Below are 57,671 nucleotides of genomic sequence, written 5' to 3' on the forward strand. Positions count from 1 at the left end.
GGTCAGCGCGAGGAAGGCCGCGAGCACGAAGAACACCGCCTGCGTGATCGTGGTCAGGAAATAGCGTTCTGCGAGCTTCATGCGGCACCTGCTTTCGCCATGCGGCCGCGCTTGTAGCGCGAATAGATCGCCAGCGGATGGAAGCGATGGTTGACGTTCAGGCGCAGGACGAACATGCCGATGACCAGCAGCGCGGCGATCACGTGCAGCGGCCACCAGGCCATCGCCAGTGCCAGCTTGTCCTGCCGCACGGCCGCTTCCATCGCCTTGTTCAGGTTATTGTAGGAGAAGAAAATCAGCAGCGCGATCACGAGGTTGGCCGAGCTGCCCGCGCGCGGGTTGACGAAACCGAGCGGGATCGCGAGCAGGATCAGCAGCAGGCAGGTGACCGGCAGCGCGACGCGCCACAGCAGCTCCGCATCGCCGAAGCGGCTGCGGCTGGCCAGCAGCGCGGACGTCGGCAGCGCCTCCGCCGACAGCTCGGCGCCAGTCACGGGCACCTTGGCGGCCACGCGCATGCTGTAGCGTTCGAATTCCATCGACTGGAAATCGGCCTGGCCCGGCGTGCCCTGGTAGCGGCGGCCGTTCTTGAGCACGAGGTAGCGCATGCCCTTGTCGTCCTCCTCGATCACGCCCTGCTTGGCCACCACCACGGTGCTGCCGTTGCTTTCGGCAGTGTTGACAAAGACGTTCTGCACGACGGTCGAATCGTCCGCCACGCCTTCGACGAAGAAGATGCGGTTGGAGGCGGCCGATTCGCGGAACTGGCCGGGCGCGACCTTCTGCAGGTCTTCGCGCTTTTCGAAGCGTTCGATGTATTCGTCGTTCTTCTGGATTGCCCACGGCTGCGCGACCATCGACAGGAAGGCGGTCAGCGCGACCAGCGGAAGGCCGAACGACAGCACCGGGCGGATGAAGGCCGCGAGCGACTGGCCCGACGCGAACCACACCACCATCTCGGAATCACGGTAAGTCCGGGTGACCACCGCCAGCACTGAAATAAAGCTGGTGAGGATGATCACAGTTGGCAGATAATTAAGGGCTGCGAACGCGATGAGTGCGATCACGTCGCTTGGCGCCACTTTGCCGCCGGCGGCTTCGCCGAGGATCTTGATGAGGGACCAGGTGACGAGGATGGAAAACAGCACCGTGAACGTAGCGCCGGCCGTGGCAAGCAGCTCTCGTCGAAGGGCGCGTTGAAAGATCATTGAAAAGTTATAATTAGTGGTTGGGCCAAGCGCCGCACAAAAACACGAATGGAGAATCAAATGGACTTTAGCATAAAAGCATTCGACACAAAAAACACCATCCAGGCCGCAAAATCCGGCTGCATCGCAGTGGCGGTTTTTGAGAACAAGAAGATGTCGGCGCAGGCCAAGGCACTCGACCAGGGCGGTGAAATCACTGCTGCGCTCAAGTCCGGCGACATCAGCGGCAAGCCAGGTTCGACCCTGATGCTGCGCAATGTGACCAAGTCGGGCGCCGAGCGCATCCTGCTGGTCGGCATGGGCGCCGACGAACAAGTCTCCGAGAAGGCCTTCAGCACCGGCGTCGCCGCCGCGATGAAGGCATTCGGTTCGATTGGCGCGAACGACGCCATTATCGCACTGCCAATGGAGAATGTGAAAGGCCGCGAGCTGGACTGGGCGATCCGCGCCTGCGTCATCGCCGGCCACGAAGCCGTATTCCGCACCGACGCGCAGAAGTCCAAGAAGGACCCTGCCCCGGCAGGCGTGCAGCGCGTTGCGCTGGCCGTGCCGAACACGGCGCAGGCCAAGGCCGCGCTGGCGCAGGCGCAAGCCATCGCCAACGGCATGGACCTGACCAAGGAACTGGGCAACCTGTCGCCGAACGTCTGCACCCCGACCTACCTGGCCAACCTGGCGCGCAAGCTGGGCGGCGACTATGGGTTCGAAGTCGAGATCCTCGAGCGCAAACAGCTCGAGGCGCTCAAGATGGGCAGCTTCCTGTCCGTGACCAACGGCAGCGAGCAGCCGCCGAAGTTCATCGTCCTCAAGCACATGGGCGGCAAGGCGAAAGATGCGCCGGTGGTCCTGGTCGGCAAGGGCATCACCTTCGACACCGGCGGCATCTCGATCAAGCCGGGTCCGAACATGGACGAGATGAAGTACGATATGTGCGGCGCGGGCTCCGTGCTCGGCACCTTCCGCGCGATCGGCGAGATGAACCTCAAGCTGAACGTCATCGGCGTGATCGCGGCGTGCGAGAACATGCCGTCGGGCCGCGCGACCAAGCCGGGCGACATCGTCACCTCGATGAACGGCCTGACCATCGAGATCCTGAATACGGACGCCGAAGGCCGCCTGATCCTGTGCGACGCGCTGACCTATGCCGAGCGCTTCAAGCCTGCGGCCGTGATCGACATCGCGACCCTGACCGGCGCCTGCGTGATCGCGCTGGGCAACCACAACTCGGGCCTGTTCACCCGCGGCGACGACGTGCACAACGCGCTGGCCGAGGAGATCCTGGCAGCGGGCCGCCAGGCCAGCGACACCGCATGGCGCCTGCCGGTCGAGGAAGCGTACAACGAGCAGCTCAAGTCCAACTTCGCGGACCTGGCCAACATCGGCACGCCGGGCGGCGCGTCGGTGACGGCGGCCTGCTTCCTGGAGAACTTCACGCGCAAGTACACCTGGGCGCACCTGGACATCGCCGGTACGGCGTGGAAATCGGGCGCGGCCAAGGGCGCGACCGGCCGTCCGGTGCCGCTGCTGACCACCTTCCTGATGAACCGCGCGAAGTAATCGCCGCGACTGAAAGCAAAAGCGCCGGCATGCATGCCGGCGCTTTTTTTTGGAGTCGTCCCTTAGTAAATCGGTGTGCCGGCGGCGGCGACAGGGTCAGCTTCGGCCACCGGCGCGTCCACCAGCCGCTTCATCACAATGGTGATCGTGTCGGGATAATCATGCCCTGCCCCGGTATTACGGTCCACGATGTAGCCCACGCCCGCCGATACCACCACGTTCCCCCACAGCGCTCCGGCGCCCGCACGCGAGGCCACGACTTCGTAACCGGCCGCCTCGCCGGCTTTCCTGCAATCGACCGACAGCGGCCACGCGCGCCTGGACACAGTCACGCGTCCCGGCGCGTTGACGTACCAGCGTCCCGCGTCATTGGCCAGCAGGCAGCCGACGTTGGCGATGGGGCGGTGTCCTTCGACAGCCTGCACGAAGATGGTCTGGGTGGCCGGTTCGGTCAGCGTGGCGCAGCCCGGGAGGGATGCAAGCAGCACGGCGGGGAGGAGCAAGCGGGACATGGCGGCGGCATGGAATGTGATCGGCATGCCTGTATAACGGCATGCCGCGCCGCTTCATGAGGGGAATCAGCCAGTGACGGGCGCGAAGCGCGGCACTTTCTGGCCGTCGACGTCGACCAGCTCGAAGAAGACGTCCCTGGGCCGGGTCCAGATGGACCCGTTGGCCGCACGGTAGACGATCATTTCGGTGTGGTCGGACTCGAGGGTGGCGACGCAGACGAGTTCGTACAGGCCGCCCTTGTAATGCCGGTACTGCATCAGGCGTTCGCAGGTTCCTGCACGCGCACCTGGCGGTTTTCCTTGAGGTCCTGGATCACCTTGACGATGCGCTCCTTGCCGGTCGCGCCGTCGAGCGAGCTGAATGCATCGAGCACTTCGTTCAGGACGCGGGCGCGCACCATCGCTTCGTCGGCAGGCGCCTTGGCGGCCTGGGCACGTTTGCCGACCGGCTTGCCGCTTTCGGCAGCAGCCTGGCCGTGCGCCAGTGCAGCTTGCCAGATCACCCAGCGGCGTTGCGTTTCGAACACGAGATATTCGTCTGGCTTGTCTTCGCGGCGGCGGGTGATGTGCCCATCGCGCTGTGCCCATGCTTCAAATGCTTCACGCATTTTGATTCCTTTTGAATACTAAGATCGCAGTGACCAATGGAATTAGTTGTGCTTACAACAAAATCATAACACGGTGAATGTTGCGCACAGTTGACGGCATAAAAAGAGTCAACCCTGCCCGCGTTATGTTCCCGTAGAGCAACAATAAGCGATTTTTCTTCCCTTGTGTCAAGAAAGTTGCGCAAAGGAAAAATAAATATGCATATGATGCCGTACAGCAACACATTATTGCCGTGAGTTGCTGAACACGACGAGTTCAAGGTGGATCCGCGTAGATCGACGAGGATCGATCAAGTACCCGGTTGTTTGCGTGGAATCGGTCTCGATGCCCGGGAATGGCAGGAGATCGCGACCGATTCCGACCAATCGCCGCAGATCGGCGCAGATTGATCAGTTAACGTTCTGTTTGAGCCACGCAATATAGCGCGAGACTCCCGTTGCGACATCCATGAACTCGCGCTTGTACCCGGCGGCGCGCAGCGCGCTGATATCCGCTTGCGTATAGCTCTGGTATTTACCCTTGAGCTTGTCCGGAAACGCAACGTATTCTAGCAGCCCACGCTGGACAATGGCGTCCAGGTCCATAGGCCCGTCCTCGGCCTTGAGCGCATTGACCACCGCCAGCGCGATGTCGTTGAACGGCTGCGCCCTGCCCGTTCCGAGATTGAAGATGCCGGACTGCAGTGGGTTGTCGTGGAAGAAAAGGTTGACGGCGACGACGTCGTCCACGTGCACGAAGTCGCGCATCTGCGTTCCGGGCGCATAGCCGGCGTATTCCCCGAACAGCTTGACCGCCCCGTTCGCACGGAATTCGTTGTACTGATGGAAAGGCACCGACGCCATCCGGCCCTTGTGGGTCTCGCGCGGTCCATACACGTTGAAGTAGCGCAGGCCGACCACTTGCGAGCTTCCTTCCTTGCCATGCCTGGCCCAGAAGCGGCGCACGTACTGGTCGAACAGGAACTTGGAATAGCCGTAGACGTTCAGCGGCTTCTCGTTGCCGCGCTCCTCGGCGAAGGTCTCGCTGGCGCCGTACACGGCGGCGGAGGATGCGTAGATGAACGGGATGCGCTCGCGCTGGCAGTACTCAAACAGCGCCACGCTGTAGTCGTAGTTGTTCTTCATCATGTAGCGGCCGTCCTGCTCCATGGTGTCGGAACAGGCGCCCTCGTGGAACACGGCGCTGAACTTGCCGGCGTAGTCGCCGCGCTGCAGGCGCTCCAGGAACACGTCCTTGTCCAGAAAGTCGGCAATGCTGGTGTCCACGATGTTGTGGAACTTGTCGGCCCGCGACAGGTTATCTACCGCGAACACGTCCGCGCCGCGCGCGCACAGTGCGTGCACCAGGTTGCTGCCGATGAAGCCTGCTGCTCCAGTAACCAATATCATTTGAATCCTCTTACAAGATAAGTTCGTCCGCGCGGCGCACCGGGAGCATGCGCTGCAGCGGCTCCCACGCCATCTGCGCGGTAATGCCGCGCATGCAGTTGTGGTGGCCCAGCGGGCATTCGCGCTGCTGGCACGGGGAGCACTCGATGTGCAGCCACAGCACCTTGGCCAGGTCCGAATGCGGCGGCGTGTGGCGCGGGTCGGTGGGACCGTAGATCGCCACGATGGGGCGCCCGAGCGCCGCGGCGATGTGCATCAGGCCGGAGTCGTTGGTCACCATCGCGGCCGACTGCGCGATCAGCGCGATCGCTTCCTTCAGCGAGGTTGCGCCGGCGATGTTGCGGGCGTTCGGGGCCAGCGCGACGATCTCCTCGCACACCTCGCGGTCCTTCGGAGAGCCCAGCAGCAGCACCTCCGTACCGGGATGCTCCTGCTGCACCATGCGCGCCAGCTCGGCGAAGTGCTGCACGGGCCAGCGCTTGGCCGGGCCGAATTCCGCCCCCGGCGCGAAAGTGACGTAGCGCGTCCCCTGCGCGATGCCCAGCTTCGCCATGGCCGCGTGCGACGCTTCCGGCGACACCTGCATCTCCGGGTACGGCAGCTTGGCGGGCCGCGCCAGCCCGCGCACGGGGGCGTCGGCCAGCGCCTGGTAGAACTGGGCCATCGGGCGCGGCGCAACGCGCTCGTCATGGTGCATCACGTTTACCAGGCCGTAGCGCATCTCACCCTTGTAGCCGACGCGGCGCGGGATGCCGGCCAGCCACGGGATCAGCGCGTACTTGAGCGTGTTGGGCAGCACGTAGCTGTCCACGTAGCCCTTTTTCGCCAGCTCTTTCGCGAACCGGCGGCGTTCGCCCAGCTGCAAGGCGCCGTGCCTGAAGGGCGTTTCCATCACCGTGTCCACTTCGCGCATCGCCTCCCATGCGGGCGCCACCCAGGCGGGGGCCAGCACGTCGATCGGGCGTTCGGGGTGCAGCTCCTTCAGGCGGCGCAGCAGCGGCTGGGCCATGACGGCGTCGCCGATCCAGTTGGGCGAAATGACGAGCGTGCGGGAGTTTGGCTGGTTCATGGGGCTACATTTTACCGTGCGGGGCGCAGACTGTCCCTTTGGGGGTATCCCCGGCTCGGCCTGTGAGCGAACCGGAACGCCGCGAACGGTCCCTGGCTAGAGGCTGGACGCGGGAACCGGCTGGGAGAACAGGTAGCCCTGGGCGAAATCGCAGCCCTGCTCGCGCAGTTGCGCGAACTGCCCTTCGGTCTCGACGCCTTCGGCCACCACGTCCAGCTGCAGGCTGTCCGACAGCGCAATGATCGCGGCGACGATGGCGCGGTCCTCGGCGCTGTCCTCCAGGTCGCGGATGAAGGCGCGGTCGATCTTCACCTTGTGCACCGGGAAGCGCTTCAGGTAGGCCAGGCTGGAATAGCCGGTGCCGAAATCGTCGATCGACAGTCGGATGCCCATCGCGTTGATCTGCCCGAGCACCTCCAGCGTATGCTCGCCGTGCTGCATCAGCGCCGTTTCGGTGATCTCGAATTCGATCAGGGACGGATCGATGCCGGTCTCGTCGAGGATGCGGCGCACCGAGTCCACCAGCCCGCGGTGCATGAACTGGCGCGGCGACAGGTTGACCGCCAGCGGCACGGGTTCGCGACCTTCCGCCAGCCATGCCATGCTTTGCTCGCAGGCCTTGCGGATCACCCATTCGCCCACCGTCACGATCTGGCCGTTCTCTTCCAGGATCGGGATGAACTGGTCCGGCATCGCCAGCCCCATCTCCGGGCGCGACCAGCGCAGCAGCACTTCCAGCGTGTTGACGCGGCGCGTCTCGATGTCCATGATCGGCTGGTAGTACAGCTCGAATTCGTTGCGGTCCTGCGCGTTGCGCAGGCTGCTCTCCAGCTCGAAATACTGGCTGGCGGCCTGGTTCATCCGCTGCGTGAAGAACTGGTAGTTGTTCCGGCCGCTCGCCTTGGCGTGGTACATCGCGGCGTCGGCATGGCGCATCAGCGTCTCGACATCGTGGCCGTCGTCGGGGTACACGCAAATACCGATCGAGGGCGTGATGTGCAGGGTGCGGCCCTCGAACGGCACCGGCGCGGCCAGCGCGTCGATGATCTTCTGCGCCACCTGCGCGCTCTCGTCGGCGTTGCGGATGCCGGGCACCAGCACCACGAATTCATCGCCGCCCAGGCGGGCCACGGTGTCGCTCGCGCGCACCGACTGGCACAGGCGGGCCGCCACTTCCTTGAGCAGGTGGTCGCCGGTCAGGTGGCCGAGCGAATCGTTGATGGTCTTGAAGCGGTCCAGGTCGAGGAACATCACCGCCAGCTTGCGCTCCGAGCGCTGCGCGCCCAGCATCGCGCGGTCCAGGCGGTCGGCCAGCAGCGCGCGGTTGGGCAGCCCGGTCAGCGTGTCGTGATAGGCCATATGGTGCACGCGCGCCTCGGCCTGGCGGCGTTCCACGATCTCGCCCTGCAGGAGCGCGTTGGCGCCCGCCAGTTCGGCGGTGCGTTCCAGGACGCGCACCTCGAGTTCGTCGCGCGCGCGCCGCACCGCCTCGGCGGCCTCGCGGCGCTGCGTGACGTCATCCACCAGCCACAGCGAGCGTCCGCGCGGATTGCTGAAGTCGAACGGCCGGCCCGACAGGCGCGCCCAGAACCGGCTGCCGTCCTTGCGCACCAGTTCGTACTCGCCCATGCTGGCGCGGCCCGCGTTGAAATCGCGCGCCGTCTCGCTGCGGGCCAGCTCGCGGCCTTCGGCATCCGGGTACAGCTCGCGCACCGGCAGCCCTTCGATCTCGGCCAAATGATAGCCGAACAGTTCGGCCATCTTCTGGTTGCAGCGCAGGTTGCGCCCGCCATCGACCACGGCGATGCCCAGCACCGCCGTATCGAGGATGGCCTGGTTTTCCAGCAGCGCATTGCGCAGCTCTTCCTCCGCCCGTTTCTGCTCGGTGCGGTCTTCCAGGATCCAGATCGTGCCCTGCGACGGGTCTTCGGGATTGACCACGTAGGCGATCAGCTGCGCCCACAGCGTGGTGCCGTCCTTGCGCACCATCTCGGCCTCGCCCTGGAACGGCTTGCCCTTGGCCAGCAGCGGGGCCGACTGCATCCGGATCGCGGTGTGCGCCTCGTCGGACTGGTACAGCGCCCGGCCAGACAGGCCAAGCGCCTCGTCGCCGTCGTAGCCGAACATCTCGGCGAAACCGCGGTTGTAGCGCGTAATCACACGCTTCTTGGTAAACAGGATACTGATCGACGCGTTGGTCATGATCGCCTGCACCTCGATCAGGCGCTGGCGCGCCTCGGTCACGTCCTCCAGGATCCAGATAGTGCCCTTGCGCGCATCATCCGGATCGACCGGCTTGGCGCGCACGCGGCACCAGAACACCGATCCGTCGCGGCGCATGAATTCGTACTCGTGCTTCTCGAACGGCAGGCCGTTGCCCAGCAGGGGCGCGGCTTCACGGTCGAACTCGACGAACGATTCGATGGACGGGAACACGTCCACCGCAGCCAGATTGCCCATTTCCTCGGGCGTGTAGCCGAACATCTCGGCGATCCGCGGATTGCCCGAGACGATCCGTCCGCGCGCGGCGAACACGATGCCGACCGAGGCGTTGTCCAGGATCGCCTTCTGCTCCAGCAGAAGGCGGCGCGTGGCTTCCTCGCGCGCCTTCTGCGCGGTGCGGTCATCGATGATCCAGATGGTTTCCTGCTGGGTGTTTCCCGCGTTGATCGCGTACACATAGAAGTGCGCCCAGAAGGTGCTGCCGTCCTGGCGCCGCAGGCTCATCTCGGCCTGGTAGGTCAGGCCCTGTGCCAGCAGGGCGTTCGCGACCTCGCGCACTTCCTGCAGCTGCTCCCGGCTCGGGAACAGCTCGGCGACATTGCTGCCGACGCCGGCATCGGCCTCGAAGCCGAAGAATTCGCCGAATCGCTGGTTATAGCGCTCGATGGTGCTGTCGCGCATGAACAGGATCGCGACCGGCGCGTTGTCCATGATGGCCTGCATCTCGAGCGACGTGCGGCCCAGCTTGGCCTCGCTGCGATACTGGGCGTCGATGTCCTCGATGATCCAGATCGAGCCGCTGGTCGGCTGGCTGGTGTTGATCGCGCGTCCGTTCAGGCGGCACCAGGCCAGCGAGCCGTCGCGGCGCCGCAGCTGGGTTTCCATGGTATAGGAGTCGCCCTTGGCGAGCAGTTCGAGCGCCTTGACCCGGAACGCCGCGTAGACGATCGGGTCCGGGAACAACGCGTGGGCGGGCTCGCCGACCATCTCGCGCGCGCCATAGCCGAGCATTTGCGCGGCGCGCATGTTCCATTCGCGGATCGTGCTTTCGCGGACGAACACGATGCCGACGGCCGCGTTCTCGAGCATCGCACGCTGCTCCATCAGCATGTTCTCGAGCACGGCGTGGTTGCTGCTCAATCTGCGCACGTCGTTGAAGACCAGCGTCGTGCCGGGGTCGCCAAGGTTGGCGGGCACCGGCCGCGCGCTGACCTGCACCGTCACCTGCTGTTCGCCGGCCAGCAGCACGGCTTCCCACATCGCGTCCTCGTTGCAGGCGGCGCGCAACTGGGCTGCGGTCACGCCGGACAGGTGCTCGACGATATCCATGCCGGCGGCGTCGTGCCCCATCAGGCGGATGAACTGTGCATTTGCGAAGTGGACCACGCCTGCGGGATCGCAGACGCATGCGGGCAGGCCGATCAGCTCGAGCGCTTCGGCGACGAAATCGGAATTACTCGGTACTCGATCCATGGAGGGTACCCGTGCGTGCGCCAGCCTCTCGCCGCCACGGTGTTTATCATTGTGGCGAGATCATAATGCAAAAATGCAGTGGGTTTGGAGATTTTTTGGGGTTGGAAGTGTTCCCGGATGGGCCCGTCCCCTGATCTTTAGTTAGCATTCGCTGGCGACTGCTCCGGCTAAAGATCGGGGGACCGTCTCCTTAGAACGCGTCGCCGGGAACGCGGACGAATCCTTCCATCAGCACGCGCGCGCTGCGGCTCATGATCGCCTTCTTCACGCTCCACTCGCCGTTTTCTTGCGTTGCCTCCGCGCCCACGCGCAGCGTGCCGGACGGATGGCCGAAACGCACCGCGTTGCGCGAACCGCCGCCCGCCGCCAGGTTGACCAGCGTGCCCGGGACGGCTGCCGCGGTGCCGATCGCCACCGCCGCCGTGCCCATCATCGCGTGGTGCAGCTTGCCCATCGAGAGCGCGCGCACCAGCAGGTCGACATCGCCTGCCGCGACCTGCTTGCCGCTCGACGCGACGTAGTCCGCAGGCGGCGCGACAAACGCGACTTTCGGCGTGTGCTGGCGGCGCACCGCTTCGTCGACATGCGCGATCAGGCCCATGCGCACCGCCGCATGCGCGCGGATGGTTTCGAACATGGCCAGCGCCCTTGCGTCGCCGTTGATTGCTTCCTGCAGCTCGGTTCCGCTGTAGCCGATGGCGTCCGCGTTCACGAAGACGATCGGGATGCCGGCGTTGATCATCGTGGCCTTGAGCGTGCCCACGCCCGGCACTTCGAGGTCGTCCACCAGCCGCCCGGTCGGGAACATGGCGCCGCCGGCGCCCTCCTCGTCCGCCGCCGGGTCGAGGAACTCGATCTGCACTTCGGCCGCCGGGAAGGTGACGCCGTCCAGCTCGAAGTCGCCGGTCTCCTGCACCTGCCCGTCCGTCATCGGCACGTGCGCGATGATGGTCTTGCCGATGTTGGCCTGCCAGATGCGCACGGTGGCGATGCCGTCGCGCGGCACGCGGGCCGGATCGACCAGGCCGGCCGACACCGCGAACGAGCCGACTGCGGAAGACAGGTTGCCGCAGTTGCCGCTCCAGTCCACGAATGCGGCGTCGATCGACACCTGGCCGAACAGGTAGTCGACATCGTGGCCCGGCTTGTCGCTGGCCGACAGGATGACCGCCTTGCTGGTGCTGGAGGTGCCGCCGCCCATGCCGTCGATCTGCTTGCCGTAGGGGTCGGGGCTGCCGATCACGCGCAGCAGTAGCGCGTCGCGTGCCAGGCCGGGGACCTGGGCAGCCGCGGGCAGGTCCTGCAGGCGGAAGAAGACGCCCTTGCTGGTGCCGCCGCGCATGTAGGTGGCGGGGATTTTGATTTGTGGTGCGTGGGACATATCGTTTTCCTGAAAAGCGTCGTCCCCGCGCAGGCGGGGACCCATAGCGTGCTTGCGGGAGATGTTGGCATCATCTCGTCGGTGCACCCGGCATGGGTCCCCAGCGTGCGCGGGGACGGCGGTTATGCGGCTTTGGAGGTGGTGGTCTGCTCGAGGAAGTCCTGGGCGAAGCGCTGCAACACGCCGCCCGCTTCGTAGATCGACACCTCTTCCGCCGTGTCGAGGCGGCACGTCACCGGCACTTCCAGTGTGTCGCCGTTCCTGCGGTGGATGACCAGCGTGAGCGTGGCGCGCGGGGTGCGCTCGCCCGTCACGTCGAAGGTCTCGGTGCCGTCGATGCCCAGCGTCAGGCGGTTGACGCCCGGCTTGAACTCCAGCGGCAGCACGCCCATGCCCACCAGGTTGGTGCGGTGGATGCGCTCGAAGCCTTCCGCCACGATCGCTTCCACGCCGGCCAGGCGCACGCCCTTGGCTGCCCAGTCGCGCGAGGAACCCTGGCCATAGTCGGCGCCGGCGATGATGATCAGGGGCTGCTTGCGCTCCATGTAGGTCTCGATCGCTTCCCACATGCGGGTGACCTTCCCTTCCGGCTCGATGCGGGCCAGCGAACCGGCCTTCACTTTGCCGTCCACGACCACCATCTCGTTCTTGAGGGTCGGGTTGGCAAAGGTCGCGCGCTGCGCGGTCAGGTGGTCGCCGCGGTGGGTGGCGTAGGAATTGAAGTCCTCCTCCGGCAGTCCCATCTTGTGCAGGTACTCGCCTGCGGCGCTGTCCAGCATGATCGCGTTCGACGGCGACAGGTGGTCGGTGGTGATGTTGTCGCCCAGGACCGCCAGCGGCCGCATGCCCGCCAGCGTGCGCACGCCAGCCAGCGCGCCTTCCCAGTACGGCGGACGGCGGATGTAGGTGCTCATCGGACGCCAGTCGTACAGCGGGCTGACCTTCTGGCCGTCGTCAACCTGGACGGCGAACATCGGGGTGTACACCTTGCGGAACTGCTCGGGCTTGACGCTCGACTCGACGATCGCATCGATTTCCTCGTCGGACGGCCAGATGTCGGCCAGCTTGACCGGATTGCCGCCGGCGTCGTAGCCCAGGATGTCCTTCTCGATGTCGAAGCGGATCGTGCCCGCGATCGCGTAGGCCACCACCAGCGGCGGCGAGGCCAGGAAGGCCTGCTTGGCGTACGGGTGGATGCGGCCGTCGAAGTTGCGGTTGCCCGACAGGACCGCGGTCGCGTACAGGTCGCGCTCCACCACTTCCTTCTGGATCACCGGATCGAGCGCGCCGCTCATGCCGTTGCAGGTGGTGCAGGCGAATGCGACCACGCCAAAGCCCAGCTTTTCCAGCTCCGGCATCAGCTTCGCTTCTTCGAGGTACAGCGCGACGGCCTTGGAGCCCGGCGCCAGCGAGCTCTTGACCCAAGGCTTGCGCTGCAGGCCGACGCGGTTGGCGTTACGCGCCAGCAGGCCGGCCGCGATCATGTTGCGCGGGTTGTTGGTGTTGGTGCAGCTGGTGATGGCGGCGATGATCACCGCGCCGTCCGGCATCAGGCCCGGTTCGTTCTCGACCACGCCCGAGATGCCGCGCGCGGCCAGTTCCGAGGTCGGCACGCGCTTGTGCGGATTGGACGGGCCGGCGATATTGCGCACCACCGACGACAGGTCGAAGCTGAGCGTGCGCTCGTACTCGGCGGTCTTGAGGCTGTCGGCCCACAGGCCGGTTTCCCTGGCATAGGTCTCGACCAGCTGGACCAGTTCCTCGTCGCGGCCGGTCAGCTTCAGGTACTTGATGGTCTGCTCGTCGATGTAGAACATCGCGGCGGTGGAGCCGAACTCCGGCGCCATGTTGGAGATGGTCGCGCGATCGCCCAGCGTCAGGTGGGCCGCGCCTTCGCCGTAGAACTCGAGGTAGGAGGACACGACCTTGGCGTTCCGCAGGAACTCGGTCAGCGCCAGCACGATGTCGGTGGCAGTGATGCCAGGCTGCGGCTTGCCGGTCAGCTCGACGCCGATGATGTCCGGCAGGCGCATGTACGACGCGCGGCCCAGCATCACGCTCTCCGCTTCCAGGCCGCCCACGCCGATGGCAATCACGCCCAGCGCATCGACCATCGGGGTGTGCGAGTCGGTGCCGACCAGGGAGTCCGGATAGGCCACGCCATCGCTCACCTGGATCACAGGCGACATGCGCTCGAGGTTGATCTGGTGCAGGATGCCGTTCCCCGGTGGGATCACGTCGACGTTCTTGAACGCCTTCTTGGTCCAGTTGATGAAGTCGAAGCGGTCTTCGTTACGGCGGTCTTCGATCGCGCGGTTCTTCTCGAACGCGTCGGGGTCGAAACCGCCGCATTCGACCGCCAGCGAGTGGTCCACCACCAGCTGGGTCGGCACGACCGGGTTGACCATCGCCGGATCGCCACCTTCGGCGGCGATCGCGTCGCGCAGGCCGGCCAGGTCGACCAGCGCGGTCTGGCCCAGGATGTCGTGGCAGACCACGCGCGCCGGGAACCATGGGAAATCGAGGTCGCGCTTGCGCTCGATGATCTGGGTCAGCGAGGCTTCGAGCGCCTCGGGCTCGCAGCGGCGCACCAGGTTCTCGGCCAGCACGCGCGAGGTGTACGGGAGCTTGTCCCAGGCGCCGGGCTGGATGGCATCGACTGCGGCGCGCGCGTCGAAGTAGTCCAGGCTGGTGCCAGGGAGCGGTTTGCGGTGATTAGCGTTCATTTCAATTCCTCGGCCGCCCCGGAACCCATGGTCCCGGGGCGACGGTTTTACTTGCGGTCCTTCAGGGGCACGAACTGCAGGTCTTCCGGACCCACGTAGTTCGCGCTCGGACGGATGATCTTGTTGTCGATGCGCTGCTCGATGATGTGCGCAGCCCAGCCGGACGTGCGCGAGATGACGAACAGCGGCGTGAACATCGCGGTCGGCACGCCCATCATGTGGTACGACACGGCCGAGAACCAGTCCAGGTTCGGGAACATCTTCTTGATATCCCACATGACCGTTTCCAGGCGCTCGGCGATGTCGAACATCTTCATCGAGCCGGCTTCCTGCGACAGCGAACGCGCCACTTCCTTGATCACCTTGTTGCGCGGATCGGAGATGGTGTACACCGGGTGGCCGAAGCCGATTACCACTTCCTTGTTGGCGACGCGGTTGCGGATGTCGGTCTCGGCTTCGTCGGCGCTGTCGTAGCGCTTCTGGATGTCCAGCGCCACTTCGTTGGCGCCGCCGTGCTTCGGGCCGCGCAGCGCGCCGATCGCGCCGGTGATGGCCGAGTGGATGTCCGAGCCGGTGCCGGCGATGACGCGCGCGGTGAAGGTCGATGCGTTGAACTCGTGTTCCGCGTACAGGATCAGCGAGGTGTGCATGGCCTGGACCCACGAATCGCGCGGCTTCTCGCCGTGCAGCAGGTGCAGGAAGTGGCCGCCGATCGAATCGTCGTCGGTCTCGGTGTCGATGCGCTTTCCGTTGTGGCTGAAGTGGTACCAGTACAGCAGCATCGAGCCGAACGAGGCCATCAGGCGGTCGGCGATGTCGCGCGCGCCGGCGATGTTGTGATCGTCCTTCTCAGGCAGGGCGCAGCCCAGCGCCGATACGCCGGTGCGCATCACGTCCATCGGGTGCGCGCCGGCAGGCAGCGCTTCCAGCGCCAGCTTGACTGCCTGCGGCAGGCCGCGCAGCGATTTCAGCTTGCCCTTGTAGGCGGCCAGTTCGGCCACGTTCGGCAGCTTGCCGTGCACCAGCAGGTAGGCGATTTCTTCGAACTCGCAGGCGTCGGCCACGTCCAGGATGTCGTAGCCGCGGTAGTGCAGGTCGTTGCCGCTCTTGCCCACGGAGCACAGCGCGGTGTTACCGGCGGCGACGCCGGACAGTGCGACGGATTTCTTTGGCTTGAAGGCGACTGCTTCTGCTGCAGTTTTTTCGGTCATGGAAATTCTCCTGGGGTTTATTTGTTCTTGGCTTGTGCGAACAGCGCGTCGAGGTGCTGCTCGTACTTGTGGTAATCGATGCGGTCATACAGTTCGGCGCGGGTCTGCATCGTGTCGACCACGTTCTTCTGCGTGCCATCGCGGCGGATCGCGCCGTACACGTTTTCGGCCGCCTTGTTCATCGCGCGGAAAGCCGACAGGGGATACAGCACCAGGCCGACATCGGCCCCCTTCAGTTCCTCGACCGTGAACAGGGGCGTCGAGCCGAACTCGGTGATGTTGGCCAGGATTGGCACTTTAACCGCTTTCGCGAATTGCGAATACATCTCGAGGCTGGTGATCGCTTCCGGGAAGATCATGTCGGCGCCGGCTTCGACGCACGCCACGGCGCGGTCGATCGCCGCGTCCAGTCCTTCCACCGCCAGCGCGTCGGTGCGCGCCATGATCACGAAGTCCTCGTCGGTGCGCGCGTCGGCCGCGGCCTTGATGCGGTCCACCATCTCGCCCTTGCTGACGATTTCCTTGCCCGGACGGTGACCGCAGCGCTTGGCGCCGACCTGGTCTTCGATGTGGCAGGCAGCCGCGCCGAACTTGATCATCGAGCGCACGGTACGGGCGACGTTGAAGGCGGAAGCGCCAAAGCCCGTGTCCACGTCGACCAGCAGCGGCAGGTCGCACACGTCGGTAATGCGGCGCACGTCGGTCAGCACGTCGTCCAGGTTGGAAATGCCAAGGTCGGGCAGGCCCAGCGAACCGGCCGCGACGCCGCCGCCGGACAGGTAGATGGCCTTGAAGCCGGCGCGTTTTGCCAGCAGCGCGTGATTGGCGTTGATCGCGCCCACGACCTGCAGCGGCGATTCTTCCTGGACTGCGCGGCGGAACAGCGCGCCTGGTGTTGGTTTCATGCTTCTTCCCTTCAGGATGTTCGGGTGGGTAATGGGCAATATCACTGCAAGCATCGTGCCAGCAGCGAAACTGGCCTGCCCCTGTGCCTGATCAAAGACTTACAAGCGTTTGGGTCCAACTACGTATCTTACAGCGTTTCAGCTCGCAACATACGGTGCAACATGAAACAAAAATGAAACGTGGCAAGAAGCCTTCTGCGAGATGTCTCGCCGACCGGACGACTTTGGCAACTCCGGCACCACGCCTGCGGCCGGCGAACCATTGGAGCCTGAAACTGTTTCAAAATGAAACAAGACGGTGCGAAATACACTACACTTGAAACATGAACCCGAACAGCCGCCCTCCGTCCGCCAGCACCGACAAGCCGGTGATCTGGACCGTCTCAGTCTCCCGCCTCTCCGACCTGTTCCGCGACATCACGCTCGAGTACGACCACCTGGCGACGATCGAGCCGATCCATCTCGGCTTCGACGAGGCCGCGCGCCACATCCGCGAACGCATGGCGACCGAACGCTGCGACGTCGTGATCTCGGCCGGCTCGAACGCGGCCTACCTGAAGGGCCGCGTGTCGGCGCCGGTGGTGATCGCGAAAGCGTCCGGCTTCGACATCATGCAGGCGCTGGCGCGGGCGCGCAGCGTGTCCAACCGCATCGGCGTCATCACCTACCAGGAGCCGATGCCGCAACTGGCCGAGTTCACCGCCACTTTCGGCGTCGAGATCGCGCAACGCACGTATGTGACCGAAGAAGACGCGCGCGCGCAGATCAACGAGCTGAAGGCCGCCGGCATCCGCGTGATCGTGGGCGCCGGCCTGATCACCGACCTGGCCGAGGAAGCGGGACTGGACGCCGTGTTCGTGTATTCGGCCGCGTCGATCCGGCAAGCCTTCGACGATGCGCTCGAACTGGCGCGCCTGACCCAGCTGGAGGCGAACCGCGCGCGCCGCAATGCGGTGCCCGACACGCTCAGGGCGCGCCATGGCCTGAACGACCTGCGCGGCGACTCGCGCGCGATGGAATCGCTGCGCCAGTCCGTCGTGATGTACGCGCGCTCGCCGGCAACGGTGCTGATCCAGGGGGAAACGGGCACCGGCAAGGAGATGGTGGCACAGGCGATCCACCGCGAAGGTCCGCGCAGCCTGGGCGCCAACCGTCCCTTCGTCGCCGTGAACTGCGGCGCCATCGCCGAATCGCTGCTGGAGTCCGAACTGTTCGGCCACGAGGAAGGCGCGTTCACCGGCGCGCGGCGCGGCGGGCACGCCGGCTTGTTCGAAGCGGCCAACGGCGGCACCCTGTTCCTGGACGAGATCGGCGAAATGCCGCTGCCATTGCAGACACGCCTGCTGCGCGTGCTGGAGGAACGCGAAGTGGTGCGCGTCGGCGGCACGCGCCCGGTTCCCATCAATGTGCGGGTGATCAGCGCGACCCACTGCGATCTCGAAGCGCGCGTGCGCGAAGGCCGCTTCCGCGCCGACCTGTTCTACCGGCTGGCCGTGCTGCGCGTGGCGATCCCGCCGCTGCGCGAGCGCGCCTCCGACATCGGCGCGCTGGCCGGCTGGGCGCTCAAGGGCGCCATGGCGGCACTTGGCGCCCGGCCGCATCCGAATCTCGGCGCCGAGCTGCAGGCTTGCCTGCCGCTGCTGGAGCACTACCGCTGGCCCGGCAACGTACGCGAGCTGCGCAACCTGATGGAGCGGCTGGCGCTGTTCCTTGCCAACGAGCCGCTGCAGGCGCTGACGCCGGCCTTCCTGCAGTCGATCGCGCCGGAGTTGCGGGCGGCGCCGGATGCGCCCCAGCTGTCCAGGCGCCATGAGGAATCGGTGGAGGAAGTGCTGGCCCGTTTCGGCGGGCGCCGCGATGAAGCGGCCGCCTACCTGGGCATCAGCCGCACCACCCTCTGGCGCAAGCTCAAGCGGTAAGTTCCCTGCGTCCCTGCGTCTTGACAGCGGACGCATCGCCCGAACTTTCCCACGATCACGTTACAATCGACCGCTTGATCACTTGGAAACGGAATACGGATGCCCCATGACATCAGCCTGATCACCACCATCTCCGCAGCCCTTGGCTTCGGCCTGGTCTTTGGCCTGATCGCCCTGCGCCTCAAACTGCCTGCCCTGGTCGGCTACCTGGCCGCCGGCATCTTCCTCGGCCCGGCCACGCCCGGCCTCGTTGCGGATGTCCACCTGTCGCAGCAGCTCGCCGAGATCGGCGTGATGCTGCTGATGTTCGGCGTCGGCCTGCACTTCTCGGTCAAGGACCTGATGGACGTGCGGCGCATCGCGCTGCCGGGGGCGATCCTGCAGATCGTCGCCGCCACCGCCATGGGCGTGGGCATGGCGCACATGTGGGGATGGAGCTTTGGCGCCGGCCTGGTGTTCGGCCTGGCGCTGTCCGTTGCCAGCACCGTCGTGCTGCTGCGCGCGCTCGAAGACCGCGGCATGCTCGATTCGATCAACGGCCGCATTGCGGTCGGCTGGCTGGTGGTGGAAGACCTGGTGACCGTGCTGGTGCTGGTCCTGCTGCCGGCACTGTCCGGCTGGCTGGGCGGCAAACCGGCCGGCGATGCCGAAGGTTCGCTCTGGATGGCGCTGCTCACGGCGATTGCCCAGATGGGCGCGTTCGTGGTCTTCATGCTGGTCGTGGGACGCCGCGTGTTCCCGTGGGTGCTGTGGCGCGTGGCCAAGACCGGCTCGCGCGAACTGTTCACGCTGTGCGTGATCGCCACTGCGGTCGGCATCGCCTACGGATCGTCGCTCGTGTTCGGCGTCTCGTTCGCGCTGGGCGCATTCTTTGCCGGCATGGTGCTGCGCGAATCGGCCCTCGCGCACCGCGCAGCGCACGAGTCGCTGCCGCTGCGCGATGCATTCTCGGTGCTGTTCTTCGTCTCGGTCGGCATGCTGTTCGATCCGATGGTGGTGATGGAGCATCCGGTCCATGTGCTGGCGGTCGTTGCGGTCATCATGTTCGGCAAATCGATCGCCGCATTCCTGCTCGTGATCGCCCTGCGCTATCCGCTCAACACCGCGCTGACCGTCTCGGCCAGCCTGGCGCAGATCGGCGAGTTCTCCTTCATCCTGGCAGGCCTTGGCCTGTCGCTGGAACTGCTGCCGAAGGACGCGCACAGCTACATCCTGGCCGGCGCGATCATCTCGATTGCGCTCAATCCGCTGCTGTTCAAGCTGATCGAACCGGTCCAGCGGCTGATCCGGTCGCGCTCGGACATCGCACGCCATTTCGAGCGACCAGACGACCCGCTGGCCGAACTGCCGATGGCCACGCCGGCCGAAAAGCTGGCAGGCCACGTCGTCCTGGTGGGCTACGGCCGCGTCGGCCGCCGCATCGCGGACGACCTGGAAGCGCGCGGCATCCACTTCGTGGTGACGGAACAGAACCGCGAACTGGTCGAGGAACTGCGCCGCCGCGGCACGCCGGCCGTCGCGGGCGATGCAGCCGAACCGGCGGTCCTGATCCAGGCGCACATCGCGCGCGCCCGCATGCTGGTAGTCGCCACGCCGGACACCTTCGGCGTTCGCGCCATGATCAACACTGCCCGCACGCTGAATCCGGAGATCCTGACCGTGGTGCGCACCCACAATGAGCAGGAGGCCGAACTGCTGCGCGAGGAACACGCAGGCCAGGTGTTCGTCGGCGAGCACGAGCTTGCGCACAATATGACGGGCTACATCTGCCGCAAGCTCGGGCCCGGCCCTGCGGACGTGGACAGCAGCGCCGCCGGCATGGCGCCCCAGTACGAATCGCGGCATCCGCTGGCATGACGCGGGGCTGAGCGGGTCAATGCGACCCCATGAAAAAACCGCGCCGGGGCGCGGTTTTTTTGGGCTTAGCGTTTCAGGGCCGGGATTTCATTCGGCTTGTAAGGCTTGACCGGCTGTTCCCTGATCTTCTTTTCCAGCAGCGCGATCGCCACTTCCAGCTGGCGGTCGCGGCCGTTGAAGGTTTCATGCGGCAGGTTGTCCACTTCCACGTCCGGCGTCACGCCTACGCCTTCGATGATCCACTGGCCGTCCTCGGTCGAGAACTGGCCGTTCTCGGCCACGCGCGCCATGCCGTTGTCTGCCAGGCGGTTGCCGTCGCTGAGCCAGACACCCGCGCCGGCGGTGCGCTTGCCGACCAGTGGCGCGAGCTTGAGCGCCTTGACGCCCGCGGCGAAGGTCTCGCCGTCCGAGTAGGTCAGCTCGTCCATCAGCACCACCAGGTGGCCGCGGAAGGTGTTCTGCATATTCGGAGACGGCTGGTTGCCGTTCGACGCCCAGAATGCCCACGCCTTGCGCAGCAGCTTTTCGATGATCCAGCTGTCGATGTTGCCGCCGTTGTTGCGGCGCACGTCGATGATCAGGCCGTCGCGGTTGATGTTGGCGTAGAAGTCGCGTGCAAACGCATTGATGTCGCGCGCCACCATCGCGCGCAGGTGCAGGTAGCCGATCTTGCCCTTCGATGCCGCCTCCACCTGCTGCGCCCTGCCCACTTCCCAGTCGGAGTAGCGCAATGCGCCATGGCGCGCTAGCGATACCGGGGTCACGATCACCGGCCGCGGCGCTCCGCCCGGGCTCTTCACGTGCAGCAGCACCTGCTTGTCGGCCTGGTTGAGCAGGGTATCGGCGATATCGCGTTCCTTGCGCAGTTCCTTGCCGTTGACGGCGGTGATGATGTCGCCGACCTTGACGTTCACGTCCGGGTGCGCGAGCGGGCCGCGCTCGGACGGCAGTTCCGGCTCGCTCATGTAGATGCGGTCGACGCGGTAGCCTTCCGCGGTGCGGGTCAGCACGGCGCCCAGCGCGGACGGCACGCCTTCGCTGGTCGAACGGCGCACGTCGCCCGGACGGATCTGCGAATGCAGGGCGCCGACTTCGCTCACCATCATCGACAGGATATCGTCCAGCTCCGCGCGGTCGGTCACGCGATCGACCAGCGGCGCATAGCGGGCGCGCACGCCGTTCCAGTTCACGCCGCGCATGTTCACGTCGTACAGGAAGTCGCGGTGCATGCGCCACGCGTCGTTGAACATCTGCTTCCATTCCAGGCGGGGATTGGTCACGATCGCCCAGTCGTCAATCTTGACCTTGGCCTTGCTGATGTCCTGCTGCTGTTTGGCGCCCGCTTCCACGATCAGCATGTCACCCGGGCCGCTCGGGCTGGCGGTGCGGTAGAAGATATGCTTCTTGTCCCAGGTGAGGCCGAATTCGCGCACGTTGGCGACAAATACTTCCGGCTGCGGCGCGGTGCGGCTGATCGCCAGCGTCTTGAGCGTCGCCTTGCCGGGCGCATCGGCGTCGAGCAGGTAGAGGCGCTTGTCGTCGACCGCGAGCGAGCGGTAGTTGCCCGGCGCGACCGGCACTTCGTACAGGCGGTCCTTCAGGCCCGCGTACACCACGGCCGGCAGGCCGGGCTTGGCGGCCGGCTTGGCGGTCTTGGCGGCGATGGCCTTCTCCGCGGCCTCCTTCGCTTCCGCACCCAGTTCGGTCGCCGGCTCGTCATCCGGGCGGCTCAGCTCATCGTCCGGCTTGAACGGGAAGCGCGTGCCAGGCTGCAGCGCAAGCGCATACACGCCGATGCGCTTGTCGAACACCGGCCCCATGTTGCGGTCGCCCCATGGCGAGCCGTTACCGAGGTTGAAGTGGCGCGCGGACAGGAAGTACAGCCACTTGCCGTCCGGCGCGAACACCGGCGAGCTGGCGTTGTAGCGGTCGGTCGTCACGAAGCTCATCTGCTTCGTCGCCAGGTTATACATGCCGATCTGGTTGCGCTGCTCGCTGCTGCCGACCCGCACGAATGCGAGGTTGCGGCTGTCCGGCGACCACACGACTTCGTCGTTGCGGTCGACGCCGACCTGCCCCGCGTCGTCGATCACGATGTTCGAACGGGTCGCCAGGTCGAGCAGCCAGGTGCGGCCGCGCTTGTCCGTGTGCGCCAGCCATTTGCCGTCCGGCGAAGGGTACAGTTCCCAGCGGTGGCTTTCGGCATTGCTGGTCAGGCGCTCGCCGCTGCCCGAGCCGTCTGCAGCGTAGCGCCAGATTTCGTTTTCGCCCGAGGCATCGACGATCGCGTAGACCCATTTGTCGTCGTGGCTGAAGACGGCGCTGCGCGCGCGTGCGCCTTCCGGCACCGCGATCTCGACGCGGCGCTGGGTGCCGGTGCCCGCGATGGTAACGCGTCCGCGCGCGGTGATGACGAGGCGGCGCGCCTTGTGCGCGAGGTCGATGCTGGTCAGCGCTTCCAGCGGCGACTTGACGATGCGGGTGCGCTGCTGGTCGAAATCGGAGACCAGGCTGGCATTGACCAGCGTGTCGGCGCCGGAGGCGATGTCGAGCACGCGCAGGTCCGCGCCCAGCTGATACACGATGCGGCCATCGCCCAGCGCTGCGTTGCGCACGTCCCACTCGCTGTGCCTGGTGTGCTGGCGGCGGTCGCTGCCGTCCGCGCGCACGGACCAGAGGTTGTCGGCGCCGCTGCTGTCGCTGATGAAGTACAGGCGGCCGTTCCACCACATCGGTCGCTTGTTATTGGCGGTGTCGTCCTTGAACACCGGCTCCGCTTCCCGTCCGGCGTTCATGTCGAAGCGCCACAGCTGCGCGTGCGCGCCGCCGCGGTAGGCCTTGACGTTATCGTTGGTCATGGCCAGGCCCATGCGCGTGAAGTAGACCACGCGCCCTGCCTCGTCGAGCGAGGCGTCGTTGGCGTCGGCGAGCGGCAGCACGCGCCGCTCCATGCTGGCCGGGTGGACGGCGGCGACGATGCGCTGGCGCGCCGGGCCGGTCTGGTTGTCCGCGCTGATCAGCACTTCGCCCTGCGGCGTCCAGCCCAGCACCACCAGGCCGCCGTTCTCGAACGTGATCCGCTTCGGCAGGCCGCCTTCGACCGGCATCACGTAGGCTTCCTGCGCGCCCTCGTACGATGCCGCGAAGGCGACCAGTTTGCCGTCCGGGGACAGCGCGGCGTGCGTTTCGGCCGAGGCGTGCGTGGTCAGGCGCTGGGCCTTGCCGCCGCTGGCGGAGGTGCGCCACAAGTCGCCTTCGGCGGTGAACACGATGGTGTCGCCGCGGATGGTCGGGAAGCGGAAATACGGATCGGCGGCGCTTGCATGGCTGCCGGCAAGCGCCAGCGACAGCGCGAGAATGGTGCGGGACACGGTCATATGCGTTACGAAGTGAAGTTACAAACGAGCATGAGTGTGCCACAGCGGGCGCGGCAAAGGATGTGCATACAGGCAGATTTCGTGGGCATCCGCGACAGGAGGTACGCGCAAAAAAAAACCGCGCATCTCGCGCGGTTTTTGTTCTCGGCCTTCCGGCCGAAGATCGAGGATGGACCCCGGCCTTATTCGATCTCGACGGTTTCCGGCGGCAGCGTCGGAGGCGCTGCGTCCCCTTCCGGGAACTCGAGGCGCACGTTGTCGCTCTCGTCCAGATCCACCGTGACCTTGCCGCCGTTGACCAAGCGGCCGAACAGCAGCTCGTCGGCCAGCGCCTTGCGGATCATGTCCTGGATCAGGCGGGCCATCGGACGGGCGCCCATCTGCGGGTCGAAGCCCTTCTTGCCCAGGAACTTGCGCAGGTTTTCGCTGAACACCGCTTCGACCTTCTTCTCGTGCAGCTGCTCTTCCAGCTGCATGAGGAACTTGTCGACCACGCGCAGGATGATCTCCTCGTCCAGCGCGCGGAAGCTGATGATCGCGTCCAGGCGGTTGCGGAACTCCGGCGTGAACATGCGCTTGATGTCCGCCATCTCGTCGCCCGCCGCCTTCGAGTCCACGAAGCCGACCGAGCGCTTGGTCAGGCTTTCGGCGCCCGCGTTGGTGGTCATGATGATGATCACGTTGCGGAAGTCCGCCTTGCGGCCGTTGTTGTCGGTCAGCGTGCCGTGGTCCATCACCTGCAGCAGGATGTTGAAGATGTCCGGATGCGCCTTTTCGATTTCGTCCAGCAGCAGCACTGCGTGCGGCTTCTTGGTGATCGCTTCGGTCAGCAGGCCGCCCTGGTCGTAGCCGACATAGCCTGGCGGCGCGCCGATCAGGCGCGACACCGCATGGCGCTCCATGTACTCGGACATGTCGAAGCGCACCAGCTCGATGCCGAGGATGAACGCAAGCTGCTTGGCCACTTCGGTCTTGCCCACGCCGGTCGGACCGGAGAACAGGAAGGAGCCGATCGGCTTGTCCTGCTTGCCCAGGCCCGCGCGCGCCATCTTGATGGCCGACGCCAGCGCGTCGATCGCAGGATCCTGGCCGAACACCACGTTGCGCAGGTCGCGGTCGATGGTCTGCAGCTTGCTGCGGTCGTCCTGGTTGACGGTCTGCGGCGGGATGCGCGCGATCTTGGAGATGATGTCCTCGATCTCGGTCTTGCCGATGGTTTTCTTCTGCTTGGACTTCGGCAGGATGCGCTGTGCGGCGCCTGCCTCGTCGATCACGTCGATGGCCTTGTCCGGCAGGTGGCGGTCATTGATGAAGCGTGCCGCCAGTTCGGCCGCGGTCGACAGCGCCGACGACGAGTACTTGACGCCGTGGTGCTCCTCGAAGCGCGACTTCAGGCCGCGCAGGATCTGCACGGTCTGCTCGACCGATGGCTCGTTGACGTCCACTTTCTGGAAGCGGCGGGAGAGCGCATGGTCCTTCTCGAACACGCCGCGGAATTCCGTGAACGTGGTCGCGCCGATGCACTTGAGCTGGCCGTTGGCGAGCGCCGGCTTGAGGAGGTTGGACGCGTCCAGCGTGCCGCCCGATGCCGAACCGGCGCCGATGATGGTGTGGATCTCGTCGATGAACAGGATGCCGTTCGGGGTGTCCTTGAGCTGCTTGAGCACGGCCTTGAGGCGCTGCTCGAAGTCGCCGCGGTACTTGGTCCCTGCCAGCAGCGCGCCCATGTCGAGCGAATACACGACGGCGTTCTGCAGGATCTCCGGCACTTCTTCCTGGACGATGCGCCATGCCAGGCCTTCCGCGATGGCGGTCTTGCCCACGCCGGCTTCGCCCACCAGCAGCGGGTTGTTCTTGCGGCGGCGGCACAGGATCTGGATCACGCGGTCGACCTCTTCCTCGCGGCCGATCAGCGGATCGATCTTGCCGTCCGCGGCTGCCTTGTTGAGGTTCTGGGTGAACTGGTCGAGCGGGCTTTCCTTGGCCTGGCCTTCGACCTGCGCTTCTTCCACGCCTTCGGAGGCCTTGACGCTGTCGATCTGCTGGTCCTTGCGCACGCCGTGCGAAATGAAATTGACCACGTCCAGGCGGGTCACGCCCTGCTGGTGCAGGTAGTAAACAGCGTGCGAATCCTTCTCGCCGAAGATCGCGACCAGCACGTTGGCGCCGGTGACTTCCTTCTTGCCGTTCGAGGCGGACTGGACGTGCATGATGGCGCGCTGGATCACCCGCTGGAACCCGAGGGTCGGCTGGGTATCGACTTCGCCGGTGCCGGGCACCGTGGGCGTGTTATCGCCGATGAAGTTGGTCAGCGTCTTGCGCAGGTCGTCGATGTTGACGGCGCAGGCCCGCAACACTTCGGCCGCGGATGGGTTGTCCAGCAGCGCCAGCAGCAGGTGTTCGACGGTGATGAATTCATGCCGTGCTTGCCGGGCTTCGACAAACGCCATGTGTAGGGAGACTTCCAATTCCTGCGCGATCATACTTCCTCCATCACGCACTGCAGGGGATGGCCCGCCTTGCGCGCATGTGTTAAAACGAACTCAACTTTGGTACATGCGATGTCCTTCGAGAATACACCGCATACACCTTTCCCGTGCCTGTGCACGGACAACATAATCTGCGTGGCCGTCTCACGATCCTTGTTGAAATATTCCTGTATGACGGCTACCACGAATTCCATCGGCGTGTAGTCATCATTGAGCAGGGCTACCTGGTACAGCGGTGGCGGTTTGGTGACCTGCCGCTCGAGGACGGTCTCTGTATCGTGCTTAGTTGCCATACTTAATTCTACTGCGTTCGCGGTTGATGCTATGGGGGAATAATCATCCCGTTCGCATTTGGTTTCCATCTTACGCGTTTTCGGCTCAGAACGCAGATGGCGACCCGATTCGTGAATTCAAGAGTTGTGTTGCCGCAGAGTGTGGAGATTTCAGCAACTTGTAACAAAAAGCGCTTGACTTCGAAAATTATTGCCTCAACAATGCAAATATTGACTTGTACTGTGTACTTGTTGATAAGAAGTGAGCAGGCTGAGGAGGGGGCAAGAAGCTTCTTGCTTTTATGGCTCGTGTGATTAGATATAATTTTGAAAGTTCTTTATGGCAACAGGTACTGTTAAGTGGTTCAATGATTCCAAAGGTTTTGGCTTCATCACTCCTGATGATGGCGGCGAAGATCTGTTCGCACACTTCTCCGCAATCAACATGAACGGTTTCAAGACCCTCAAAGAAGGTCAAAAAGTTCAGTTCGAAGTCACGCAAGGCCCTAAAGGCAAGCAAGCTTCCAACATCCAGACCGCGTAAGACGGTCCGATGTGAAAAAAAACCCGCTCTCGAGCGGGTTTTTTGTTTGCGCGAAACGGGGACGCCCGAAATGGGGACACGAAATGGGGACAGACCCCATTTTCGCGAAAATGGGGTCCGTCCCCATTTCGGGGTCTGTCCCCATTTCGGGGTCTGTCCCCATCTGTTACTCCATGTATTCGATCATCACGTCGCCGAAGCCGGAGCACGAGACCTGCGTCGCGTCCTCCATCAGCCGCGCGAAGTCATAAGTAACGCGCTTGGACTGGATCGCTTTCTCCATCGAGCTGATGATCAGGTCGGCCGCTTCGGTCCAGCCCATGTGGCGCAACATCATTTCGGCCGACAGGATCAGCGAACCCGGGTTGACGTAATCCTTGCCCGCGTATTTTGGCGCGGTGCCGTGCGTGGCTTCGAACATGGCGACCGAGTCGGACATATTGGCGCCCGGCGCGATGCCGATGCCGCCCACCTGCGCCGCCAGCGCGTCGGAAATGTAGTCGCCGTTCAGGTTCAGCGTGGCGATCACGCTGTACTCGGCCGGGCGCAGCAGGATCTGCTGCAGGAAGGCATCCGCGATCGAGTCCTTGACGATGATGTCGCGGCCCGTGCGCGGATTCTTGAACTTCATCCATGGGCCGCCGTCGATCAGCTCACCGCCGAATTCCTTTTGCGCCAGCGCATAGGCCCAGTCACGGAAGCCACCCTCGGTGTACTTCATGATGTTGCCCTTGTGGACGATGGTCACGGACGGCTTGTCGTTGTCGATCGCGTACTGCAGCGCCTTGCGCATCAGGCGCTCGGTGCCTTCGCGCGACACCGGCTTGATGCCCAGGCCCGAGGTTTCCGGGAAGCGGATCTTGTTGACGCCCATTTCCTTGATCAGGAAGTCCATCAGCTTCTTCACCTTGTCGCTGCCGGCCTGGTATTCGATGCCCGCGTAGATGTCTTCCGAGTTCTCGCGGAAGATGACCATGTTGGTCTTCTCCGGCTCGCGCACCGGCGATGGCACGCCCTTGAAGTAGCGCACCGGGCGCAGGCAGACATACAGGTCGAGTTCCTGGCGCAGCGCCACGTTCAGGGAGCGGATGCCGCCGCCGACCGGCGTGGTCAGCGGGCCCTTGATGGAGACCACGTAGTCGCGCACGGCCTTCAGCGTCTCCTCGGGCAGCCACACGTCCGGGCCGTACACCCTGGTCGACTTCTCGCCGGCGTAGATTTCCATCCAGCTGATCTTGCGCTTGCCGCCATACGCCCTGGCGACCGCCGCGTCCACGACCTTGATCATGACCGGGGTGATGTCGATGCCGGTGCCGTCGCCCTCGATGAAGGGAATGACAGGATTATCTGGTACAGTCAGCGAAAAATCCGGGTTGACCGCGATTTTCTGGCCATCATCAGGTACTTTGATATGCTCAAACATGTGTTCTCCGAAATCGAAAGGCCGTGCGAGTGAGGTAGCGCTCTTCCCGAGTCTTCTATAAGACATAAGAGCGTGCATTTCATATTATGCACCAGTATTCCATCCTGCACCACCGGCTGGCCGCCGGTCGCCGCACATTCTACCCCCGCAAAGCGCATGCCCCTCATACTCTTCAACAAGCCCTTCCAGGTCCTGTGCCAGTTCTCGGCGCAGGAAGGCCGCGAGACGCTGGCCGACTACCTGAAGATCCCCAACATCTACCCTGCCGGACGGCTGGATGCGGACAGCGAGGGCCTGATGCTGCTCACCGACGACGGCAAGCTGCAGCACGCGATCGCGCATCCGGACCACAAGGAAGACAAGACCTACCTGGTGCAGGTGGAAGGCGACGCGTCGGACGAGGCGCTCGCGCGCTTGCGCCAGCCGATCGACCTGGGCGACTTTGTCACCCGGCCGGCGCGGGTGGCGCGCATCGCGGAGCCGGAGTGGCTGTGGCCGCGCAACCCGCCGATCCGGCAGCGCGCCAATGCGCCGACCAGCTGGCTGGCGGTCACGATCTCGGAAGGCAAGAACCGGCAGGTGCGGCGCATGACGGCGGCGGTGGGATTGCCCACGCTGCGCCTGGTGCGGCATGCGATCGGCCCGTTTTCGCTGGGGACGCATCCGCTGATGCCTGGCGAGTGGATGGAGGTGCCCTCCTCCGCGCTCAGGTCGGCATAGAGGGGGGAGTATGTGCTGCTGCGGCCTGCCGCCGGGCATACCCCCCTCTTTTTCGATGGGTTTCACGACCGGCGCGGATACCCGGGGGGAGTATCCGGCACCGGGAGTGACGCTGGCACGCGACTGCCGATTTGACTGATGCCGAGCGGCATGGCTTAATCAGGCTATGAAAACACTATTCGCCACCGCCGCACTGCTGCTCGCAGCCACCAGCGCCAACGCCCAGGACGCCAGTTTTGGCCGCACCAAGCTGTCCATCGGTATCAACCTGATCAATGCGGAAGTCGCCGCGAACGATCCCCAGCGCCAGCAGGGCCTGATGCACCGCACCAGCATGGCCACCAACGCGGGCATGGTGTTCGTCTTCGACGACGTCAATTCGCAATGCATGTGGATGAAGAACACGCTGATCCCGCTGTCGGTCGCCTTCATCGACGCCAATGGCCGGATCGTCAACATCGAGGACATGCAGCCGGAAACGCTGGAAAGCCACTGCTCGAAGCGGCCGGTGAAATATGCGCTGGAGATGAACCTGGGCTGGTTCGCGAAGCGCAACATCAAGCCGGGCACCGTGGTGAACGGTCTCGTCACCCCCGCCGCACGTTGATCGCCGGGGGCCTGCCCCCGATCCCGAACCCAAGCGAAAAAACCCGCGTGACCGAGTCAGGCGGGTTCTTCTTGTACCACCAGGGCCGCCATGGCGGCCCGCAGGAACTTAGGCCGACAGCGCCTTCAGGGCTGCTGCCAGACGGCTCTTGTGGCGAGCTGCCTTGTTCTTGTGGATGATCTTCTTGTCAGCGATGCTGTCGATGGTCGACACGGACGACTGGAAGATGGTGGTTGCTGCGGCTTTGTCGCCAGCCAGGATCGCTTTGCGAACAGCCTTGATTGCGGTGCGCAGGGTCGAACGCTGTGCGGAGTTGTGTGCGTTCTGCTTGACTGCTTGACGAGCGCGTTTGCGCGCTTGTGCGGTATTTGCCATGGAATTTCCTAAATCAGGGTCAGGTTGCGTCTGCAAACACAGCTAAACACTTAGCGGCTGCATAACTGAATTTCGTAAAGCGTTAGATTATAGCCGATGTTTCGGGCTCGGGCAAAGCAAATCTTGCCGGATGTGTTGCGTCCGATATAATCCACCGCCATGAACTTGCTCAGAACCCTCGCCGCCATTTCCAGCATGACCATGCTGTCCCGAGTCACCGGATTGCTGCGCGAGAGCCTCACGGCGAGTGTGCTGGGCGTGTCCGCGTTCGCCGACGCCTTCGTGGTCGCGTTCCGCATTCCCAACATGCTGCGGCGCCTGTTCGCGGAGGGCGCGTTCGCCCAGGCCTTCGTGCCGATCCTGGCGGAGTATAAGACAAGGGAAGGCATCGCGGCCACCAAGACCCTGGTCGACCATGTGGCGACGGCGCTGGTGTGGGCGACCCTGCTGACCAGCGTGGTGGGCATCCTCGGTTCGCCCTACGTCGTGTACCTGTTCGCCTACGGCCTGGACAAGACGCCCGGCGCTTTCGACGCATCCGTGCTGATGACGCGCGTGATGTTCCCCTACATCGTGTGCATGGCGTTCGTATCGCTGTCCAGCGGCGTGCTCAATACCTGGAGCCAGTTCAAGGTCCCGGCCTTCACGCCCGTGCTGCTCAACCTGTGCACGATTGCGGCGGCGCTGTTCCTGGCGCCGCAGTTCGACGAGCCGGCCTACGCGCTCGCAATCGGCGTGATGGCGGGCGGCCTGGTGCAGATGGCCTTCCAGGTGCCGGCGCTGATCAGGATCGGCATGCTGCCGCGGCTCTACCTGAACCCGATGACGGGCTTTCGCGACCTGGGCGTGCAGCGCGTGCTGCGCAAGATGGGACCGGCCGTGTTTGCGGTGGCGGCAGCGCAGATCAGCCTCATGATCAACACGACGATCGCATCCTGGCTTCCGGCCGGGTCGATCGCGGCCCTCTCGTACGCCGACCGCCTGATGGAATTCCCGACCGCGATCCTCGGCGTGGCGCTCGGCACGATCCTGCTGCCCGGCCTGTCCAAGGCGAACGCCTCGGCCGATACGGCCGAATATTCCGCCCTGCTCAACTGGGGCCTGCGCCTGACCTTCCTGCTCGCCCTGCCCGCCGCGCTTGGACTGGCGCTGCTGGCCGAGCCGCTGATCGCGGTGCTCTTCAACTATGGCAAATTCGACTACACCGCGGTGGTGGCCGCGTCGGCGCCGCTGATCGCGTACAGCGTGGGCCTGATCGGGATCATCCTGGTCAAGATCCTGGCGCCGGCATTCTTTGCGCGGCAGGACGTGCGCACCCCGGTGCGCATCGCGGTCGGCGTGCTGGTGGTCACGCAGCTGATGAACATCGTGTTCGTGCCGCTGTTCGGCGTGGCCGGGCTGGCGCTGTCGATCGGCGTGGGCGCGTGCGTGAATGCGACCTTCCTGTATGCGGGCCTGCGCAAGCGGCAGCTGTTCGTGCCGGAGAAAGGATGGCTGAAGTTCTTCGTGCGCGTAGCGGTGGCGTTGGCCGTGATGGGTGCGATCGGCTGGGCCGCGGCCCACTATATCGACTGGGTGGTGCTGCGCAGTTCGCCGTGGCTGCGCGCGGGAGCGCTGATGGGCAGCGTAGCCGTGTGCGCGGCGTCGTATTTCGCCGTGTTGCTGGTGCTCGGGTTCAGGATAAAGGACTTCAAGCGCCGCGGCGCGTGAGTCCAGGGGCGCGTCCCCTCGTTTCCAGCGTCCGGCCGCCTCGCCGGCTCAGCGTTCGTTGGAAGCCTCTTCCCTCGGCGGCGGCGGGGTCACGATAGTGATGTCGTCGTCGGGCGGCGGCGGCACGCCGGGCGGCAGCAGCGGGGTTTCCTTGCGCGGCGGCGGCAACGGCTCGCGGCCCGGCGGCGGCGGCGCGAGCGGCGGCTGCACGCCCTGTGGCTGGCGGTTCGGCACCGCGCCCTGCCCGCTCATGGTGAAGCGCCAGTCAGATATCAGCTCCGCCTTCTCGAAGTTCTGGAAGCGCGCGTCAAAATTCGCGATCTTGAGCGGCTTGGTATCGGACAGGCTGTGTACACCGATCACGCCGGTCTGCCCGGCCAGGTACAGGATGCCCCACTCGTCCTTGCCTGTAATGGGATCGATGTAGATCTTGCGCAGGTGCCGGCGCGGGTACGGAAAGCGCGGATCGCGCACCAGGTCCTGCAGCGACGCCGGCTGCTGGCGCTGTCCGCGCGGCGTGGCAGCCGCGTAGCTGCGCAGGGCCTTCGTGAATTCGGCGCCGATCTCGAGCAGCTCTTCCTCGGCCTCGGCGCGGCGCATCAGCGATTCCACCTTGAGCGTGGCCGCGCCGACCAGGCCGATGATCGTGAGCAGGACGATCAGCCCGAGGTAGGTGAAGCCGCCCTGGCGTGCGCGCACTACCACTCCCCGTATGCGATGCCGTTCTTGCCGGCGCCTTCTGCGCTGCTGCGCAGGTTGTACACCTGGCCCTTGTCCGGCTCCTGCGGCGGCTCCACGATCCACGCCGAATTGCTCCCGGCGATGGGGTCGTAGGGCAGGCTGCGCAGGTAGCGCTTTTCCACCAGCTCGTCGAGCGATTCCGGGTAGCGGCCGGTATCGGCGTGGAACTGGTCGATCACGATGCGCGTGTTGCGCAGGTTGTCGGCCAGGATGGTCTCCTTGGCACTGTCCACGCTCGGGAAGAAACGCGGCACGGCGAGCGTGAGCAGCAGCGCGACGATGCCGAGCACCACCAGCAGTTCGATCAGGGTAAAGCCGTTGCGTGTGCGCTGCATGGTCACCACTTCCGGTAGGGGATGCCGTTCAGGCCGACGCCGGGAGAGGTGGTGTACACGTCGTACACGTCCTCCCCTTCCTTCGGCTCGTCCGGTTCGCTGGCGTAGCTGCGCTTGCCCCAGGTCTGCGCATCGGTCAGCGCGGGGTCCTTGTTGAAGGGGTCGCGCGGAATGCGGCGCAGGAAGTACATCTTGGCCCGCGTCGGGCTGCGCTGGTCCGCCACGCCCTGCACCAGCAGGTCCAGGTCTTTCGGATAGCCGGTCGATCCGGTCACGCGCGGCAGGCGCCCCTCATCGTAGGCCTTTTTGTAGGCGTCGATGCCGGTGCGGATCTCGCGCAGCGAGCGGCGCAGTTCCTGCTCCTGCGAACGCTGGATCGTTGCTTTCGTCACCGGCACGATCAGCGTGCCGAGCATCGCCAGGATCGCCAGGGTGACCAGCAGTTCGATCAGCGTAAAGCCGCGGCGCGCCTTCAACATGTCACTGGCCCGGTGGACGCGGCGGTATGACAACCGGCGTGGTGGTGGTCGTGGTGGTGGTCGCAGGCGGCGGCGGTGGCGGATCGACGACCGAGCGCGACGCCGGCAGCGGCTGCGGACGCGTGATGTTCGGCGAGTTGGAATCGGCTTCCGGCTGCGGCGTCGCGGCCGCGTCCAGCGACGGCTGGCCAGCCTGCTGGGTGACCGGCAGCGGCACGCCGACAGGGCGCGCAGGCTGGCGGCCGGCCGGGGGCGGCAGCAGCGGCGGCGCCACGCGTGGGCCGGTGTTGATGTTCGGGTTGATCGCGGGCGCGATGGTGCCCACCTGGCCGGGCTGCACGGGCGCTGCCACAGGCAGGCGCTCGGACGGGTCGGGACGGCGGCGGAAGCTGGTCTCGGTGCCGGCGCTGAACTCGGACGCGCCTGCGGCCGGGCGCTGCACGGTGCGCACCAGGTGCGGCGTGATCGACAGCACGATCTCGGTGCGCTGGTTGTCGTCCAGCGTGACGCCGAACAGGCGTCCCACCAGCGGCAGGTCGCCCACGCCCGGCACCTTGCTGCCGCCGCTGCGTTCCTCGTTGTTGATCAGGCCCGCCAGCACCTGGTTCTCGCCGTCCTTGAGCTGCAGGAAGGTCTGCGCCTGGCGCGTGCCGATCTGGTAGGCCGTGGTGCCGGTGCTGGTGGTCTGCTTGTCCACCAGGTTGCTGACCTCCAGCGCGATGCGGATGCCCACCTCGTTGTTCAGGTAGATGGTCGGCTCCACGTTGAGCGTGAGGCCCACGTCGACGTAGCTCACCGACTCCGATGCGAAGCCGCCGGAGCCCGGCGAGATCGTGGTGGTGATGACCGGGACCTTGTCGCCGATCACGATCTTGGCCTTTTCCTTGTTACGCACGCGGATGCGCGGGTTGGCCAGGATGTTGGCGTCCGCGTCGGTCTTGTTGGCGGTGATGGCGGCGGACACGCCAGAGACGCCGATGCGCGAGCCGTTCAGGCCGCGCAACTGGTCGATCGTGAGCGGCCCGGTGGCCGCGGTGACGATCGGCGCGAACGACAGGCTTTCCGGCCAGGCGATGCCCAGCTCGGTCAGGCGGCTGCGCTTGATCTCGAGGATCTCGACTTCCAGCATCACCTCGGCCTCGGCCACGTCCTGCAGCGCGACCAGTTTCTCGGCCAGGCGCACCGCGTCCTCGCTGTCGCGCACGATCACCATGTTGAGCTTTTCATCGATCGCGATGTCGCGCGTCTTGAGGATCACCTTCAGGGTATTGCCCACCGTCTTGGCATCCGCATTCGCCAGGTAGAAGGTCTTGACCACCATCTGCTGGTATTCGCGCACCTTGGCCGCGACGTTCGGGTAGATCAGGATCGTGTTCTCGTCCATCACCTGCTGTTCCAGCTGGTTGGTGGTGAGCAGGTAGTGGATCGCCGCTTCGACGGTGCTGTTCTTCAGGAAGATCGAGGTGCGGCTGTCGGAGCGCACGTCCTTATCGAACAGGAAGTTCAGGCCGGAGCGGCGCGACAGCACCTCGAACACCTGGCGCAGCGGCGCGTCGCGAAATTCGATCGTGACCGGCTGGCGGTAGGCGGCCGACAGGCGGCTCGGCACGGCCGGCGGCGCGGTCTGGCTGTCGATATCGGCCAGCAGGCGGCGCGCGCCTTCGTGGCCGGGCTGTTCGGTAATGATGGCTTCCAGCTTGGCGCGCGCGATGGCGTAATCCTTCTTTGCGGCCAGCGCGGTGGCGTCGGCGAGCAGCGTGGCGTGGCGCTGGCTGGCCTCGATATCGCGCAGGCCCTGGCGCGCGCGCTCATGGCCCGGGTCGATCGACAGCGCGCGCTGGAACGCCGCCTTCGCTTCGGCCACCCTGCCCTGCTGCAGTTCGCGCTGGGCCAGGTCGACCTGGCGTGTGGCATGGCGGTCGCGCACCATCAGGAAAGTCGCGCGGTACTGCGCATTGCCCGGGTCGCGCTCGACCGCTTCGCGCAAGCGCACCAGGCCCTGCTCGACCTGATCGCGTTCGACCAGGCTGCGGCCGTCGCGGTACGCCATCTGGGCGGCGCAGCCGGCCAGCGCCAGCGCCAGCAGGGGAACGGCCAGGATGCGCACACGGCGCCAGGTTTCGCTTCGCATCACTCGTTTGCTCCAATATTCATGTGTTGTTGCTGGCCCAGCGGCAGGTAGGTGACGGTCATCATGGGTGGCGCCACCGCATCGATGCGCCAGGCGCCGTCGATGACGTCGCCGGCCCGTACCGCGTGGATGCGTTCGCCCTGCGCAAGGTAGATCTCCCAGCGCCCCTCGCCCAGCGACTTGCCGATGAAGGTGAAGGGAATCGCCGGCGCCATCGGCGGGGCCGGCGGTGGCGGAGACGGCGGTTCGGGCGGCGGCGGGTTCCAGCTACGCGCGCCGAACCCCGGCGCGTCGCCATCGCCGGCCTGGCCAATCAGTTCGGCGCGCGGGACCAGCCGCAGCACGGCGGGTCCCTCCTGCGCCAGCGGCGCGGGCGTCCGGGCCACTGCAGGCGCGGCCGCCGGCGCGGGGCGATCCACGCTTTCGACAACTGCGCCCTCCGGTTCCTTGTCGCCGAAGGCCGCCAGGCCCGCCGCACCCAGCAGGGCCAGGCCAAGCACGATATGACGCGGACTCATGGCGCGCCCCCGTTCAGATACAGCGTCAGGCGCAGGCGCGCGTCGACATCCGGATCGCCGACCGATTCGCGCTTGAACGAAATCTCGTCGAGCGAGGCGAAAGGAATGGTGGCCAGCGAGGACATCGCAAAGCCCCACACGGCCTTGTACGGGCCGCGCACCGGCAGCGTGACCTGGTACGCGTACACCCGCGCGTTGCGGTCGTAGGCGGCACGGTATTCGCCCCGCGCCAGCACCAGGCCCGCCTTGTCGGCCAGTCCGAACAAGGTGCGTACCTGCTGCTCGGCATAGCGGCGCTCGCCCAGCGCCTTGTAGAACGCTTCGATGGCTGCGGTCTGCGGCGCAGCCGCCTGCACCAGCACGGGCGCGGGCGCGGCGGCAGCCTGCGCCAGCACGGCGCGGTGCTGCTGCGCGCGCGCCGCGCGCTCCGGCAGGATCCAGCCCAGCGCAGCCGCGCTTGCGGCCAGCACCAGCGCCGCGCCGATGCCTACCGGACCGGCCGCGCGCAGCGCGATCCCGACGCGCAATGCAATGGCGCCGAGCGTGGCCCCGCTCATGGCGCGCTCCATGTCGCCTCGAGCTCGAACCGGAGCGGCTTGTTCGGATCGGCGTCGTTCACCAGGTGGCTCACCAGTACGACGTCCGAGAACAGCTCCTGGCGCTTGAGCTGTTCGACATAGCCGACCATGCCGTCGCTGTCTCGCGCTTCGGCGGTGATGCGCAGGGTATGGCGGCGCGCATCGGGCTCCAGCGCCAGCAAGGCGATGCTGGCCGGCGTGCCGGCGGCGAGCGCGTCGTGCACGGCGCGCCAGGGCAGGTTCAGCTGCGAGACGATGGCGTTGACGGCCGCGGCCTGCGCTTCGGGCACGCGCGGCTGCGCCACCGGCCGCGGCGCGCGGGCCGCCACCTGGCGCGCACGCACGCCGGCTTCGGCCAGCTGGCGCTCGTATTCCTCCTGCTCGGCGTGCAGCCTGAACGCCGCTGCGACGGCGGCACCGAGCGCCAGCGCGGCGATGGCGGCCGCGACCCAGGCAGCGGGATGGGTGCGGTACAGCGTGCGGCGCCACCCGGACGGTGCAAAGTCGATCCGCAGCGCCTTCATCGCACGACTCCCGCCAGGGCAAGCTGCGCAGCGGGCGACAGCTCCGCCATCGGGGGGCGGCCGGCCAGCGCGCAGGCCAGTTGCGAGTTCCCGCCCAGCCAGCGGTCGGGGACCGCGCCGGCCAGGGCCAGCGCGCGCGGTGCAGGCAGGCCAAGCAGCATCGCTTCCCGCGTGACATGGGTGGCCAGCCATTCGGCGCCGGCGCCGTCAGGTATGGCGGCGGCGCGCACTGCTTCCAGACGCTCGCCATCCGGGGCGCCGGTGGTGATCACGCCTTCGTGCACCAGGCCGAACCAGGCGCCGTGGCGCAGCGACGAACGGCACGCATTGAACGCGACGGCGAAGTGCGGCTCGATGCCGGTCACGGCCATGCCCTGCGCATCGGCGGCCTGCGTCAGCGCGGCGAGCAGCGCATGCGGGATGCCGGCTGCCATGAACGGCCGCGCGGCATCCCAGCCGGCACGGATCACCCACTGGGCCGGCATTTCGCCGTACAGGGAATGGAAACGCAGCGCGGCGGCCGCTTCCAGGTCGGCCATGCGCGCGGCATCGTGCGGCGGCGCGACGCGCCACATCCGCACCAGGTCGTTGGACAGGACAAAGGAAACGGGCCAGCGCGCATGAGCGCTGCCCAGCAGCTGTGAAAGCGCCGCAGCCATCGCGCCGGGCTGCGCGGCATCGAAGGCCAGCTCGCTCTCCACGCGCGACGCGCCCCAGCGGCTGGTCACGGCCAGCGCCAGCGCGCTCTCCGCGACGCCGACGCGCAGCGATTGTCCGAGCCGCCTACGCATGCAGGGTCACCCGCTTGATCTCCGCCAGCGTCGTGGCGCCGCGCTTGACCAGTTCCAGCGCGGCCGAGCGCAGGCTGCGCGTGCCATTGGCATACGCGGCTGCCTTGATGCGGCGGATCGGCTGCTTGTCCACGATCAGTTCGCGGATCTCGTCGTTGAGCGTGAGGATTTCCGCGATCGAACGGCGGCCCTTGTAGCCGGTGCCGCGGCAGTCGCCGCAGCCCTTGCCTTCCATGAAGCGGTACTCGCGCACCTCGTCGCGGGTCAGGTTCACCTGCTCCAGTTCCGCGTCGGAAGGCGTGGCCGGCTGCGCGCAATGCGGGCAGTTCATGCGCACCAGACGCTGCGCCCAGATGCCGTTCAGCGCCGAGACGAAGGCATACGGGTCGATGCCCATGTGCGTGAAGCGCCCGAACACGTCGAACACATTGTTGGCATGGACGGTGGTGAGCACCAGGTGGCCGGTCAGCGCCGACTGCACCGCGATTTCGGCCGTTTCGCGGTCGCGGATCTCGCCCACCATGATCTTGTCGGGGTCGTGGCGCAGGATCGAGCGCAGGCCCTTGGCGAAAGTCAGGCCCTTCTTCTCGTTCACCGGGATCTGCAGGATGCCGGGCAGCTGGTACTCGACCGGGTCCTCGATGGTGATGATCTTCTCGCGGCCGTTGTGGATCTCGGTGAGCGCGGCGTACAGCGTGGTGGTCTTGCCCGAGCCGGTCGGCCCGGTCACCAGCAGCATGCCGTAGGCTTCCTGCGCCAGCGCCCGCAGCGTAGCCAGCGATGGCGCGTCGAAGCCCAGCGCTTCCAGCGTCAGCGCGCCGTACGCCTCTACCATTGCGCGCTTGTCGAGGATACGGATGACCGCGTCCTCGCCGTGGATCGAGGGCATGATCGAGACGCGCAGGTCGATCTCGCGGCCGCCCGATTCGACGCGGAAGCTGCCGTCCTGCGGCACGCGGCGCTCGGCGATATCGAGTTCGGCCAGCACCTTGAGGCGCGAGACGATCTGCTCGGCAGTGTCGGTGCCGGACACGGTCGCCGCATGATCGAGCACGCCGTCGATGCGGTACTTGACCGACAGCCCGCCGGCAGTGCTTTCGAGGTGGATGTCGGAGGCGCCCGCCTTAAGGGCGTCGTACAGCGTGGAGTTGACCAGCCTGACCGCGGGACTGGCCGCTTCCGACACGGAGGCGAACGACAGCACCGCCGCGGTCTTCTCGCGGCGTCCGTCGCCGCCGGTGGTGACGAGCGAATCCACCGCGCGCGCCGATTCTTCCTGGCGCGACAGGTAGGCCTGGATGTCCGACTGCAGCGCCAGGCGCAGGTCGAGTGGCGCGCCGGGACGTGCCCTGGCCTGGGTGCTGAGCCAGGTCTGCAGGTCGAGGTCGAACGGATCGGAGATCACGCCGACCAGGTGGCCGCCCGCGCCGCGCAGTAGCAGGCCGTGGCGCGCCATCGCCTGTGCCAGCGGCAGCAGGTCGAAGGCGGGCGTCATCTCCAGCATCTGCGCCGTTTCCATGACCGACAGGCCGAACGGCGCGGCCAGCGCGCCGACGATGGCGCGCGGGTCGGCTCCGGACAACGCTTCCAGCTCGGCCACCAGCGTGCGGCGCGATTGCAGGCAGGCTTCGCGCGCCTGCGCCAGCTGGGCGGTATCGAGGATGAATGGAACGGCCGCGTTCACGACATGTCTCCCGCGAGGTCAAAAATCGGCATGTACAGCAGCACCACGATGGCGCCCACCACCAGGCCGATCGCGGCCATCAGCAGCGGTTCGAAGGTGCGCGTGAAGCGGTCGATCCAGCGGCTGATTTCGCCGTCGTAGAAGGATGCCGACTGCATCAGCATCGGCCCCATCTCGCCGGTGCGCTCGCCAACGCGCAGCATGCGCAGCGAGATCGGCGTGGTCAGGCCGTGCTGTTCGAAGGAACTCGACATCGGCTGGCCCGATTCGATGCTGGCGCGCGCCGCATCGAGCGCGCTGCGCAGCGCCGGGGACACCATCGGCCGCACGGTATGGATCGCCTGCACGATGGTGATGCCGCCCTCGGCCAGCATGCCCAGCGTCAGGTACAGGCGCGACAGCTCGTACACGCGCACGCGTTCGCCGATGCCCGGCAGGCGCGTGAGCAGGCGGCCGAAGTCGCCGTTGGCCAGCATGCGCCGCACCAGCAGGAACAGCAGCACCGCCGCCACCAGCGCGCCCTGCCCCAGCGCCGCGCCGTGGCTGGCGGCGAACTGCCCCCAGTCGAGCATCAGCTGCGACATGAACGGCAGCTCGCGCCCCGCGCCCTGGTACACCTCGGCGAACTTGGGCACCACGTAACCGATCAGGAACAGCGAGACCCCGGCGCCCACCATCAGCAGGATGACCGGGTAGATGGACGCGCTGACGATCTTGGAGCGCACCAGGTCGATGCGCTGCTGGTAGTCGATGTAGCGGGCCAGCGAGCGTGGCAGGTCGCTGGTGCCTTCGGCAGCGCGCACGATGCCCACGTACAGCGGCGGGAACAGGTCCGGCTGCGCCGCCAGCACGGCGGAAAAGCGCATGCCGTCGCGCAGGCCGGCCAGCAGCCGCTCCAGCACGCCGCGGGTGGAGGCGTTCGATTCCTTTTCAAGCAGCGCGTCGAGCGACTCGACCACCGACAGGCCGGCATTCAGCAGCGCCAGCAGCTCCTGGCTGAACAGGACCAGCGACAGCTTGCCGGCCCGCGCGCGGCGCAGCGCACCGGCGCGCAGCGGCTGCACGGCGCTGACGAACAGACCGCGCGACTCGACCTGCCGCCTGGCGTCGGCTTCATCCGGCGCATCGACAACGCAGCTGCCAATCGACATGTCCGGCGCAAGCGTGCGCACTGAAAACTGCATGAACTTCCCTGTTATGCCTTATTGCGTGGCGATGTCGGCGTTCTCGCCGGCGCCGCCGGGCTGGCCGTCCTTGCCCAGCGAGACAATCTCGTATTCGCCGCGGGCGCCCGGGGCACGGTAGGCATAGGCATTGCCCCAAGGGTCGAGCGGCACGCCCTTCTTCAGGTACGGGCCGTTCCACTTGCCGGCGGCAGTGGCAGGCGCGGTGATCAGCGCCTGCAGGCCTTCCTCCGTGGTCGGGTAGCGGCCGACATCAAGGCGGTAGGTGTCGAGCGACTTCTCGAACGACTCCATCTGCGCCTTGGCGACCGTCACTTCCGACTTGCCCAGTTGGGAAAAATACTTCGGTCCGACGTAGGCTGCAAGCAGGCCGATGATGACGATCACCACCAGCAATTCCAGCAACGTAAACCCTCGATTTTGCTTTGCAGCGCGCATCAGCGGCGACTCCTTGGGCAGACCCATTGGCCCGGTCTTGCCATAAATGTTGTGTTAACAAGACGATACCATTTTTTTGCTGAGCAACAAACGCCGAGCGCGGCTTTTTGTGCTGCTGCAATATGCATGTCAGCGCTTGTAGGGCGCGGCGAGCGGCTCGCCGATGAACAGGCCCTGGGCTGGCCATGCCACGCTCTTCCAGTACGCTTCGATGGCGGTGGCGCCCAGCGCGTAGTGGCGCATCAGCACAGTGGGATGAGGGAATTTCTGCCAGTAGTTGCACGGCTCGGTCACGGTGCCATAGCTTGCCGTCGCGCCCGCCTCCAGCCAGCGCAGGGCGCTCATCTGCCCATTGCCGAGCAGGTCTCCGCCGAGCGAGGTCATGTGGTCGGCCAGCGCTCCCGGCAGGAACTTGTTGGTCTCGATCTTGTTCACGCGGGCCAGGCCGGTCTGGTAGAACATGATGTCGCTGGCGTTTTCCAGTGCATCCGAGGAGAGGCGCTTGATGGTCAGCTTCTTGGCCGCGATGCGACCGGCCGGAGGAAACAGGTGGGCACGGCTGTTGCGGGTCTTTTCGCTGGTGGTCAGGAAATAGGCGCTTGCCGGGCCGGCCTTGCGGTCGGCGGCGATGCCGCGGTCGATCAGGGCCTTGGCCGATTCGACCGAGTTAGCGGGCAGCAGCATCGACAGGCGCAGCCCGGCAGCCGACGGGCTCTTTGCCGGAGAATTGAAATACGGGTTGACCCGCCCCTGCCCGCAGGTCTTGGCGCACTGGGCGGCATCGTAGCCCAGGGTATAGGCAGCGGTAATGGAATTGCAGTCCACCGCATAGGGAGCGGTCCACACCATCAGCACCGCCTGCACATGGGGTGGCAGGGCCTTGTCGATGTCGGCCTTCATCTGCCGGAACGCGCCCAGCTCGAGCCGCTCCTTGTTCGGGGGAATGCGCACATGGACGACGTTTTCGGCAGGAACGCCACGCGCCTTGCGGTAGTAGTCGCCGACAGCAATGCTGGCCGGGTCGGCATCGTTGATGACCAGCCCCAACTGTCCCGCGCCCATCGTCACCTGGGCCCAGGCGCTGCCCATACCGCAAGCCCACACCAGTATCACTGCCATCCAGCCATGCTGCACTCGCATACGCACCTTTACCTTGAAAATCAAAACGGAAGCCCGAGACTTCCGTTTTGATTATAGCCACACAAGTGCTTTGCTTAAGTACGCTTGGCGCGCAGGCGTGCTGCGCCGGCCACCAGGCCCAAACCGGCCAGCAGCATGGCGTAGGTCTGCGGCTCCGGCACGGCCAGCACGTTCAGGTTGCCGGCATAGCTGGCGGAAGTGTTCGACACGATGCTGCCGGTCACCTGCACATAGTAGGAGCCGGTCGGCAGCCCGCCGGTGGCGATCGTCCACAGGTCCACCGTTCCCGTGCTCTGCATGACCCCGGACGCCACCAGGGCATTGCTGCTGTCGTACAGGTCGTAGCCGGTAATGGTGAGTCCGACCAGCGCGCTGTGTGCGATCGAACCCACCAGCGTGTCGACGAAGTTCAGCCCGACCGTCGAGAAAGTGTACTTGTCAGAAAAGGTATTGCCCGAGTTTCCGGACAGGAAAGAGGCGCCGAAGGTCCCGGTGCCGTCCACCAGGATCACGGGCGTGGGCGGATGGCTGATGTCGACTGCATGGCTGGCCGGCGCCAGCAGCAGCATGCTCGCGCAGCCGAGCGCCGAGAGGAATGCCTTCATGGTTTTCATTTTTTCCCACTCCATTTCAATGAAGTTCGTGGTCGCACGATTGCGGTCCACGGGAACAAGTCCTGGGAATGACTGTAGCTGGGGATCTGGTGGCGTTATGAAATAAATATCAAACAACGGTTGTGTTGTCGCGACGGATTCGTTGTCGCGACAACCGTATTTCCACCAAGGAAGGAACGGGGACGTCCCTTGGGCGGAAGTCCCCGGCGCTCAGGCGCGCTTGTAGATGTCTTCGAAGCGGACGATGTCGTCTTCGCCCAGGTAGCTGCCCGACTGCACCTCGATGATGTGCAGCGGTACCTTGCCCGGGTTTTCCAGGCGGTGGTTCATCCCGATCGGGATGTAGGTCGATTCGTTTTCGGACAGCAGGCTGACCTTCTCGCCGCAGGTGACGCGCGCGGTGCCGGACACCACGACCCAGTGCTCGGCGCGGTGGTGGTGCATCTGCAGCGACAGCTTTTCGCCCGGTTTGACGCAGATGCGCTTGACCTGGAAGCGGTCGCCCGCGTCCACGCCCTCGTACCAGCCCCACGGACGGTGCACGCGCGTGTGGTGCAGGTGCTCGGTGCGCTCCTTCGACTTGAGGTGGTCGACGATCTGCTTGACGCGCTGGACCTGGTCCTTGTGCGCCACCAGCACCGCGTCGCCGGTCTCGACCACCACGAGGTTGTCGACGCCTACCACGGCCACGATGCGGCTCTCGGCGCGCACCAGCGAGTTTTTTACGCCGTCGAGGTAGACGTCGCCGCGGCACACATTGCCTTCGGCGTCGCCCTGTTGCACTTCCCACAGCGCGGACCAGGAACCCACGTCGCTCCAGCCGATGTCGGCCGGGACCACGACCGCATGGCTGGTCTTTTCCATCACCGCGTAGTCGATCGAGTCGGACGGGCAGTCCGAGAAGGTCGCTTCGTCCAGGCGGCAGAAATCGAGGTCGCGGTAGCCCTTCTGCACCGCGCTCTCGGCGGCGCTGGCGATGTCCGGCTGCAGGCGCGCCAGTTCGTCCAGGAAGCGCTGGGCGCGGAACAGGAACATGCCGCTGTTCCAGTAGTAGCCGCCTTCGGCCAGGAACTTCTCCGCGGTCTCGCGGTTCGGCTTTTCGACGAAGCGCGCCACGCGGTAGCAGCCGTCGCAGGCGTCCATGGCGGCGCCGCGGTTGATGTAGCCGTAGCCGGTTTCAGGCGCCTGCGGCACGATGCCGAAGGTGGCCAGGCCGCCCTCCTTCACCATCAGCATGGCGCGGTCCACGGCGGACTTGAAGGCGGCATTGTCGGTGATGACGTGGTCGGCCGGCAGCACCAGCATGACCGCCTCGGGGTCGATCGCCTTCAGGTAGTTGGCGGCGGCGGCGACGGCCGGCGCGGTATTGCGGCCGATCGGTTCGAGCAGGATGCCGAGCGGCTTGATGCCGATCGCGCGCAGCTGCTCGGCCACCAGGAAGCGGTGCTCGTTGCCGCACACGACCAGCGGCGCCATCAGGTCGGGCCAGTCCGCCACGCGCAGGATCGTGTCCTGCAACATCGTCTTGTCCGACACCAGCGGCAACAGCTGCTTGGGCATCACGGCGCGCGAGAGCGGCCACAGACGGGTACCGGCGCCGCCGGAAAGGATGACTGGATAGATTTTCATCAGGTACTTTCTTTTATTTTCCTGTGGAGTGCAGTGCGTAAGCGGTGTCGCTGCGCCGGCTGCGGCGCCGGTCGCGCGCGTTGATCCATTCGTCCGACAGGCATTCGGACGCGTGTTTCATTTCGCCGTGGCGGTCGACACTATATTCTTTAAAGACAATCATTTCATTCAATGCAACATCTTGCAACACTCTCGTGTATTCGAACAAGACGCTGCGCACAATTTCGGCGCCGGCGCAGATATGGCTGCCATGCCCGATCCAGGTAGGACCGACGATCTTCACGCCCGCTTCGATCTTGCAGCCGGAGCCGATGTAGACCGGTCCTTCGATGGTGGTGCCTTCCCAGTCGATATTGGTGTTCAGCCCGACCCACAGGCCCTGCTCGATCTGGGTGCCCGGCACCTTCATGTGCGCGACCTCGCCGGTCAGCACGTTCTGCAGCACTTCCCAGTAGTCGGTGACGCTGCCGATGTCGAGCCAGTTGAACGGGCGGCGCTGCGCGTAGAACGGCAGCCCGCGCTCGGCCAGCAGCGGGAACAGCTGCGAGCCGATATCGAATTCCACGCCCGGCGGGATCAGGTCGATCACCTCCGGCTCGAACAGGTAGATGCCGGTCGAGATGAAGTTGGACTTGGCCACTTCGCGCGACGGCTTTTCCTGGAACTGCGTGATGCGGCCCGTTTCGTCGGCCACCACCACGCCGTACGATGACACCTTGTCCCACGGGACCTCGCGCGTGATCACGCTGGCCAGCGCACCCTTGCGGCGGTGTTCGGCCAGCGCCGCGCCCAGGTCCAGGTCGATCAGCGCATCGCCGCACAGCACGATGGTGGTCTCGTCGAAGAAGCCGCCAAAGTCCTGGATCTTCTTGATGCCGCCGGCCGAGCCGATCGGCTGGGGGATCACCTCCCCGGTGTCGAGCGTATAGCCCTCGAAGGAATAGCCGATCTGGACCCCGAACTGGGAGCCCTCGCCGAAATACTCCTCGATCTTGTCGTGCAGGTAGCTCACGTTGACCATGATCTGCGTGACGCCGTGGTGGGCGAGATGTTCGATCAGGTACGCCATTACCGGTTTGCCGAGGATCGGAATCATCGGTTTCGGTACATCATACGTCAGGGGACGCACACGGGTGCCCTTGCCTGCCGCCAGAATCATCGCTTTCATGTATCGAACGCCTCCTGAAATGGGTTTGCCTACTTGGGGCTTGACTGCCAGCGCCACGCGTCGGCACACATCTGCTCGACGTTGCGGGTCGCGGACCAGCCCAGTTCTTCCTTCGCCAGCTGCGGATCGGCATAGCAGGTTGCGATGTCGCCGGGACGGCGCGCCACGATCTGGTACGGGATCTTCTTGCCGGATGCTTTTTCAAATGCGCGGACCATCTCCAGCACGCTGTTGGCGCGGCCCGTGCCCAGGTTGTAGGTGAAAATCCCTGCGCCCTTGGCCAGCTTCTCGATGGCGGCCACGTGGGCCAGCGCCAGGTCCACGACGTGGATGTAGTCGCGCATGCCGGTGCCGTCCGGGGTCGGGTAGTCGCCGCCGTACACGGACAGCTTCTCGCGCCGGCCTTCCGCCACCTGCGCGATGTAGGGCAGCAGGTTGTTCGGGATGCCGTTCGGGTCCTCGCCGATCAGGCCGCTCTCGTGCGCCCCCACCGGGTTGAAGTAACGCAGCAGCGCGGTGCGCCAGCTGGCGTCGGACACGAACACGTCGCGCAGGATCTCTTCGATCATCAGCTTGCTGCGGCCGTAGGGATTGGTCGCGTGCAGCGGGAAGTCCTCCTTGATCGGCACCGTGTGCGGGTCGCCGTACACGGTGGCGGACGAAGAGAACACCATCGACTTCACGCCGAACTTCTGCATGGTCTCGAACAGCACCACGCTGCCCGTCACGTTGTTGTCGTAGTAGCGCAGCGGCTGCTCGACCGACTCGCCGACCGCCTTCAGGCCAGCGAAATGGATCACGGCATCGGCCTTGTGCGCGGCGAACGCGCCTTCCATGGCCGCGCGGTCGCGGATGTCGGCGTGGACGAACTTGAAATCCTTGCCAGTGATCTTGCGGATGCGGTCGCCGACCTCGGGCTTGGCATTGGACAGGTTATCGACGACAACGACATCGTAGCCCGCACCGAGCAGTTCTACGCATGTGTGGGAGCCGATATAGCCAAGGCCGCCCGTCACCAGGATGTTCATGTGTACTCGCTTTCAGTTGTTTGCATGGGAGCCGGGCGAGCTGCGTTGGGTACGCCGAACAGGCGGTCGTAGGCGGCCAGCAGCTTCGGCTCCTCGTACACCCATTCCAGTTCGTTGATCACGCGGTTGCGGCCGTACTCGCCCATGCGCGCGCGTTGATCGGGATCGTCCAGCAATTCAGCGATTTTACGCGCCATGTCGACCGGGTCGTTCTTGTTTGCGTACAGCGAGGCCGCCTGCGCCGAATATTTACCCTCGACCAGGTCGAACTGGACGATCGGCTTGCCAAGCGCCATGTATTCCATGATCTTGTTCATGGTGGACTTGTCGTTCATGTCGTTGGCCACGTCCGGGTTCACGCACACGTCCGCGGTATTGAGCATCTCCAGCAAATCCTGGTCCGGCACGCGGCCGGTAAAGGTGACGTAGTCGGCGATGCCCAGGTCCTGCGCCATCTGCTTCATCTGGTCGAGCGAGGTGCCGCCGCCGACCAGGCCGAAATGCACGTCGGTGCGGCCCATGTCCACGATCAGGTGGCGCGCCGACTGCAACAGCAGGTCGATGCCTTCTTGCGCGCCCATCACGCCGACGTAGCCGACCAGGTACTTGCGGCCCTTCTTCAGTTCCGGCACCGGCGGCAGGATGCGCAGGCGGTCCAGCTTTGGCCCGCTGCGCACCACGTACACCTTGTCCGGGTCCATGCCGCCGCGCTGGATCGCGATGCGCTTGTACGACTCATTAGTGGCGATCGACACGTCGGCGGTCTTGAACGACCAGCGCTCGAACAGCACCATCAGCTTGTAGAAGAAGTCCCGGCGGCCGAACTTGGCCTCGTACAGCTCGGGGTTGATGTCGTGGTGGTCGAACAGGAAGCGCTTGCCGAACAGCTTGAAGAAACCACCGATCAGGAACAGCAGGTCGGGCGGGTTGCAGGCGTGGATGGCGTCGAAGCCGCGCTCGCGCAGCACCTTCAGCGCCAGGCGGAAGGTGTGGAACAGGGCCGCCGAATATTCGATCAGGTAGCCCTTGGCGCCTTCGGCCTCGAGCGGCAGGTCGTAACGGTAGATATGGATGCCGTCGATGACCTCGTACTTCTTCTCGTAGCCTTTCCCGGTCGGACAGATGATCGAGACTTCGTAGCCGTGCGCGTGCAGCGTGGTGGACTCCTGCCACACGCGGCGGTCGAACGGCGACGGCAGGTTCTCGACCAGGACCAGGACGCGCTTCTTACCAGCAGATGCCATCGTATTGCTCTCCGCTCTGTTTCGGGGAAATGCGGACCAGGTCGACGATCGACTGGCCGGCCTTCAGGCGGTCAGGCACGGCCTTGAATTCCTCGGCGCCGTTGCCGATCACGATGGTTTCGGCGAACTCGAGCACTTCGTTCATGTCCTGCACCATCAGCTTGGAGATGTGCGGGATGCGGTTCAGGATGTAGTCCTGGTTGGCGCCGGTCAGCGCGGCCAGGTTGACGTTCTTGTCGTACAGCTTGAGCTCGTAGCCCTTGCCGATCAGGTGTTCGATCACGTCCACCAGCGGCGATTCGCGCAGGTCGTCGGTGCCGGCCTTGAACGAGAAGCCCAGCACGCCGACCTTCTTCTTGCCCTTGTCCATGATCATGGCCAGGCCCTTGTTGACCTGGTGCTGGTTGGACGGCAGCACGGAGTTCAGCAGCGGCATCTCCAGGTCCAGGCTGCGCGCCTTGTAGGTCAGCGCGCGCACGTCCTTGGGCAGGCAGGAGCCGCCGAACGCGAAGCCCGGCTTCATGTAGTAAGGCGACAGATTGAGCTTGGTGTCCTGGCAGAAGATTTCCATCACTTTGTGGCCGTCGATGCCGACCGCCTTGCACAGGTTGCCGATCTCGTTGGCGAAGGCGACCTTCACCGCGTGCCAGGCGTTGTCGGTGTACTTGACCATCTCGGCCGTCTCCACGCCGGTTCGGATCATTGGCGCTTCCATCTTCTTGTACAGTTCCACCAGCATCTCGCCGGCCTTGGTGTCGGTCTCGCCGATCACGGTCTTGGGCGGGTGGTAGTAGTCATAGACGGCGGTGCCTTCGCGCAGGAACTCGGGGTTGTTGCAGACGCCGAAATCGACGCCCGCCTTCTTGCCCGATGCTTCTTCCAGGGTCGGGATGACCACGCTGCGCATGGAACCCGGCAGCATGGTGCTGCGCGCGACCACGACATGGAAGCCTTCCTTGTCGCGCAGCGCCGCGCCGATCTGCTGGCACACCTTGCGCACGTGCGACAGGTCCAGGTTGCCGTTCAATTGGGACGGCGTACCGACGCAAATGAGCGACAGCTCGGTGTTGTCGACCGCTTCGCGCACGCTGGTGGTGGCGCGCAGCAAGCCGTCGCGCACGGTCTGCGCGATCATCTCGCCGATATCCTTTTCAATGATGGGGGTCTTGCCCTCGTTGATCAGGTCCACTTTGGTCTGGTTCGGGTCCACGCCGATCACGGTGTGGCCGTCGGTAGCCAGGCAGCCGGCGGACACTGCGCCCACATAGCCCAAGCCGAAAATACTGATTTTCACTATTGTTCTCCCTTTTTCAGTTGAGGGGTTCGGCGCCGTCTGCGCGAACCGATATGGTGGTAACGATCTGCGTGCTGCCGTTGATCCGGCCGCGCATGCGCGCGGTCGTGATGGGACTCTTGGAGTCGAACGAGCGCGAGATCCAGCCGCAGGGCGGCGTTTCGCTCGCGCTAACGAGATCGAATGCGAAGCCGTCCGCGCGGCTCCTGAAGGTGGTGGTCACGCCCGGGCCGCTGACCGAGAAGCCGCCATCCGTCAGGGAGGCGGTGCAATCTTCACCGATGTGCCAATGTAGCAAAACGTCGTGCGCTGCGATGCACGATAGAAAGTCGGTGACGGTGATGGTCAGCGCGACCTGGTCGAATTCGATGCGGCGGCGGTGCATGACCGGATCGGCCAGGCGGCGGTAGCCGTCATGCTCGCCGTCGAAGACCTGGATCGCGGCGCCGGGGCGGTGCTCCAGCAGGTGCGCGTTGGCCTTGCGCATCCACATGAAGGGGCCGGCCATTTCCGACTGGTCGCAGCCGTCCACCGCCACGGTGTTGTGGGCGGAGGTGCTGCGGAAATAGTCGCGCCACTTCTTTTGCGTATGGTAGGCGTAGGTGCCCGGGTCGACCAGCACCTCGGTGCCGCCGACCGCCAGCGTGAACGCCAGCGCGTCGGCGTGGCCATGGGCGGCGATCGAGAGGTAGCCGAGCGGCGCGCAGTCGACCACCATGCGGATCTCCTGCGGCGTGCCGAAGCGGTGGCCCAGCAGGTAGTAGCCGCCCTGCGGGAAGGCCATTTCGGTACGCTCCGGTTCGGGCCGCAGCTCGTCCCAGGCGCGCGCGCCGGCCTCGCCGAACAGCCACCGGGTCTTGTCGTCCAGCTCCCCGGCCTTGCGGCGGAAGTCTCCGCGGCCGAACAGCAGCGCGCAGCTGGCCAGCAGCGAACGGTAGGGGCACCAGCCGGGCGCGTACGCCAGGCGCACCATCTGCGCGTCGTCGGCGTCGCCGGTCATCGGCACCCTGCCCCCGAACGCCATCATGGCCTGCACGAACCCGGCCATCTGCTCCAGGCGCTCCAGGAACGCGGGCGGGAACGTGGCGCCGTTGGCGCGCGCGACCAGCTGGCACAGCAGCATCATGTCCATCACCTCGTGGTGGTAATAGATGGCCTGTTCCTTGTTGACGCCATCGGCGTGGTTCTGCCGCAACGCTTCCTCCTCCAGGCCGCGGCGCGACAGTTCCAGCCAGCGCGCGCTGGCGCGCCAGCACGGCCAGGTGTGGCTGGCGGCAAACAATCCCATGTATTCGCCGAACAGGTGGTTGTTGGCGGACGAGTGGCGCGAAAAATAGCCTTCGATGAAATGACAGTGGCGGTACACGCTGTCGAGCCAGCGGCGCAGGAAGCGCTGGCCGTCCTCCCCTTCGAACAGGACGCTGTTGCGCCCGCCCAGCAAGTCCCACGCGAACGACCAGTTCAGCAGGCGCACCGCCAGCTCCAGCGAGCTGGACCAGTGGACGCCAAGCGGATACGGGCACTGGTCCAGCCACGATTCGAGCAGGGTGCGCGCGCCGCGCGCATAACGCGGCTCGCCGGTGGCGCGGTAGGCCAGCGCCAGCGTCACCAGTTCCAGGTGGCGGCTCGGCTCCCACAGGTACTTGATGTCGCCGACCACCTGTTCGCTGCGGTACTGGATGCCCTTGCCCGGCGTCATCGGCGCCAGCGTCCCGGTCTTCGGGTCCCGGTTCCATTGCGGCGGGAAACCCAGTTCGATGTCGCGCAGCGCGAAGACCGACCAGCGGCCAGCCAGCAACGACTCGGCCGCCTGGACCAGGCTGGCACGATCGATGTCCGGCACGCCTGGCGGGATCACGGCCGCGCCGAAGCGTGACAGGTCCGGCGCCGGCACCTGCGCCGCCACGCCGATGCCGAAGCGGCTGGCCTGCTTGCGCAGCACCTGGCTGGCGCGCCAGATAATTTCACCCGCCCCCATCAGGCGGATACGGTTGACCTTCCAAGCCAATGTCGTCATACAGGTTGTATTCCCAAATCCTGGTAAATCTTTTCCACGCGCGGCAGCACCGCGCCGGCAGAGAACGTCGTTTCAATCTTGCGCCGGCCGGCAGCGCCCATGCGCTGCGCCAGGGCCTGGTCGTCCAGCAGGCTTTGCATGCAGCGCACCAGTCCCTCGACGTCGCCCGGCTGCACCATGTAACCTTCCACCCCGTCGGTGAGCAGTTCGGGGATGCCGCCGACCGGCGTGGCCAGCACCGGCAACCCGGCCGCCATCGCTTCCAGGATGCTCATCGGCAGTCCCTCGTGGTACGAGGGCAGCACGAATACCGAGGCCGACGCCAGCAGCGCATTGCGCTGCTCCGGTCCTACCCAGCCCAGCACTTTCACGTGCTCGCCAATCCCCAGCTCGGACACTCGGGCGCGCGTTTGCTGCACCTCGCCGTCGCCGCCCAGCATCAGGTCGAGCTGCTGGCGCCGCGCCAGCAGCATGGAAGCCGCTTCCAGCAGGTCGTAGCTGCCCTTGTTCGGTCCCAGCTTGCCCAGGAAAACAACCTGGCCGGGACGTCGCTGCTCCCATGCCGGCTGGCCCGGCACGATGACCGGGTTGTGGATCGCTTCGACATTGGGATTGCGGGTGATGGTGGCCAGGAAATCCTTCCATGCCGCCGACAGCACCACGATGCGGGTGGCGCGGTCGAACACGGCGCGCACCAGCGCGCGCCGCACCGGGCCGCACTCCTTGTGATAGAACACCGAGAATTCGCCACCGTGCAGGTGCAGGATGGTGCGCACCCGGAACGGGCGCGCCAGCCAGAAGAACAGGGACTTGCGCCAGAAGCTTGCGCGCGAGGCGACATGGATGTGGACCAGGGCCACCTGGCCGCTGAGCAGCAATGCGCCGAACTTCGCCAGCGCCAGCAGCAGCGCTCCCAGCTTGGCGAGCCGCCCGCCGCCGCGGTGCGTGGCGAGGTAAACAATCGGGAAGCGCTGGAACAAGCCGGCGGCGCGGTACACATCCACCACCGATGCAATACCCCCTTGCGAGGTCGTGCCGAGCATGACGATCTTGTTGTGCATCATGCCTCGACCCGGTCCGGTGGATGGGTTGCCGGCTGACCCGCCTGCGCCAGCGGGATCACCGGCACGAACTTGCCGGCGCTGGTGCGCGGGATCGCCGCCAGCTTCTCGATCCGGTACTCCATGGCGGGCGAGATCCGCTCGCGCGCGCGCTGGATCAGCATGCCGGCGTCGGCGTCGCTGAAGCGCTCCTCGCACACGATCCGGATGCACAGGCCGTTGGCCGATTCCTGCACGAATTGCGCTTCCACGAGGTGCGGCACGCCGCGCGGGATATGGTTGACCAGGCTGACCTTGCGCCCGTCCGGGGTCTCGATGTAGCAACTGGTGCGCCCTCCGATCGAGGCCACCACCCGCCCCGGCGAGCCGCACGCGCACGCGTGGTCCGACAGGGTGATGCGGTCGCCCGTACGGTAGCGGATCAGCGGGAACAGGTGATTGAAGAAGGAAGTGCCGATCAGCTCGTATTCGCCGTTGCCGACCGGTTCCAGCTCGACGTAGGAATAGTCTTCCTGGATGTGGTAATTGCCGTGAGCGCAGTGGGCAATGGCGCCGACGCGCTCGGCCTGGCCGTACCAGTCATGCACGCGGGTGTGGAACTGCTGCTCGATGAGCTCCTTCTGGTGCGGGAACAGCTGCTCCGACGAGGTGAACACCGCGCCGAATCCGAGCTCCTTGCCGCTGCGCCGCACGTAGTCGGCCAGCACGAACGCGGTCGATGGATAGGCGTACAGGTCGAAGGCGCCGAAGTCGCGCAGCCGGTCCACGATCTGTCCCATGGACTGGTCGTTCAGGTGGAATGCGGATGCCAGCAGCTCTTGGTTGAAGCGGTTATACACCCACAGCTTGTCGCCCGACACATCGGTGATCAGGTCGGCGCGCACGGTAGCGCGGCGCGAGCCCGGCTGCTTGCCGTGCGCGCGCCAGAAGCGCCAAAGGAAGGCGTTTTCGGCATTGATGGAATCGAGGTCGCGGCTCAGTTGCAAAGGCGTGCCGGTGCTGCCGCTGGTCTGGGCGGAAAATTTCAGCCCGCGGTGGCGCGTGCTCAGGAACTCGGGGCCGCAGGTGCGCACCGCCGATTTTTCGGTGACCGGGATGCGCGCGACGTCGTCCAGGCTGCGCAGCGAGGACGGATGGAACCCGGCCGCATCGAAGGCGCGGCGGTAGTAGGCCGTGCCTTCGTAGGCGCGGGTCACGGTTTCCTTCAGGTGCCGGAACTGCCACTCGCGCAGCGCTTCGCCACGCAGGTCGGCCGAGGCCGTGAATTCCGCCAGCCTGCGCCGGAATGCCGGGCCGTTGCGCAACCGCGATTTGATCAGGTTGCGCGCTTCAAACATCAGGTTCATGCATTTCTCCTTGCAGCGCAGCTTGCCTACACCAACAGGAAAGGACCGGTCTCCCGGCCGCTGCGGCAAAAGCCGGCAACAGACAGGCTGCGGGGAGGATGTGCGGCGCGCGCGGCGCGCCCGGACGGGTAGCGGTCAGGGCCGGTAAGGCCTGGTTCGTTCTCGAACGACATCGCGGCACGGAGGGAGCGCTTGCCCCGCAGGCGCCGGCGCGCCAGCTCGCTGGAACCGGGAACGCGGATATGAACGATGTCCCGATATCCGGCTGCGTTCGATTGCAGTAGTTGGATCATCGAAGTCTTTCAAAATAGTCAATTAATTATGACAGTTTCTTTTGAAAAGAAGAGTTCGATTGGGCAATCGTGCGGGGTTAAATCAACTGCTTGTACCTTGAGGCAAGTGTCTCGGCCAGCACGCGGTAGCTGCGATGGCGCTCGATGAAGCCGGGACCGGATGCGGCGCGCGCGCGCGCCTGCGCGCGGTCGGCGAAAATGGCTGACAGCGCCGCCGCCATGGCGCCCGCATCGCTGGCAGTCAGCCAGCCGGCCTGGCTGCCGTCCAGCACCTGCGCCTGGTCAGGGTTGTCGTTGCCCACGCTGGGCATGGCCATAGCCAGGTATTCCAGCAGCTTGGTCGGGGAGCTGACATCGAACAGGATTCCGCGCGGAATGTAGGAGATGGCGGCATCGGCCCCGGCCAGCAATTCCCAGGCCTGGGCCGGCGCCATCCAGCCGGTCACGCGCACCGCCTCCCCTACCCCGCGGCGGCGCGCGTGGTCGAGCAGGTCCTGCACGTCGGCCGGCGCGCTGGCGTCGCCGATCAACAACAGCTTGGCCTCGGGAAAGTCGTGCCGCACCAGCGCCAGCGCATCGATGGCGACGTGCAGTTCGCGCAGCCGGTCCAGGGTGCCGAGGTACGCCACCAGCGGCGCCGCTTCCCAGCCCTCGGGCCGGCGCGGCACCACGTCCTGCGGGCGCAGCACTTCGGTGTCCACGCCCATCGGCACACTGCTCAGCTTGGCCGGATCGATGCCGCGCGCAGCCACCGCAGCCCCCATCGCATCGCTCTGCACGAAGACATGGCGGGCGGCGGGCAACAGGATCTTGTAGAGCAAAAACGATTCGAACTTGCCTTTCGCCAGCACCAGCAACTGCTTCAGGCTGGGCCGGGCGCGCAACTGCGCACGCGCGCGCGCAATGCGCGACTCGCACATCGGAAACGACATCCAGTAAGCAAAAGGAATTCCCTTGAGGCGGGCGAACAGCAACACCAGCACGCCAATGGTCACCATGTCGCGCACCTGCACCAGGTCGTAACGCTGGCGGCTGGCGCGCGCCATGATCCGTACCACCATTGCGCAATAGGCCAGTTCGCGCCCCCATTGCGAGCGGGCCGGAGCCGGCATATCGACCGCACTATATTGCTGGGCTGAGGGACCGCCGGTGCCGCGCCGGCCCGCCAGGTGGCAATGGATCCGGTGGCGTGGCAGGTACTTGCCGAACATCACGGCCACGTCCGCCCGGAAGGTCGGCAAGGGTTCCGGCACGAACTGCAGAAGGTGAAAATCAAGCTTGCCGGTCAAAGAATGCCTCCACGCGCTACGCAAATGAAAAATGGGCGGCATCCCGAAGGATGCCGCCCATTGTTCCGTTGCCGGGAACCTGGCGGCCCCGGGGGGCCGCTCAAATTCTACCCCAGGCGTTTCAGCTTACCCGTTTCAATTGGGCACGAAGATGCTCTGGCCACCGATCGACACGGTGCGGCCGTTGCTGGTGTTGGTCACGGTCACGGCCGGCTTCTTGCAGCCCACGTCGACCAGCACCAGGAACTCGGCCGAGGTGAGCGCACTGTTGGCTACGAATGCGCCGTGCGATTCAACCACGCCAGCTTTCGGCGCCGGACCGGTGCGGGTCTGGTAGCTTGCCGCATTCTTGCCGATCGAACGCAGGCAGACCGAGGCGTCCACGTTGGTGATCGACACGCTGCCATCCGCCTGTTTCATGATCGGCGCGGCGCCGTGCATGTTCCATTCGAAGGTGCGGGCCACTGGCGACACCAGCTTGTCCTGCACCAGCAGGGCATCCTGGTTGCGCAGGTACCACATCTTGCGCACCGCGCTGTTCAGGCGGGTGGTGTAGGCCGCCGAGGCATCGCCTTCCGCATAGTCCAGCGACGGGGTGGTCGAGAACGCCGTGATCTTGCCGTTATAGCCCAGGTTCTGCGTGTTGCCATACGTGTACTGGCCAACGCCACCGTCAAACGTGATGCCGTTGTGCGCCTTGGTCTGGCGGTACCAGTTGATCACGTTCGGCGACATGTAATAGTCCTGGTAGCCGGTTTCGATCAGCAGGCGGCGGCCCTTACTGTTCAGCACAAAAGTGTTCTGGTCGCTGTGGCTGTGGTTGTACGAACCATACGGGCTGGACTTGAAGAAGATCGAGGTGCGCTTCACGTCCGCCAGGTTGCTGTGCATTGCCACCCAGCCGATGCTCGGGAACAGTGCGGCATTGGCCGGCACGGCAGGCGCCACGGTCGCGCTCTTCAGCGGGTATTTCGCCTGCAGCAGGGTCAGGCCATACTCGGCAGCCTTGACGTTGGAGGTGTACCACGCAGCGGCCGGGGTATCCAGGCGCGAGGTGAACGCCTTCAACAGCGCGGTGTCCGGCGTGGTTTCGCGCTCGTCGCCAAACACGTGGCCGACCGTACCAGGAGGCATGAAGTACATGAAGAACTTGGCGAAGCCTTCCGCCCACGGCTTGCTGTACATATTGACACCGGTCGCCTCGGACATCGGCTGCCACAAGTGCATCGCGATGTCGGCTGTGTACTGGCCATACGCGGTACCTTGCGAGAAGCCGCCCTCGGCGCCACTCCAGGCATACACCTGGTGCACGTAAGCACGGTACGAGAAGTCAAACCAGGTGGTCGCTTCCGGGATATCGCCCAGCAGGAGCATCGAGGTCAGTGCCAGGTAGCCCAGGTTGTTGCCGCCGTGCGAGTCGTACGGATACTGGTCCATGCGGCCGGCATTGGCCGACAGGTTGTTATACATGTCGGTGGCGCGGATCTTCACGCTGGTGAACCAGCGGGTGCGCTGGGCCGCGCCGATATAGTTGTACAGGTAGTCGACTGTCTTCACCAGCGCCAGCGCCAGCTGGCGGGTCGCCTGGTCCTGGTTGACGAAGCTGGTCGCGCCTTTCGGGTCCAGGGCCGCGAGCTGGTCGCCACGCCTGGACGCTTCTTGCAGGAAGCGCGGGTCGAGCGTGATGCGGTACAGCAGCGCTGCCGATTCCATCTGGCGCGTCACCGCGCCGATCTTGCGGTAGATGTCCAGCGAAATGGCCGCCTTGCGGGCCGGATCGGTGGTCGTGAAGAATTCGGCGAACATCGCATCGTTGACGTTCGGGGTCGTGACGAACTTGGCGATCACGTCATTGGACAGGGTCGTCAGGACGGTGCCGCGGGCCGCTTTCATTTCAGGGGTCCACTCGGCGTAGGTCTTGAAGTCCTTGGGCAGCTGGCTGGAGCGGCGGTGTTGCGAAACCGCCAGGCGGATTGCCGCATTCTCCGGCACTTCGAAGACCTTGGAGGTGGAATTAATGACAAAGCCGCGCGAGGTCGACCAGTCGGTCGAATTGGACGGGCGAACGCGCCAGCTGTAAGTACCTACAGGAAATGCCTTGGACGGCAGGTAGAAATTACGGGTCGTGGTAAAACGCGCGACCACGGTCGAACCATTCGATACTTCGAGTTCGTACGACGGTGGATTCAGCGGGTGGCGCGACCAGGTAAAGCCCGGCGGGTTTTGCGGCTGCACCTGCAGATTGTTCGGCATTGGCTTGACCACAGCAGGATCGACATTCTGGGCCCAGTCAGCGTGACTAGGAGCGCTGAATCCGGCCAGGGCAGCGGCGAGCGACAGCACCAATGTTGATTTACGTACAGCCATTTCATAACCTCCAGTATATTAATTCCAAAAAAACAGAACAACAAATACTTGAATGTATTCCCTGCTCAACAATCGCGCCTTAAGGCGAACTCGACGGGTAAGCGAGGACTATACATGAGGAAGTTTGGAATGTCGTTGCCCAGGAGTAAATTTAAGCCAAAAAAATTCAAATTCCGTCCGGAAATTTCCTTTATATCATCAGCCGGTGATAACAGAAAAACAT

Annotated in this window: 48 protein-coding genes (1 of these 48 running past the window's edge); 7 read left to right on the plus strand and 41 right to left on the minus strand. The window is 65.4% G+C overall.

Going from position 1 to position 57,671, the window contains the following annotated elements; translation table 11 throughout:
• Together lptG and lptF are read right to left on the minus strand one after the other, a co-directional pair.
• Positions 1-81: the beginning of an LPS export ABC transporter permease LptG gene (gene lptG, locus ACFSQR_RS05860; protein WP_377728690.1), read on the minus strand. 1,086 nt of this gene lie to the left of the window's left edge; the window shows 81 of its 1,167 coding nt (coding positions 1-81); it begins with the start codon at positions 79-81; its stop codon lies beyond the left edge, outside the window.
• Complete coding sequence (gene lptF / locus ACFSQR_RS05865) at positions 78-1,208, minus strand: LPS export ABC transporter permease LptF (protein WP_377728691.1); 1,131 nt, start codon at positions 1,206-1,208, stop codon at positions 78-80. Before lptF ends, lptG begins: the two co-directional genes overlap by 4 nt.
• A 60-nt stretch (positions 1,209-1,268) precedes the next feature.
• Here lptF and ACFSQR_RS05870 point away from each other — a divergent pair, with 60 nt between their 5' ends.
• Entirely contained in the window at positions 1,269-2,765 is a 1,497-nt protein-coding gene (locus ACFSQR_RS05870) for a leucyl aminopeptidase (protein ID WP_377728692.1), read from the plus strand.
• Between the two features lie 62 nt (positions 2,766-2,827).
• Here ACFSQR_RS05870 and ACFSQR_RS05875 read toward each other — a convergent pair whose 3' ends face one another.
• From ACFSQR_RS05875 to prpB, 10 genes are all read right to left on the minus strand, one after another.
• Positions 2,828-3,277 carry a hypothetical protein gene (locus ACFSQR_RS05875; RefSeq protein ID WP_377728693.1) on the minus strand — a complete coding sequence of 150 codons (450 nt, stop codon included), beginning with the start codon at positions 3,275-3,277 and terminating at the stop codon, positions 2,828-2,830.
• Positions 3,278-3,343: 66 nt separating this feature from the next.
• Entirely contained in the window at positions 3,344-3,535 is a 192-nt protein-coding gene (locus ACFSQR_RS05880) for a DUF1653 domain-containing protein (protein WP_377728694.1), read from the minus strand.
• Positions 3,535-3,885, minus strand: coding sequence for a hypothetical protein (locus ACFSQR_RS05885; protein ID WP_377728695.1), 351 nt, complete (start codon positions 3,883-3,885; stop codon positions 3,535-3,537). The genes ACFSQR_RS05880 and ACFSQR_RS05885 overlap by 1 nt, the downstream gene beginning before the upstream one ends.
• 390 nt (positions 3,886-4,275) lie before the next feature.
• The gene (gene rfaD / locus ACFSQR_RS05890; protein WP_377728696.1) at positions 4,276-5,274 is read right to left on the minus strand and encodes an ADP-glyceromanno-heptose 6-epimerase; all 999 of its coding nucleotides are present in this window, start codon (positions 5,272-5,274) and stop codon (positions 4,276-4,278) included.
• A gap of 10 nt (positions 5,275-5,284) precedes the next feature.
• Positions 5,285-6,343, minus strand: coding sequence for a lipopolysaccharide heptosyltransferase II (gene waaF, locus ACFSQR_RS05895; protein WP_377728697.1), 1,059 nt, complete (start codon positions 6,341-6,343; stop codon positions 5,285-5,287).
• Between the two features lie 96 nt (positions 6,344-6,439).
• Positions 6,440-10,039 carry an EAL domain-containing protein gene (locus tag ACFSQR_RS05900; protein WP_377728698.1) on the minus strand — a complete coding sequence of 1,200 codons (3,600 nt, stop codon included), beginning with the start codon at positions 10,037-10,039 and terminating at the stop codon, positions 6,440-6,442.
• 190 nt (positions 10,040-10,229) lie between these two features.
• Positions 10,230-11,420 carry a 2-methylaconitate cis-trans isomerase PrpF gene (prpF, locus tag ACFSQR_RS05905; RefSeq protein WP_377728699.1) on the minus strand — a complete coding sequence of 397 codons (1,191 nt, stop codon included), beginning with the start codon at positions 11,418-11,420 and terminating at the stop codon, positions 10,230-10,232.
• 122 nt (positions 11,421-11,542) lie between these two features.
• Positions 11,543-14,146: a Fe/S-dependent 2-methylisocitrate dehydratase AcnD gene (gene acnD / locus ACFSQR_RS05910; RefSeq protein ID WP_377728700.1), complete on the minus strand. Its 2,604-nt coding sequence runs from the start codon at positions 14,144-14,146 to the stop codon at positions 11,543-11,545.
• Positions 14,147-14,193: 47 nt separating this feature from the next.
• Positions 14,194-15,357, minus strand: a complete 1,164-nt coding sequence (prpC, locus tag ACFSQR_RS05915) for a 2-methylcitrate synthase (RefSeq protein ID WP_377728701.1) — start codon at positions 15,355-15,357, stop codon at positions 14,194-14,196.
• Between the two features lie 17 nt (positions 15,358-15,374).
• Complete coding sequence (prpB, locus tag ACFSQR_RS05920) at positions 15,375-16,262, minus strand: methylisocitrate lyase (RefSeq protein ID WP_377728702.1); 888 nt, start codon at positions 16,260-16,262, stop codon at positions 15,375-15,377.
• Positions 16,263-16,585: 323 nt separating this feature from the next.
• On the opposite strand from prpB, the gene prpR reads away from it, so the two are divergent.
• Positions 16,586-18,181 carry a propionate catabolism operon regulatory protein PrpR gene (gene prpR, locus ACFSQR_RS05925; RefSeq protein ID WP_377728703.1) on the plus strand — a complete coding sequence of 532 codons (1,596 nt, stop codon included), beginning with the start codon at positions 16,586-16,588 and terminating at the stop codon, positions 18,179-18,181.
• Between the two features lie 99 nt (positions 18,182-18,280).
• Positions 18,281-20,038, plus strand: coding sequence for a YbaL family putative K(+) efflux transporter (ybaL, locus tag ACFSQR_RS05930; protein WP_377728704.1), 1,758 nt, complete (start codon positions 18,281-18,283; stop codon positions 20,036-20,038).
• 65 nt (positions 20,039-20,103) lie between these two features.
• On the opposite strand, the gene ACFSQR_RS05935 is transcribed toward ybaL, so the two are convergent.
• The 3 genes from ACFSQR_RS05935 to clpS all read right to left on the minus strand — a co-directional run bounded on the left by ACFSQR_RS05935 (position 20,104) and on the right by clpS (position 26,197).
• A complete protein-coding gene (locus tag ACFSQR_RS05935) occupies positions 20,104-23,409 on the minus strand; it encodes a S41 family peptidase (RefSeq protein WP_377728705.1) in 3,306 nt (1,101 codons plus the stop codon).
• Between the two features lie 188 nt (positions 23,410-23,597).
• Complete coding sequence (gene clpA, locus ACFSQR_RS05940) at positions 23,598-25,898, minus strand: ATP-dependent Clp protease ATP-binding subunit ClpA (RefSeq protein WP_377728706.1); 2,301 nt, start codon at positions 25,896-25,898, stop codon at positions 23,598-23,600.
• Positions 25,895-26,197 carry an ATP-dependent Clp protease adapter ClpS gene (gene clpS, locus ACFSQR_RS05945; RefSeq protein WP_377728707.1) on the minus strand — a complete coding sequence of 101 codons (303 nt, stop codon included), beginning with the start codon at positions 26,195-26,197 and terminating at the stop codon, positions 25,895-25,897. Before clpS ends, clpA begins: the two co-directional genes overlap by 4 nt.
• Before the next feature lie 319 nt (positions 26,198-26,516).
• Between clpS and ACFSQR_RS05950 the strand changes: the two genes are divergently transcribed.
• Entirely contained in the window at positions 26,517-26,720 is a 204-nt protein-coding gene (locus ACFSQR_RS05950) for a cold-shock protein (protein WP_377728708.1), read from the plus strand.
• A gap of 166 nt (positions 26,721-26,886) precedes the next feature.
• Here ACFSQR_RS05950 and icd read toward each other — a convergent pair whose 3' ends face one another.
• Positions 26,887-28,143 (minus strand): NADP-dependent isocitrate dehydrogenase, encoded by a 1,257-nt coding sequence (gene icd / locus ACFSQR_RS05955; protein WP_377728709.1) that lies wholly within the window; start codon positions 28,141-28,143, stop codon positions 26,887-26,889.
• Positions 28,144-28,299: 156 nt separating this feature from the next.
• On the opposite strand from icd, the gene ACFSQR_RS05960 reads away from it, so the two are divergent.
• Both ACFSQR_RS05960 and ACFSQR_RS05965 read left to right on the plus strand, forming a co-directional pair.
• Entirely contained in the window at positions 28,300-28,863 is a 564-nt protein-coding gene (locus tag ACFSQR_RS05960; protein WP_377728710.1) for a pseudouridine synthase, read from the plus strand.
• A gap of 166 nt (positions 28,864-29,029) precedes the next feature.
• On the plus strand, positions 29,030-29,470 hold the full coding sequence (locus ACFSQR_RS05965) for a DUF192 domain-containing protein (RefSeq protein ID WP_377728711.1): 441 nt from the start codon (positions 29,030-29,032) through the stop codon (positions 29,468-29,470).
• A gap of 108 nt (positions 29,471-29,578) precedes the next feature.
• Here ACFSQR_RS05965 and rpsT read toward each other — a convergent pair whose 3' ends face one another.
• On the minus strand, positions 29,579-29,845 hold the full coding sequence (gene rpsT, locus ACFSQR_RS05970) for a 30S ribosomal protein S20 (protein WP_377728713.1): 267 nt from the start codon (positions 29,843-29,845) through the stop codon (positions 29,579-29,581).
• Positions 29,846-30,004: 159 nt separating this feature from the next.
• Between rpsT and murJ the strand changes: the two genes are divergently transcribed.
• Entirely contained in the window at positions 30,005-31,555 is a 1,551-nt protein-coding gene (murJ, locus tag ACFSQR_RS05975) for a murein biosynthesis integral membrane protein MurJ (protein WP_377728715.1), read from the plus strand.
• 48 nt (positions 31,556-31,603) lie between these two features.
• Here the strand turns inward: murJ and ACFSQR_RS05980 are convergent, their stop codons facing one another.
• The 24 genes from ACFSQR_RS05980 to ACFSQR_RS06095 all read right to left on the minus strand — a co-directional run bounded on the left by ACFSQR_RS05980 (position 31,604) and on the right by ACFSQR_RS06095 (position 57,448).
• Positions 31,604-32,254 carry a type II secretion system protein gene (locus tag ACFSQR_RS05980; protein WP_377728716.1) on the minus strand — a complete coding sequence of 217 codons (651 nt, stop codon included), beginning with the start codon at positions 32,252-32,254 and terminating at the stop codon, positions 31,604-31,606.
• On the minus strand, positions 32,254-32,631 hold the full coding sequence (locus ACFSQR_RS05985; RefSeq protein WP_377728717.1) for a type II secretion system protein: 378 nt from the start codon (positions 32,629-32,631) through the stop codon (positions 32,254-32,256). Before ACFSQR_RS05985 ends, ACFSQR_RS05980 begins: the two co-directional genes overlap by 1 nt.
• Positions 32,632-32,633: 2 nt before the next feature.
• Complete coding sequence (locus ACFSQR_RS05990) at positions 32,634-33,110, minus strand: type II secretion system protein (RefSeq protein ID WP_377728719.1); 477 nt, start codon at positions 33,108-33,110, stop codon at positions 32,634-32,636.
• Between the two features lies 1 nt (position 33,111).
• A complete protein-coding gene (locus ACFSQR_RS05995; RefSeq protein WP_377729025.1) occupies positions 33,112-35,241 on the minus strand; it encodes a secretin N-terminal domain-containing protein in 2,130 nt (709 codons plus the stop codon).
• Positions 35,241-35,759: a hypothetical protein gene (locus ACFSQR_RS06000; protein WP_377728721.1), complete on the minus strand. Its 519-nt coding sequence runs from the start codon at positions 35,757-35,759 to the stop codon at positions 35,241-35,243. The genes ACFSQR_RS05995 and ACFSQR_RS06000 overlap by 1 nt, the downstream gene beginning before the upstream one ends.
• Positions 35,756-36,316 carry a hypothetical protein gene (locus tag ACFSQR_RS06005; RefSeq protein ID WP_377728722.1) on the minus strand — a complete coding sequence of 187 codons (561 nt, stop codon included), beginning with the start codon at positions 36,314-36,316 and terminating at the stop codon, positions 35,756-35,758. The genes ACFSQR_RS06000 and ACFSQR_RS06005 overlap by 4 nt, the downstream gene beginning before the upstream one ends.
• Positions 36,313-36,861: a PilN domain-containing protein gene (locus tag ACFSQR_RS06010; RefSeq protein WP_377728723.1), complete on the minus strand. Its 549-nt coding sequence runs from the start codon at positions 36,859-36,861 to the stop codon at positions 36,313-36,315. The genes ACFSQR_RS06005 and ACFSQR_RS06010 overlap by 4 nt, the downstream gene beginning before the upstream one ends.
• Positions 36,858-37,652, minus strand: a complete 795-nt coding sequence (locus tag ACFSQR_RS06015; RefSeq protein WP_377728724.1) for a hypothetical protein — start codon at positions 37,650-37,652, stop codon at positions 36,858-36,860. Before ACFSQR_RS06015 ends, ACFSQR_RS06010 begins: the two co-directional genes overlap by 4 nt.
• Positions 37,645-39,336, minus strand: coding sequence for a GspE/PulE family protein (locus tag ACFSQR_RS06020; RefSeq protein WP_377728725.1), 1,692 nt, complete (start codon positions 39,334-39,336; stop codon positions 37,645-37,647). The genes ACFSQR_RS06015 and ACFSQR_RS06020 overlap by 8 nt, the downstream gene beginning before the upstream one ends.
• Entirely contained in the window at positions 39,333-40,520 is a 1,188-nt protein-coding gene (locus ACFSQR_RS06025; protein ID WP_377728726.1) for a type II secretion system F family protein, read from the minus strand. Before ACFSQR_RS06025 ends, ACFSQR_RS06020 begins: the two co-directional genes overlap by 4 nt.
• An 18-nt stretch (positions 40,521-40,538) precedes the next feature.
• Entirely contained in the window at positions 40,539-40,985 is a 447-nt protein-coding gene (gspG, locus tag ACFSQR_RS06030) for a type II secretion system major pseudopilin GspG (RefSeq protein WP_377728727.1), read from the minus strand.
• Positions 40,986-41,087: 102 nt separating this feature from the next.
• The gene (locus ACFSQR_RS06035) at positions 41,088-42,077 is read right to left on the minus strand and encodes a TIGR03790 family protein (RefSeq protein ID WP_377728728.1); all 990 of its coding nucleotides are present in this window, start codon (positions 42,075-42,077) and stop codon (positions 41,088-41,090) included.
• Between the two features lie 95 nt (positions 42,078-42,172).
• A complete protein-coding gene (locus tag ACFSQR_RS06040; protein WP_377728730.1) occupies positions 42,173-42,712 on the minus strand; it encodes an FxDxF family PEP-CTERM protein in 540 nt (179 codons plus the stop codon).
• 210 nt (positions 42,713-42,922) lie between these two features.
• Positions 42,923-44,341: a mannose-1-phosphate guanylyltransferase/mannose-6-phosphate isomerase gene (locus ACFSQR_RS06045; RefSeq protein ID WP_377728731.1), complete on the minus strand. Its 1,419-nt coding sequence runs from the start codon at positions 44,339-44,341 to the stop codon at positions 42,923-42,925.
• Positions 44,342-44,354: 13 nt separating this feature from the next.
• The gene (locus tag ACFSQR_RS06050) at positions 44,355-45,509 is read right to left on the minus strand and encodes a sugar phosphate nucleotidyltransferase (RefSeq protein ID WP_377728732.1); all 1,155 of its coding nucleotides are present in this window, start codon (positions 45,507-45,509) and stop codon (positions 44,355-44,357) included.
• A 29-nt stretch (positions 45,510-45,538) separates the two neighbouring features.
• On the minus strand, positions 45,539-46,537 hold the full coding sequence (gene galE, locus ACFSQR_RS06055) for a UDP-glucose 4-epimerase GalE (protein ID WP_377728733.1): 999 nt from the start codon (positions 46,535-46,537) through the stop codon (positions 45,539-45,541).
• Positions 46,534-47,781, minus strand: a complete 1,248-nt coding sequence (locus ACFSQR_RS06060) for a glycosyltransferase family 4 protein (protein WP_377728737.1) — start codon at positions 47,779-47,781, stop codon at positions 46,534-46,536. The genes galE and ACFSQR_RS06060 overlap by 4 nt, the downstream gene beginning before the upstream one ends.
• Complete coding sequence (locus tag ACFSQR_RS06065; RefSeq protein ID WP_377728738.1) at positions 47,765-49,075, minus strand: nucleotide sugar dehydrogenase; 1,311 nt, start codon at positions 49,073-49,075, stop codon at positions 47,765-47,767. Before ACFSQR_RS06065 ends, ACFSQR_RS06060 begins: the two co-directional genes overlap by 17 nt.
• A gap of 16 nt (positions 49,076-49,091) precedes the next feature.
• Complete coding sequence (locus ACFSQR_RS06070; protein ID WP_377728740.1) at positions 49,092-51,092, minus strand: heparinase II/III family protein; 2,001 nt, start codon at positions 51,090-51,092, stop codon at positions 49,092-49,094.
• On the minus strand, positions 51,089-52,156 hold the full coding sequence (locus ACFSQR_RS06075) for a glycosyltransferase family 4 protein (RefSeq protein ID WP_377728741.1): 1,068 nt from the start codon (positions 52,154-52,156) through the stop codon (positions 51,089-51,091). Before ACFSQR_RS06075 ends, ACFSQR_RS06070 begins: the two co-directional genes overlap by 4 nt.
• The gene (locus ACFSQR_RS06080) at positions 52,153-53,499 is read right to left on the minus strand and encodes a phenylacetate--CoA ligase family protein (RefSeq protein ID WP_377728743.1); all 1,347 of its coding nucleotides are present in this window, start codon (positions 53,497-53,499) and stop codon (positions 52,153-52,155) included. The genes ACFSQR_RS06075 and ACFSQR_RS06080 overlap by 4 nt, the downstream gene beginning before the upstream one ends.
• Before the next feature lie 26 nt (positions 53,500-53,525).
• On the minus strand, positions 53,526-53,792 hold the full coding sequence (locus ACFSQR_RS06085) for a hypothetical protein (RefSeq protein WP_377728744.1): 267 nt from the start codon (positions 53,790-53,792) through the stop codon (positions 53,526-53,528).
• 77 nt (positions 53,793-53,869) lie between these two features.
• The gene (locus ACFSQR_RS06090) at positions 53,870-55,081 is read right to left on the minus strand and encodes a glycosyltransferase (RefSeq protein ID WP_377728745.1); all 1,212 of its coding nucleotides are present in this window, start codon (positions 55,079-55,081) and stop codon (positions 53,870-53,872) included.
• 135 nt (positions 55,082-55,216) lie between these two features.
• Positions 55,217-57,448: a DUF4962 domain-containing protein gene (locus ACFSQR_RS06095; protein ID WP_377728746.1), complete on the minus strand. Its 2,232-nt coding sequence runs from the start codon at positions 57,446-57,448 to the stop codon at positions 55,217-55,219.
• Positions 57,449-57,671 lie beyond the last annotated feature (223 nt).

The sequence above is a fragment of the Pseudoduganella sp. GCM10020061 genome, from assembly GCF_042683405.1.
In the GTDB taxonomy this organism is placed as follows: Bacteria; Pseudomonadota; Gammaproteobacteria; order Burkholderiales; family Burkholderiaceae_D; genus Telluria.

Coding starts and splice junctions, on each gene's coding strand:
- ACFSQR_RS06015 (WP_377728724.1), bottom strand. CDS start 37,652: ATGCGTAGGCGGCTCGGACAATCGCTGCGCGTCGGCGTCGCGGAGAGC.
- ACFSQR_RS05985 (WP_377728717.1), bottom strand. CDS start 32,631: ATGCAGCGCACACGCAACGGCTTTACCCTGATCGAACTGCTGGTGGTG.
- ACFSQR_RS05965 (WP_377728711.1), top strand. CDS start 29,030: ATGAAAACACTATTCGCCACCGCCGCACTGCTGCTCGCAGCCACCAGC.
- prpR (WP_377728703.1), top strand. CDS start 16,586: ATGAACCCGAACAGCCGCCCTCCGTCCGCCAGCACCGACAAGCCGGTG.
- ACFSQR_RS05870 (WP_377728692.1), top strand. CDS start 1,269: ATGGACTTTAGCATAAAAGCATTCGACACAAAAAACACCATCCAGGCC.
- prpF (WP_377728699.1), bottom strand. CDS start 11,420: ATGTCCCACGCACCACAAATCAAAATCCCCGCCACCTACATGCGCGGC.
- ACFSQR_RS05885 (WP_377728695.1), bottom strand. CDS start 3,885: ATGCGTGAAGCATTTGAAGCATGGGCACAGCGCGATGGGCACATCACC.
- acnD (WP_377728700.1), bottom strand. CDS start 14,146: ATGAACGCTAATCACCGCAAACCGCTCCCTGGCACCAGCCTGGACTAC.
- ACFSQR_RS05880 (WP_377728694.1), bottom strand. CDS start 3,535: ATGCAGTACCGGCATTACAAGGGCGGCCTGTACGAACTCGTCTGCGTC.
- ACFSQR_RS06050 (WP_377728732.1), bottom strand. CDS start 45,509: ATGAAAGCGATGATTCTGGCGGCAGGCAAGGGCACCCGTGTGCGTCCC.
- lptF (WP_377728691.1), bottom strand. CDS start 1,208: ATGATCTTTCAACGCGCCCTTCGACGAGAGCTGCTTGCCACGGCCGGC.
- ACFSQR_RS06080 (WP_377728743.1), bottom strand. CDS start 53,499: ATGAACCTGATGTTTGAAGCGCGCAACCTGATCAAATCGCGGTTGCGC.
- ACFSQR_RS06075 (WP_377728741.1), bottom strand. CDS start 52,156: ATGATGCACAACAAGATCGTCATGCTCGGCACGACCTCGCAAGGGGGT.
- ACFSQR_RS06035 (WP_377728728.1), bottom strand. CDS start 42,077: ATGGCAGTGATACTGGTGTGGGCTTGCGGTATGGGCAGCGCCTGGGCC.
- rpsT (WP_377728713.1), bottom strand. CDS start 29,845: ATGGCAAATACCGCACAAGCGCGCAAACGCGCTCGTCAAGCAGTCAAG.
- prpB (WP_377728702.1), bottom strand. CDS start 16,262: ATGAAACCAACACCAGGCGCGCTGTTCCGCCGCGCAGTCCAGGAAGAA.
- prpC (WP_377728701.1), bottom strand. CDS start 15,357: ATGACCGAAAAAACTGCAGCAGAAGCAGTCGCCTTCAAGCCAAAGAAA.
- icd (WP_377728709.1), bottom strand. CDS start 28,143: ATGTTTGAGCATATCAAAGTACCTGATGATGGCCAGAAAATCGCGGTC.
- murJ (WP_377728715.1), top strand. CDS start 30,005: ATGAACTTGCTCAGAACCCTCGCCGCCATTTCCAGCATGACCATGCTG.
- rfaD (WP_377728696.1), bottom strand. CDS start 5,274: ATGATATTGGTTACTGGAGCAGCAGGCTTCATCGGCAGCAACCTGGTG.
- ACFSQR_RS06085 (WP_377728744.1), bottom strand. CDS start 53,792: ATGATCCAACTACTGCAATCGAACGCAGCCGGATATCGGGACATCGTT.
- ACFSQR_RS06025 (WP_377728726.1), bottom strand. CDS start 40,520: ATGCAGTTTTCAGTGCGCACGCTTGCGCCGGACATGTCGATTGGCAGC.
- ACFSQR_RS06045 (WP_377728731.1), bottom strand. CDS start 44,341: ATGAAAATCTATCCAGTCATCCTTTCCGGCGGCGCCGGTACCCGTCTG.
- ACFSQR_RS05900 (WP_377728698.1), bottom strand. CDS start 10,039: ATGGATCGAGTACCGAGTAATTCCGATTTCGTCGCCGAAGCGCTCGAG.
- ACFSQR_RS05990 (WP_377728719.1), bottom strand. CDS start 33,110: ATGTTGAAGGCGCGCCGCGGCTTTACGCTGATCGAACTGCTGGTCACC.
- ACFSQR_RS06040 (WP_377728730.1), bottom strand. CDS start 42,712: ATGAAAACCATGAAGGCATTCCTCTCGGCGCTCGGCTGCGCGAGCATG.
- clpA (WP_377728706.1), bottom strand. CDS start 25,898: ATGATCGCGCAGGAATTGGAAGTCTCCCTACACATGGCGTTTGTCGAA.
- ACFSQR_RS06000 (WP_377728721.1), bottom strand. CDS start 35,759: ATGAGTCCGCGTCATATCGTGCTTGGCCTGGCCCTGCTGGGTGCGGCG.
- ACFSQR_RS05950 (WP_377728708.1), top strand. CDS start 26,517: ATGGCAACAGGTACTGTTAAGTGGTTCAATGATTCCAAAGGTTTTGGC.
- clpS (WP_377728707.1), bottom strand. CDS start 26,197: ATGGCAACTAAGCACGATACAGAGACCGTCCTCGAGCGGCAGGTCACC.
- ACFSQR_RS05875 (WP_377728693.1), bottom strand. CDS start 3,277: ATGTCCCGCTTGCTCCTCCCCGCCGTGCTGCTTGCATCCCTCCCGGGC.
- galE (WP_377728733.1), bottom strand. CDS start 46,537: ATGAACATCCTGGTGACGGGCGGCCTTGGCTATATCGGCTCCCACACA.
- ACFSQR_RS06005 (WP_377728722.1), bottom strand. CDS start 36,316: ATGAGCGGGGCCACGCTCGGCGCCATTGCATTGCGCGTCGGGATCGCG.
- ACFSQR_RS06060 (WP_377728737.1), bottom strand. CDS start 47,781: ATGGCATCTGCTGGTAAGAAGCGCGTCCTGGTCCTGGTCGAGAACCTG.
- ybaL (WP_377728704.1), top strand. CDS start 18,281: ATGCCCCATGACATCAGCCTGATCACCACCATCTCCGCAGCCCTTGGC.
- waaF (WP_377728697.1), bottom strand. CDS start 6,343: ATGAACCAGCCAAACTCCCGCACGCTCGTCATTTCGCCCAACTGGATC.
- gspG (WP_377728727.1), bottom strand. CDS start 40,985: ATGGGTCTGCCCAAGGAGTCGCCGCTGATGCGCGCTGCAAAGCAAAAT.
- ACFSQR_RS05995 (WP_377729025.1), bottom strand. CDS start 35,241: ATGCGAAGCGAAACCTGGCGCCGTGTGCGCATCCTGGCCGTTCCCCTG.
- ACFSQR_RS06070 (WP_377728740.1), bottom strand. CDS start 51,092: ATGACGACATTGGCTTGGAAGGTCAACCGTATCCGCCTGATGGGGGCG.
- ACFSQR_RS06095 (WP_377728746.1), bottom strand. CDS start 57,448: ATGGCTGTACGTAAATCAACATTGGTGCTGTCGCTCGCCGCTGCCCTG.
- ACFSQR_RS05960 (WP_377728710.1), top strand. CDS start 28,300: ATGCCCCTCATACTCTTCAACAAGCCCTTCCAGGTCCTGTGCCAGTTC.
- ACFSQR_RS06010 (WP_377728723.1), bottom strand. CDS start 36,861: ATGAAGGCGCTGCGGATCGACTTTGCACCGTCCGGGTGGCGCCGCACG.